Here is a 55665-nt window from a genome sequence, read left to right as displayed (position 1 = left end):
GTCGTCGATGGCGAGTTGCGGTTTTCGCGCGAGGGCGGCAGCTCGGACCTGTTCGCGATCAACGCATCCCCGCGCCATGATCATCGCGGCCGCTTCATCGGCGTGGTGCTGACGGGACGTCCGATCGGAGAGCTTCGCCGCGCCTATGAGGAGCTGCACAAGGCGCATCACGAATTGCAGCGCGCCCAGCGGCAGCTGGTCGAGCAGGAGAAGATGGCAAGCCTCGGCCGTCTCGTCGCGGGCGTGGCGCACGAGCTGAACAATCCCATCAGCTTCGTCTACGGCAACGTCCACACCCTGATGCGCTATCGCACCGCGATCGTCGCCTATCTCGACGCGGTTCACGGCGAGAAGGACAGTGACCTCACGGCCGAGCGGCGCAGCCTGCGCATCGACGAGATCCTGGAGGATTTCGGGCCGCTGATCGAAGGCACCCTGGAAGGCGCGGTCCGCATCAGCGAGATCGTGAAGAATCTCCGCCGGCTGTCCTTCAGCAAGCTCGGCGAGGTCGAGCGCGTCGACATCGAGCGGCTCATCAACACCGCGGTGCTGTGGGCCGTGCGGACCAAGCAGGTGCGTCTCGACCTGCAGCTGGAGATCGAGCCGGACCTCTGGATCTCCGGCAACGAGGGCCAACTGCACCAGGTGATCGTCAATCTCGTCGAGAATGCGATCGACGCGATGCGCGGCACCGAAGCTCCGCGGCTGGTCGTCTCGGCGGCGCGCAAGGGCAACGACATCCTGTTCCGGATATCGGACAACGGCCCGGGTATCGACAAGGATCACATCAGCCACATTTTCGAGCCGTTCTTCACGACCAAGCGGGTCGGGGAGGGAACGGGGCTCGGCCTCTGGATCAGCTACGGCATCGTGCGCGAACACGGAGGCGAGCTGGTCGCGGGATATGGACCCGAGGGCGGCGCGACGTTCTCGTTCGCGTTGCCGGCCGCATAAGCGGCTCCTGCCGGCTTAACGGATCCGGCTCCCTGTGGATCGCGAGAGACGTCTCCTAGGTTTGCAGGAGGCGAATGTTTCGCGCGACTGCTACCTCAACGATCGCTGATTCGCAGGTCACGTCGGCGCCCTTGGCGCAACGGCGGCGCGCGCCGGTGCGCAGCACGCCGTGAAGAGGTCCTTGAGAAATCGATCCAGCAGGAGACAGGCATGCAGAACGTCGTCCAGTTGTTGTCGCTGATCCTCGCCGTCATCACGTTCGGCACGGGGGCTACGAAGTCGGTGGTGCCGAAGGAAATCTCCGCCGATGGGACGGTGGTCGCGAGCCTGCTGGCCGAGGGAGCGCAAACCTATGAATGCAAGGCCGGCAGCGACGGCAAGCTGGTCTGGACATTCCGCGAGCCGATTGCGACGCTGATTTCGGACGGCACGACCGTCGGCCGCCATTACGCGGGTCCGGTCTGGGAGAGCGTGGACGGCAGCGCGATCACGGGGAAGGTCGTGGCGAGCGCTCCAGGCGCGACGCCGGACGACATTGCCTGGCTCAAGCTCAGCGTCGTCAGCGCGCGCGGGGATGGCGTGTTTTCGAAGGTGACGACCGTGCAGCGGATCGAAACGCATGGCGGTGCCGTGCAAGGTTCCTGCGAGAGGACCGGCACCGCGCTCGTCGCCCCATATTCCGCCACTTACGTCTTCGTCCGTGAGGGGAACTGAGGCGGCCGCGCGCCGGCCTGAACTACCATTTTGGCGCACGATGACGAAAGCGCTGAACCATCCGCCAAGCGGATGACCGACCACCTTGTCATCATGGACGCTCCAAATCGTTCCGTCACGGACGACCTACGGGGCAAAAGTCGTCCTCCGAACGGAGGATGACGGAATTGTCTCGTCCGAGCAGTGTGACCGATCGGTACGATCTGAGAGGAGCGGACGATGACAGGGTTGAAGAGCTCCCGAACGTGCGGTGGCTGTCTCCGTAGGCCCGGTTTCGGTGCTCCATGAATCCCGTGCCAAGCCTGTGATCGGTCCAGACATTGTCCGTGCCAGTCAATTCCGGTGATCCGCGAGAGCTCAGCGATCTGATCGGCATCGTCTACGACGCCGCGATCGACCCGTCTCGGTGGGAGGATGCCATCGCAAGAGCTGCCCGGTTCGTCGGCGGCACCGGCGGCGGGCTGTTCTGCAAGGATGTCGGTGTCCAGCACGCCGCAATTCCTCATGGCGTCGGATTTCAAAGGCCGCTGCCGGTGGAGTTGTTCCGCGAAATCTATCCGGCTGCAGCGGCGCATTTTCAGGGAGACATCGAAGAGCCGATTGCGACCGCAGATCTGATACCGCTCGACGAGCTCACCAAGACGAACTTCTATCGTCAGTGGGCCGAACCTCAAGGGCTGATCGACTTTCTGAGCGCGGTCGTCGATAGGACGACGATCAGCGCGGCGATATTCGGCATCTTTCGTCATCGGGAGAGCGGCATTGCCGACGAGCAGGCGCGGCGGCACATGAAGCTGATCGCCCCGCATATCCGGCGCGCGGTCTTGATCGGTGGGATGTTCGAGTTCAAGGCGGCAGAGGTCGCAACGTTCGCCGATGCGCTCGACGGGCTCGATGCGGGCATGTTCCTCGTCGATATGGGCGGCCGTCTCATTCACGCAAATGCCGCCGGCAACGCGCTGCTCGGCACATGCGCGGTCTTGACGTCCGTCGGCGGGCGGCTGGCCGCGCGTGACATGCAGGTCGACCGGGCCTTGCGGGAGGTCTTTGCGAGTGCGGGGCAGGGCGACGCTGCGCTTGGCACCAGGGGGATCGCCATGCCGCTGACCGGCAGCGACGGCGAACGCTACGTTGCCCATGCGCTCCCATTGACGTCGGGTGCCCGGCGCCGAGCCGGCATCGTCCATACCGCCGTCGCCGCCTTGTTCGTCCGAAAGGCGTTGCTTGCGATGCCCTTCGCAGAGCAGACGATCGGCAACGCGTTCAAGCTGACGCCGACCGAGCTTCGCGTCTTGCTCGCCATCGTCGAGGTCGGCGGGGTTCCGGAGATTGCCAGCGCCTTCGGCGTTGCCAGCACGACGATCAGGACGCATGTCAGCAGCCTGTTCGAAAAGACCGGCGCGGCGCGACAGGCCGATCTCGTCAGGCTGGTCGCGGAGTATGCGACGCCGCTGGCGGGTTGAACGCGCGCGGGACGGAACCGCCAGGTGCGCGCTCCGCTTCGGCCAAAATCTCCTCCATTCCTAGGGCGACATCCGAACGGCGCCTGCTCACAATTGCCCGTGTCCGATCGGCGCTGCCGACGATCAGGCCGTCGGCCATCCTGCAGGTCACCAAACCGCGAAAGCACCGGCAATGAGCAGTGACGTCGCCCTGGGTAAGGCTGTTGCCGGCAGGTCCGGTCGGCGAACGGGGATCGCCGGGAGAGGTGTGATCTGTGCCTTCGCGGCGATGGGACTTCTGTCGACCAACATCTTTCTTCCCTCCTTGCCGGCGATTGCGACCGATCTTGGCGTGTCCAGCGCGGCCGTGACGTCGAGCATAACCGTGTTCCTGGTGGTCTTCGCCGCGGGGCAGCTCGTCGTCGGTCCGTTGTCGGACAGGTTCGGGCGAAAGGTTCCGATCGTGACCGGGCTCTGCATCTTCGTGCTCGGCACCGCATGGTGCGCGCTCGCGGCAGATTTCCTGAACCTGTTGGTTGGTCGATCGGTGCAGGCAGCCGGTGTCTGCGCCGTTGCAGTCTTGTCGCGTGCGATCGCCCGGGACCTGTTCGACGGCCAGGAGCTGACCAGGGCGATGGCGTCGATCACGATCGCCACTGCGGCCGCTCCGGGCTTTTCGCCTCTCCTCGGCGGCGCGATCGATCTTCTCCTCGGCTGGCGTTTCGAGTTCGTCTTCGTCGCGGCCGTCGCTGCCGGTGCGGGGGCGATATACGTGATCTCAGTTGGCGAAACTCTGAAGACGGTCGGCGGTCCCCGTCCCCTGCGCGAGGTGATCCGTTGCTATCTCGGCTTGATTCGAGACGCGCGCTTTGGCGCGCCCGCAAGGACCGCCGGCCTGCTCATGGCTGGCTTGTACGCAGTGCTGTCAAGCGCGCCGCGGGTGCTTCTCGAGGGATTTGGTTTGTCGCCCATTGCCCTCGGCTGGTTGTTTGCGGGCGTCGTCTTCATCGTGTTTGGCGCCGGCGTGCTGGCGCCAAGGCTGGCGGCGCGGTTTGGCCGCCAAGGCGCGACGTTGGCCGGCCTTACTCTGGCCGCCACCGCAGCGATCGCGCTGCTTGGAATGACGCTGATTGGGGAGATCGCGCTGGGGGCATTCCTCATGATCACGCCGGTTTTCCTGTTCGGGGTCGGGATCGCGAGCCCGCTTTCGAGCGCGGCGGCGCTGTCGCCATTCGGCGACAGGGCGGGCCAGGCGGCGGCGTTGTTCGGCTGCGCGCAAATGGCGGGCGCGGCCTGTGGTGCCTCGCTCGCGGCGATCCTCTCCAGCGAGCCGGTCCGCGGACTTACGCTCGTTCTCGCCGCGACGTCTTTTGTCGCCATGATGTTGCAGGCCTTTTCGAGCACGTCGCGACGGTGATCGGCGATCATGCGTCGAGTGCCGAACGTCGTTTCTATCGCGTAAAGGATCTCGGCATCCTGACGCTGTGTGGATCGTGTCGGACCTGGTTCACCGGTCGCCTGCATGCTCCCTGCATCATGACGATTGAACGTCACAGCGCATTGCACGGTGCGAATCCGACCAGCGGCGGCGCGGCAAAAAGGCGTGCGCAGGTGGCAATAGGTCGCGAACGCGCTGGAGTTTGCGCTCCCACAAAGAGGGCTGGATGGAAATAGGTCGATTGTCGCATGGCGGCTTTCCGACGCGGCGATCGAGTCCTGTTGATGGCTCCTCGTGCGAGCCGGCCCCTCGGTGGAATTGATCCAGCTCAAATTGTGATGCGATGGATGATCAATAGTCAGGCACCAGGATCAAACATCAGGGATGAGACGACGATGACGGCGCCCACTCCGGTTGATCTTGAGATCACCGCGGAAATACCGGTGTTCAGCGGACTAGAGCCGCAAGCCCTCGCGGTCCTGCTGGGGCCAGCCAGCATCCTCAATCTCCGGCCGGGTCATACGCTGTTTCGTCAGGGCGAGCCGGCTCAGGCTTTTTTTGTCGTCCTGGATGGCTGGGTCAAGCTTTACCGGGTCACCCCCGCCGGGGACGAGGCCGTGCTCAACGTGCTCACGAGAGGTGAGAGCTTGGCCGAAGCTGTTACATTCACGTCCGGACGCTACCCTGCTACCGCGAGTGCCGTAACGTCGGCCCGCGTGATGGTCGTTCCGGCCGACCACGTCATCGCCTGCATTCGCCAGATGCCCGACGTCGCGATCGCGATGATCGCATCGACCTCGCAGCATCTGCACCGCATGGTTCAGCAGATCGAGCAATTGATGGCGCAGAGCGCCACGCAGCGCGTGGCCGAGTTTCTCGCCTCGCTCGCACCGCGAACCAAGGGGCCATGCACGATCGCACTGCCTTACGACAAATCGCTGATCGCCGGCAGGCTGGGCCTGAAGCCGGAGTCGCTCTCGCGCGTGTTCGCCAAGTTGCGCATGGTGGGTGTCGACGTGCGCGCCTCGAACGTGGTGGTGCGCGACATGGCGCAGCTCTGCAAGCTCGTGGCCTGCGATCGCATCAGTGCACGTTGCCCCGTCAAGCCCAGGATGATGTGCGCCCAGCCGCCAGCGCCGCGCGCGATGCGGCCCGAGGTCAAATCCGTGCCGGCGTGATCCCGATGCTGCAGAACCCGGCAAACGCCGGGCCTTCATTTTTTCACCCTCCGCGCCGGCGTATCCGCGGCGTAGCCCGACCAGTTTCACTCAAACAGGAGACGATGACATGAAGCGTGTTTTGATCGCAATCGCAGTCGCTGCGGTGTCGAGCAGCGCTGCTTACGCGCAGGACGTGACGGCGGGCGCCACCGCCTTCAAGAAATGCGCCAGCTGCCACGACGTTGGCGCGACCGCCAAGAACAAGGTTGGCCCGGTGCTCAACGGTCTCGACGGCCGCAAATCGGGATCGATTGCCGGCTACAATTATTCGGACGCGAACAAGAATTCCGGCATCACCTGGGATGAAGCGAGCTTCCTCGATTACATCAAGGACCCCAAGGCCAAGGTGCCCAACACCAAGATGGCATTCGCCGGCATCAAGAACGAAGCCGAGGCCAAGAGTCTCTGGGCCTATCTCAAGCAATACGACGGCGACGGCAAGACCAAGTAAGCTGTACTCGTCCAAACGGAGCGCGCGCCTCGTCCTTCGAGACGGCGCTCACGCGCCGCCTCAGGATGAGGCTGAGCGGCATCGGTGCTCGTTGAAACTGGCGCGGCACACGTGATCCTCATCCTGAGGGCCCGCCAACGGCGGGCGTCTCGAAGGATGGCCACAAGCGAATCGCTGCCATCTGCGATGGCTCAGCGTGCATCGTCGCTCAGCCGACGACGCCGTCGTGCGGGCCGGCGGTCCAGGTTGAACGATGCCCCGCCGGGTCGGTAGCCCAGATCGCCGTGCCGCTCAGCCGGGGCAGCAACGCTTGAATCTCACCCGCAGATGCGATGGAGAGCGCCGTCGACAAGGCGTCGGCCATTGCGGCCGAGCGATGGTGCACGATGACGGTGCGCCAATGAGCCGCACTGCGGCCGCTGCGCGGATCGAACAGATGGTGCGCCGAACCGTCGGCACCGAGCACGCAGCCCGAGCCCTCCGACGTCGCAAGAGCACCTTCCGCCAGCTGCAGCGGGGCGGCGCCGTTGCGCGCGATCAGCCATGGCGATCCGTCGTGGCGCGGCGCAATCGCCCGCATCTCTCCGAGATCGACCAGGATGTTGGTGAAGCCCTTCGCCGCCAGCATGTCCGCCACGCGGTCGGTGACGTAACCCTGGCCAAGGCCATTGAGCGTCAGACGTTGGTTGTCGCCGAGACGAATCGAATCCGGCTCGATCCTGACAGTCCGCCAGTCCACGGCCTGCCGCGCGCAGGCGATGACGGCTTGCGGCGGCAAGCCAGTGTGGCTCTTGTCCGCGAACCAATCGACATGGGCTTCCCACAGTGCCTGCACGGTCGGGTCGAACAGGCCGTTCGTGACGGCTGCGATCTCGAGCGCCAGCGCCAATGCGCGGCGCAGATCGCCGCCCGGCGCGGTGAGCGCGCCGTCGCGATTGAGCCTGCACAGCTCCGATCCCGATCGAAACAGGCTCAGTTCGTTTTCCAGGCGGTCGATCTCCGCCTCGACCAGCGAGGCAATTCCCTTTGCTTCTGCCGGCTCGATGTCGTTGAACAGGATGCGCGCATCCGCGCCCATCGCCGTGCCGCGCCACTCGAAATCGGCCCGGGCCGGACTGGCGGGACCCGCGATCGCGACCGCAGCGGCCGATGCGAAGATCGTGATGGCGCGACGGCGTGTCGGACGGTCAGGAAGCATCGTGTGTCCTCACGACGGCTGGGAAGGGGCTTGCGGCAGCGGCTGGCGCCGTTGTGCGCGCTTCTTCAGGTGGAGGCAGACGTCCTGGTCGAAATAATTGGCCTGGCACTTCAGGCAATAGATGCATTCGTTGGGATTGATCTGGCCGAGCGGATGAATCGCCTGCACCGTGCAGCGCCGTGCGCAGACGTGGCATTCCGCGCCGCATTCGCGGTAGCGCTTGAGCCATTCGAACATCCGCATCCGGGCGGGAATCGCGAGTGCCGCGCCGAGCGGGCAAAGATAGCGGCAGTAGAAGCGCTCGACGAACAGGCCGGCGAGCAGCAGCAATCCGGCGTAGACGCCGAACGGCCATTCCCGCAGGAACTTCATGGTGATCGCGGTCTTGAACGGCTCGACCTCCGCGAGCTGGAACGCGGTCAGGATCGAGCGCAGCGAGATCGCCAGGATGGCGACGAAGAGGACATATTTGATCATCCACAGCCGCTCGTGCAGCCCGAACGGAATCTCGATCTGCTTGATGCCGAGCCTGCGCGCGAGCTGATTGGTCAGCTCCTGCAACGTGCCGAACGGGCAGAGCCAGCCGCAGAACACGCCGCGGCCCCAGAACAGCATGCTGAAGGCGACGAAGCTCCAGAGCAGGAACACCAGAGGATCGAGCAGGAAGAGCTCCCAGCGGAAGCCGGAGAGCAGGGCGTGTATGAAGGTCAGGACGTTGACGACCGAGAGCTGCGCGTTGGCGATGAAGCCGAGGAACACCAGCGTCAGGAGCAGATAGCCTGTGCGGAGCCGATAGTAGAACACGCCGTGGGCCGTCACGGTGTCCTGGAAGATCAGGATCGCCGCCAGCACCGTCAGCATCGCGCCGAGCACGCCGATCTCATAGCGCCGCGCCCACCAGATCTCCTGCCACACCGTCTGCACCGGAGCGGGGGCGGCCGTGGTCGACGCCGCGGGCGGCTCGGCGGGCGCGGCGATCAGGTAACGCTCGGGAATGCGATAGTCGAGCGAGATCACGGCAGGAGCGCTCGGCGCGGCGCCGGCGCCGAGATCGACGTCGAGCCGGAATGGTTTGGTGGAATCAAAGCCGCTCGCCTGCGGGATACGGAACACGGCGACCTCGCGCAGCTCCGGCGCGCCGGCCGCGTGCAGCGACTCGACCGCGGTATGATCGGCGGGCTTGAGACGCAGCGTGCGCGAGCCCTGGACGATCTCGATGCGGGTGAAGGTCCCGGCCTGGCGCCATTCGGTGCCCTTGAACGAATAGAGTCCGGACGCGCCGATCAGAAGCAGATCGTCCTCGGGACCGATCTTGGCCGTCTCGCTCTCGTAAATGCGCTGGCCGAGCAGGCTCTCGCCGATCGGCGGCGGCGTGGCGAGTGCCATCCAGAGATCGATGAAGGCCTTGTCGGGTTCGTTGTCCCGCGTCCCGAGCAGCCTTGCCGCTTCGCCGCGGCTCACCAGCCGCCTCTGCACCGCGCCCTCGGCGAGCAGCGAGGCCCAGGACGACCGGCGCAGGGTTTCACGGTCGAGCCGCGCGGCCCGCTCGGGCGCACTGGTCCGGCTGCGCAGCACGGCGCGCGCCGAGCGTACGATCGCATCGCGAATCACCGTGCTCGTGATGGTCGCGCCGGCGACGGCGTGCGGGCCACGCGCGGACTCGCCAGCGGATGTGAACGTGGTGCTGCCGCGCACGTCGAAGCCGCGGAAATTGGCGACATAGGCGGCCAGCGCGTCGCGGGGAATTCCGATCACGAGGATCGGCTCTTCATGCGCGACGATCTCGGCGCCGGCGACAATGCCGCCGGGCGTCACCGCCGCGACGATATCGAGCGGCCGGCCGGCATAGCCGACGGAGCCGGAGACATCGAGACTTGAAAAGGCGTAGCCGAGCAGGCGTCCGTCCGCAGCCCGCACCAGAGCCGCCGGAGGCTTGCCATCGGCACGCTCGATCACGACGGGCTCGGCGAAGAACTTGGCGGCGATGCCGAGGTCGGCTGCGTGTGCGCTGCCGAACATCACGGAGAGCGCCGCCAGTGCGGACAGGGCCTGCCGTGCAGCGGCGGAGATGATTCCAGACGATCGCATGCGACGGATGAGGCAGCGTTGCGGGGCGAGCGCATTGAGGTGGATCAATGTTTCGATTGACCGCGGTCAAGGAGAATTCGTCGAAATCCCTGCATAAGGCCTCCATCGGATTCTCATGCTGGAGGAATGTAATGCGAGGCCGAGCTTCTCTATTTCCAAGACTTGCGGGCGGCATTGCCGCAGCGAGTCTCTTGCTTCTGGGTGCGACGACGGCCGGCTACGCGCAGCAGCAGGCGCCGAAACCTGCCGATGTCGAGCAGCACAAGACCACGCCGGGCGGCCAGTACCAGCCGAGCCTGGACGTTCTCGGCAAGGGCGCGACCGAGCAGCCCGGCACCAAGCCGGGCGATCCCAACCTCACCAAGGCCGAGTTCGACAAGGCCAACCAGATCTATTTCGAACGTTGCGCCGGCTGCCACGGCGTGCTCCGCAAGGGCGCGACCGGCAAGCCGCTGACGCCCGATCTCACCAAGAAGCTCGGCTTCGACTATCTGCGTGACTTCATCACCTATGGTTCGCCCGGCGGCATGCCGAACTGGGGCACCTCTGGCCAGCTCGAGACGGCCGACATCGACCTGATGGCCCGCTACCTCCTGAACACCCCGGCACAGCCGCCGGAGTTCGGGATGAAGGAAATCAAGGACAGCTGGAAGGTCCTGGTTCCGGTCGCGCAGCGGCCGACCAAGAAGATGAACAAGCTCGACATCGACAATCTGTTCTCGGTGACGCTGCGTGACGCCGGCGAAATCGCGTTGATCGACGGCAACACCAAGAAGATCGAGCACATCCTGAAGTCCGGCTATGCCGTGCACATCTCGCGCATGTCGGCATCGGGGCGCTACCTCTACATCATCGGGCGCGACTCCAAGCTCAACCTGATCGATCTCTGGATGGACCCGCCGCAGACGGTTGCCGAGCTGAAGATCGGCACCGAGGCGCGTTCGGTCGAAACCTCGAAGTTCAAGGGCTACGAGGACAAGTTTGCGATCGCCGGAGCCTACTGGCCGCCGCAATACGTGCTGATGGACGGTGCCACGCTCGAGCCGATCAAGGTGGTCTCGACCCGCGGCATGACCGAGGATACGCAGGAGTATCACCCCGAGCCGCGCGTTGCCTCCATCGTGGCCTCGCACTTCAAGCCGGAGTTCGTGGTCAACGTGAAGGAGACCGGTCAGGTCCTGCTCGTCAACTATCAGGATCTCAAGAACCTGAAGGTGACGTCGATCGAGGCCGAGCGCTTCCTGCATGACGGCGGCTTCGACAAGACCGGGCGCTACTTCCTGGTCGCGGCGAACGCCCGCCACAAGGTCGCGATCGTCGACACCAAGGAGGACAAGCTGGTCGGCGTCGTCGAAACCGGCGGCCAGACCCCGCATCCCGGACGCGGTGCCAATCTCGAGCATCCGAAGTTCGGGCCGGTGTGGGCGACGAGCCATCTCGGCAACGAGACGATCTCCTTCATCGGCACCGATCCCGAGAAGCACAAGCAGTTCGCCTGGAAGGTTGTGCAGACGGTCGACGGGCAGGGCGGCGGATCGCTCTTCATCAAGACGCATCCGAAGTCGGAGAACCTCTACGTCGACACGCCCTTGAACACGGACGCCGAGATCTCCTCGTCGGTCGCGGTGTTCAAGATCAAGGACCTCGCCAAGGAGAAGCCGACCTACAAGGTGCTGCCGATCGGTCAGTGGTCCGGCATCTCGGAAGGCGCCCGCCGCGTGGTGCAGGGCGAGTACAACAAGGACGGCACGGAGATCTGGTTCTCCGTCTGGAACAACAAGGCGCAGGACTCGGCGATCGTGGTCGTCGACGACAAGACCTTGACCTTGAAGACGGTCATTCGTGACCGGCGTCTGGTCACCCCGACCGGCAAGTTCAACGTCTTCAACACGCGTAACGACGTCTACTGACAAGCATGGGCTGGTGCGGCGAGCGATCGCCGCACCAGCCAGCCTTTTCGCGATGGTTTTCGGCGGAGCGCATCATGGCTGTTGGAAAGGTCTATCTCGTCGGCGCCGGTCCCGGTGATCCCGAGCTGCTCACGCTGAAGGCGGTCCGCGCCATCGGCGAGGCCGACGTCGTCGTCTATGACCGCCTGGTGCCGCCGAGCATTCTGGCGACGATTGCGGACGGGGTGCTCCAGATCAATGTCGGCAAGCAGGCGGCCCACCACCCGGTGCCGCAGGAAGAAATCAACGAGATGCTGGTCCGCCTGGCGCGCGCCGGCCGCACGGTGGTCCGGCTCAAGGGCGGCGACCCCTTCATTTTCGGGCGCGGCTCGGAGGAAGCAGCCGAGCTCGATCTCGCAGGCGTTCCCTATGAGGTGGTGCCGGGAATCACCGCGGCGCAGGGCTGCGCCGCCGCTGCCCGGATGCCGCTGACGCATCGCGGCCTCGCTTCCGGCGTGCGCTATGTGGCCGGCCATCGCAAGGCCAACGAACCGCTCGATCTCGACTGGAAGAGCCTCGCCGATCCCGACACCACGCTCGTCGTCTATATGGGCCTTGCCAATATCGACGAGATCGTCGGCAATTTGATCGCGCAGGGCCTGCCGGGAACCACGCCGGTCCTTGCGGTGTGTCAAGGTACGACGGCGCAAGAGAGCCGAGTATGTGCGCCTCTGGAGGCGCTTCCGGTCGCTCTGAAAGACGCCTCCTTCAGCGGTCCCGTCCTTTTCGTCATCGGAAAGGTCGCGGCGATCGCGCAGGAACGGAGCGCGCGGAGCGATGCGGCAATTTGCGAGGCGATTTCAGTTGTGGCCTAGCGTCGCCCTGGCATCGGCCGTTGCGATCGGGCCGGCCGCCGCGGGCGACGCAGATATCGACTCCACAAGGCTTGCCAATCTGGTGCGGCAGGACTGCGGCTCCTGCCACGGGCTGACGCTGAAGGGCGGTCTCGGCAAGCCGCTGACGCCGGATCATTTGAGCGCCTGGAGCCGCGAGCAGCTCGTCAGCATCGTGCTCGACGGCGTGCCGGGCACGCCGATGCCGCCCTGGCGTCCATTATTGAGCGAAGCCGACGTGCGCTGGATCGTGGAGCATCTGCAGCAGGGAGATCTGCCATGAGGTTCGTGGTGCGGTGGTGTCTGGCCCTGCTGCTGCTGATGCCGGTGCTCTCGCGCGCGGATCAGCTGCGCGGCACCGGCAATCTCGGTCTCGTGGTCGAGCGCGCGACGGGCTCGGTGCTGATCGTCGATGCGACCGAACGCAAGTCGATCGGCCGCGTCGAGGGGCTCGGCGATCTCTCGCATGCCTCCGCGGTGTTCTCGCCGGACCAGCGCTACGCCTATGTCTTCGGACGCGACGGCGGCCTCACCAAGGTGGACATGCTCACGAGCACGATCGCCAGGCGCGTCGTGCAGGCCGGCAATTCGATCGGCGGCGCCATCTCGGACGACGGCGCGCTGATCGCGGTTTCGAATTACGAACCGGGCGGCGTGAAGTTCTTCGACGCCAGGACGCTCGATCCCGTCGCCAACATTCCGGCGATCGGTGCGGGCGGCAAGGCCTCGAAGACGGTCGGGCTGGTCGACCTGCCCGGACGGCGTTTTGCCTGGGCGCTGTACGACGCCGGCGAGATCTGGATCGCCGATCTCACAAACGTCGAGACTCCCGCCATCACCCGGCTGACCGATGTCGGCAAGCTGCCCTATGACGGCAACGTCACGCCCGACGGCCGCCATTATCTTGCCGGCCTGTTCGGCGAGGACGGCGTCGTGCATGTCGACACCTGGCGTGCGCCGTTGAAGGCCGAGCGCATCCTCAACGGCTATGGTCGCGGCCAGGAGGCGCTGCCGGTCTACAAGATGCCGCATCTGGAAGGGTGGGGCGCGACGGGCGACAAGCTGCTGCTTCCCGCCGTCGGCCATCACGAATTGATCGCGGTCGATCTGCGCAGCTTCGCCGAGGTCGGACGCACCGCCACCCACGGCCAGCCGGTGTTCGCCGTGGCGCGGCCCGACGGGCGCCACGTCTGGGTGAACTTCGCGCACCCCTTCAACGACACGGTCGAGATCGTCGACACCGAGACGCTGAAGGTCGTTCACCGCCTGACGCCCGGCCCGGCGGTGCTGCACATGGAGTTCACCCCGCGCGGCAACGAGGTCTGGGTCTCGGTGCGCGATGCCGACCGCATCGACGTCTACGACGCCGCCTCCTTTGCGAAGAAGACGGAAATCCCGGCGCAGAAGCCGTCCGGAATCTTCTTCACCGCGCGCGCGACAAGGATCGGACAATGACGCCAAGCTCCGTCGAACTCGCTCTCATCGATCGCTGGCAGCACGATTTTCCGCTCGTCGCGAAGCCGTTCGAGATCGTCGGCCGCTCCGCCGCGCTCGACGAGCAGGCGACGATCGGCGTCTTTCGCCGCATGCGGGAGTGCGATCTGATCTCGCGGGTCGGCGCCGTGGTGCGCCCCAACACCGTGGGCGCCAGCACGCTCGCCGCGCTCCAGGTTCCGCCCGATCAGCTCGAGCGCGTCGCCGGCATCGTCAGCCGCGAGCCGCTGGTCACGCATAATTACGAACGCGAGCACGATTTGAATCTGTGGTTCGTCATCGCCGGCGGAGACGCCCAGGCGATCAGCGACACCATCGACAGGATCGAGGCCGAGACGGCGCTGCCCGTCATGGACCTGCCGATGGTGCAGGCCTATCATCTCGGCCTCGGCTTTTCGCTGCGCGAGCCACGCGCGCAGAAGCGCCGCGCGCCGGCCGCCGGGGATTATCGTCCCGATCCGCGCGACCAGCGCATTCTCGCGGCGATCGAGAACGGGCTGCCGCTGGTCGAGCATCCCTATCTTGCGGTCGCCGATCAGCTCGCGCTCGGCCAGGACGAGGTCATCGCGCGGCTGGAGCACCTGGTCGCAGCCGGCGTGGTGACGCGTTTCGGCTGCGTGGTGCGTCACGACAAGCTCGGTTTCCGGTCGAACGCGATGGCGGTCTGGAACATCCCGGACGGGATGATCGACGATGTCGCCGCGATCTTCGCCCGTCATCCCGGCGTGACGCTGTGCTACCAGCGTCCGCCCCGGCCGCCGGTGTGGCCCTACAACCTGTTCTGCATGGTGCATGCGCGCGCGCGCGAGGAGGCCCATGCCGCGATCGACGAGCTGAACCTGCTCGCCGAGACCGGCCTGATGCCGCAGGCCGTGCTGTTCTCGAAACGCTGCTTCAAGCAGCGCGGTGCCGTGTTCTCGCGGCGTAAGGAGGCGAATTGATGCGATCGCTCGACCCGACCGAAAAGGCGATCATCAACGGCCTGCAGGGCGGCTTTCCCCTGACGCAGCGGCCTTACCGCGATGCCGGCGCGAAGCTCGGCCTCAGCGAGGGCGAAATGATCGAGGAGATCGGCAATCTGGTCGCAGGCGGTCAGCTCAGCCGGTTCGGCCCGCTCTGGAATGCGGAAGCCCTGGGCGGGGCCGTCTGTCTCGCCGCGATCGCCGTGCCGCGCGAGCGGTTCGACGAGGTCGCCGAGCGCGTCAACGCCCATCCCGAGATCGCGCACAACTATGAGCGCGATCACGAGCTCAACATGTGGTTCGTCGTGTCGACCGATGCCCCCGAGCGCGTCGACCAGGTGATTGCGCAGATCGAGCACGAGACCGGCCTTCGCGTGCGCGCCATGCCCAAGACGCGCGAATTCTTCGTCGGTTTCCGCGTGGAGGTCTAGACATGCTCGATGCCATCGATCGCAAGCTGATCGCCGCCACGCAAGGCGGGCTTCCGCTGGTCGCCGAGCCCTATCGCGCGCTCGCCGACGAGCTCGGCCTCGACGAGGCCGAAATCGTCCGTCGCCTCGCGCGGCTGCTCGAGGACGGTGCGATCCGCCGCATCGGCGCGATCCCCAACCATTACGCGCTCGGCTACACCGCCAACGGCATGTCGGTGTGGGACATCGCGGACGAGGCCGTCGCCGATATCGGCGCCAGGGTCGGCGCGCTCGATTTCGTCACGCATTGCTACGAGCGGCCGCGTCATCCGCCGCTCTGGCCCTACAATCTCTTTGCCATGGTCCATGGCCGGACGCGCGACGAGGTGCGGGCGAAGGTTGCCGAGATTGCCGTGCTGGTCGGTCCCGCCGCGCGGGCCCATGAGGTTCTGTTCTCGACCCGGATCTTGAAGAAGACCGGCCTTCGCATTGCCGCCTGACGGGAGCCGGTCATGTTTCGCCTGAGCCAATACTTACGCGAGCTGGACGAGCCGGCCGCGACCGGGCCCGTTCGGCAGCCGCCGGGACCGGTGGTGATCTGGAACCTGATCCGCCGCTGCAACCTCACCTGCAAGCACTGCTACTCGATCTCCGGCGACGTCGACTTTCCCGGCGAGCTCTCGACCGCGCAGGTCTTCGGCGTGATGGACGACCTCAAGGCGTTCCGCGTGCCGGTGCTGATCCTCTCGGGCGGCGAGCCCTTGATGCGGCGTGACATCTTCGAGATCTCGTCGCGCGCCAAGGCGATGCGGTTCTATGTCGGCCTGTCGTCCAACGGCACCCTGGTCGACGCCGCGATGGCCGACCGCATCCGTGACATCGGCTACGACTATGTCGGCATCTCGCTCGACGGCATCGGCGAGACCCATGACCGCTTCCGCCGCAAGCAGGGCGCCTATGAGGAGGCGCTGAACGGGCTGCGGCTGCTGCGCGACCGCGGCATCAAGGTCGGGGTGCGCTTCACCATGACGGAGGACAATGCGGCGGAGCTGCCGCGCCTGCTCGATCTGGTCGAGCGGGAGAGCTTTCCGAAATTCTACCTCTCGCACCTCGTCTATGCCGGCCGCGGCAACAAGAACCGCGGTGACGATGCCATGTGGCAGACCACGCGCGACCGCATGGACATGGTGATCGCGCGGGCCTGGCGCTGGGCGCAGTCGGCCAGCGAGATGGAGATCGTGACCGGCAACAACGACGCTGATGCGGTTTATCTGCTGCACTGGGCCGAACGGACCGTGCCGGATCGCGCCAGCGATCTGCGCGCGAAGCTGGTGCGCTGGGGCGGCAATTCCTCCGGCGTCAACGTCGCCAACATCGACAATCTCGGCAACGTGCACCCGGATACGATGTGGTGGCATCACACGCTCGGCAATGTGAAGACGCGGCCCTTCTCCGAGATCTGGCCCGACACCTCCGATCCGATCATGGCGGGCCTGAAGCAGAAGCCGCGCCATGTCTCCGGGCGTTGCGGCGGCTGCGCCCATTTCGACATCTGCAACGGCAACACCCGCGTGCGTGCGCAACGGATCACCGGCGATCCCTGGGCCGAAGATCCCGGCTGCTATCTCAGCGATGCCGAGATCGGCCTTGCGGCACCGGGCGAACGGGTCAAGACCAGCATCTATCGCGGAACACGTCATGAAGCGCCGTTCTCTGTTTGACCGCATTCTCGTGGCACTGGCGCTGCTCGCGCTCGCAAGTCCGGCGCGTGCCGAGCCGGATGCGCCGAAGCTGTTCGCGGACAATTGCGCCGAATGCCACGGCGCGGACCGGCTCGGCCGTCTCGGCCCCGCGCTGCTGCCGGAAAATCTCGGCCGCATGATGGGTGCGCGCGCCGCCGCGGTCATCTCGGACGGACGGACTGCGACCCAGATGCCGGGTTTTTCCAGCAAGCTCAGCAAGGACGAGATCGCCGCGCTCGCGGCCTATGTCTCATCGCCGCTGCCGGCGGTGCCTTCCTGGGGCGCGGCCGAGATCGACGCCAGCCGCGTCGTGCACGCCACGGCGCCGCCGCTGGAGCGCCCGCGTTTCGAGGCCGACCCGATGAACCTGTTCGTCGTGGTCGAAGCAGGCGATCATCACGCGACGATCCTGGACGGCGACCGCATCGAGCCATTGGCGCGCTTCCAGACGCGTTTCGCGCTGCATGGCGGCCCGAAATTCACGCCCGACGGCCGCTACGTCTTCTTCATGTCGCGCGACGGTTGGGTCAGCAAATACGACCTCTGGACGCTGACCATGCTGACGGAGGTGCGCGCCGGGATCAATGCGCGCAACATCGCGATCTCGCGCGACGGCAAGCATATCGCGGTCGCCAATTATCTGCCGCACACGCTGGTGATGCTCTCGGCGGAGGATCTGTCGGTCGAGAAGATCTTCGACGTGAAGGACCGCCTGGGGACGTCCTCGCGAGTCTCGGCGGTGTACCAAGCGCCGACGCGCAACAGCTTCATCGCGGCGCTGAAGGACGTGCCGGAGATCTGGGAGATCGCGACCGATCCGAACGCGGGCCCGGTCTATGCCGGCTTCGTGCACAGCCACGAGAAGGGCATGATCGAGGCACTGCCGTCCTCGCAAGGGCTCTTTGCGCTGCGCCGGATCGAGACCCCGGAGCCGCTCGACGACTTCTTCTTCGATCCACCCTATCGCAACCTGATCGGCTCGGCGCGCGAGGGCAGGGCCATCGTGGTCAATCTCACGGTCGGGCGCGATATCAAGCAGCTCGATCTGCCGGGGCTGCCTCATCTCGGCTCGGGCATCTCCTGGAACTGGAACGGCCGGCTGGTGATGGCGACGCCGCTTCTGAAGGCGGGCAAGATCAGCGTGCTGGACATGCAGGACTGGTCGCAGATCAAGGTGATCGAGACGCCAGGACCCGGCTTCTTCATGCGCAGCCATGAGAACACGCCCTATGCCTGGACCGACAGCATGATGGGCGCGGGCAAGGACACGCTTTCGATCATCGACAAGCGCACGCTGGAGGTGGTCCGTCGCGTCACGCCGGAACCGGGCAAGACGGCGGCGCATGTCGAATTCGACAGATATGGGCGCTATGCCCTGGTGTCGATCTGGGAAGACCAGGGCGCGCTGGTGGTCTATGATGCGGCAACTTTTGCCGAAGTGAAGCGTCTTCCGATGTCGCGCCCTTCGGGCAAATACAACGTCTGGAACAAGATCACCTTTTCCGATGGTACCAGTCATTGAGAAGCCGGGCACGGCCCCGTCGATCGCGCTGCTGCTGGCGGCCCATGGCGAGCGGCGGCCTGATGCCGGCAACAACGGCGCGTTCCAGCTTGCGCGCGCCCTGGCGTCTCGCAGTCTGGTGGCCGAGGTCGCCATCGGCTTCATCTCGGGCACACCAGGCATCCGCGAAGCCCTGGAGACGCTGACCGCCAGCCGGATCCTGGTCTACCCGCTGTTTGCGTCCAGCGGCTATTTCACCAGGGATCGTCTGGTTCAGCTTCTCGACGAAGCCAGGGGCGACGGCCGCAGCATCGACATGCTGCCGCCGCTCGGGCTCGATCCGGGCCTGCCTGATCTCCTCTGCGATCAGGCCGTGGCCTGCGCGCGCGACCACGGTTTTGCGCCGGAGGAGTGCACATTCGTCTTGCTGGCGCACGGCTCGAAGCGCAATCCGGCCTCGCGCCAGGCCACCGAGCAGGTCGCGCGCGCGATCGAGACGCGCGCGGCCTGTCGAAAGGTCGTGGTCGCTTTCCTGGAGGAGCGGCCGTCGCTTGAAGAGGCCGCGGTATCCATCAGCGGGCCCGCGATTGTCCTCGGCCTGTTCTCCGGTGAAGGCCTGCACGGCGCCAAGGATGCGCCGAAGCTGGTGGCACGGCTCGGCCGCCGCGACGTGGTGTTCGCAGGGATCATGGGCAGCGGCCCCGGCATCGAGGACCTTGTCGCGCGGGCGGTGGTCGCTGCCCTGCAGGATGCGGGAGCGGTGCAGGCCGCGGAGCCGTCGACGCTCGCGCCGGCGCCGGCCGGCTGGGCCGTTTCAGTCGATTGATGGCACGGCGTTGAAGCAGAGGGACAAGAGATGACCGACTACCTCGATGTCGATGTCCGTCCGATCCTGCGCGCTGGCGGCGAACCCTTTTCGACCATCATGGCCGCCGTGGACAGCGTCCAGCCGGGCCAGGGCATCCGGCTGTACGCGCCGTTCAAGCCGGTGCCCTTGTTCGACGTGATGGCCGGCAAAGGCTTTGCCCATTCAGCGACGGAGATCGGCGGTGGCGACTGGCAGGTGCTGTTCACGCCGTCCGGCGTACCTGCCGAGGTCCTGGCAACGAGGGCGCAGCCCAGTGCCAAATGGCCGGACTCGAAGCTGCGGCTCGATACCAGGGAGCTCGACCCGCCCGAGCCGATGACCAGGATTCTCGCCGCGGCCGAGACCTTGGGGCCCGGTGAAACACTGACGGCGTTTCTCAGCCGCGAGCCGATGTTCCTTTTCCCGCAGCTGGAGAAGAGGGGCTACAACTGGCTCGGCGGCTTTCTGCCCGATGGCGTCACCTACGAGCTGACGGTGCGGCGACCGTCGTAAGGCGTTCGGGGGCGTGTCGCGTAACTCGCAGACGCCTGCCGAGCTCTCGTAGGGTCGGCAAAGGCGCAAAGCGCCGTGTCCACGTTCTGGCTGTGTGAACCGGGAGAGCTCGTGGGCACGTCGCGCAAGAGCGCGCCTTTGCCCATCCTGCGGCACCGCCCCTGTGGTCGCGCTCTGTCAACCCGCCAGCCAAAAAATATTCCACTTTACCGAAATTCGGTTTCGGCGTATGTGTCGCCCATCCCGGCTCACTCAAGAGGGGCGATCGCGCGTCGTCACGGTTGCGAGCCGGGTTTGCGGTGGACGCGGCAGCGTCGGCACGAGATGGGACGGGCAGGGCGGGTAGTCCCTGTGAGCTCGAAACCGCGTGCGGACGAACGGCGTTGCTAGGCTTCGTCTCGTCTGTAGTTTCCGGCTCCGTCGACAGGGCCGGGAAAACTGCGGCGATAGGGCGGGCCGTGCGTACGGCAAAACCGTGTGGTCCTGGCCGTCGTTGCCACGGTCAAGCCTTTTGCGAAGATGTGCGCGAGCCCAACCGGGCAGACGGCATCATTTCAATTCGCGAGGCGAGGGAGGCCAGAAGGAAAGTTCGGCTCCCGGGAGATCACGGCATAAGCCGTCCGACCACCGCGCAGGGAAGGCCGCGTGATCGGCACCACCTGTATGCTGCTGTGCGGTTCTTCCTGCGTGTGCATTTCGCGCAGCGGACCGCGGGTGCGAGCCGGCACCCGGCCTTCCCTGCGCCCTCTTGGCTCAAGAGGGCAGCGAGACCAAACAAAGCTCGGGCGATGAGCCGCGAGAATGCGAAGCCATGTCTGCAAGCCGAGCTGCGTGCCACAAGCTCGATGTCGTAGGGTGGGCAAAGCGCAAGCGTGCCCACGTTCTGCGTGTGATTGGCGAGAATTCGTGGGCACGTCGCGCAAGAGCGCGCCTTTGCCCATCCTACGGCACCGCCGCTCCGGTCCGCAGCATCTCGCCGCCGCCTCATCCTCCGTCGTTGCGAGGAGCCTTGCGACGATGCAATCCAGAATCTGTCCGTGGAGCACCGATCGCCTTGGTGAAACCGGCGCTATGCGCCTTTGCTTGCTCGACGACACGGCAATCTGTTGGAGAACCGCCCGTTCTGCCCGAGCTGCGGGCCCATCATGCGGAGCGCGTTCTCGGCGCACAGCACATGATGATGCAGATTGGCGATCCATTGCCGGCCCGATTCCGTCAGGTTCAGATATGTCATGCCGTCGCGGATATGCGCAGAGACGGTGTTCCAGAAGAACTCCGGATATTTGTCGACGAGGTCGGCGGGGGAGGCATAGCCGAGGTGGCGGTTGCGGCCGTTCTCCTCGAATTCGTAGAACAGTGCATTCACCTTGCGCGCATACATGGGATCGCCGAGCTGGCCGATGAAGTCCGCGGCCTGAACCAGCCGAGGCAGGAAATCGGTCGTCGCGGACCTGCCGGCTGGCGCAGGTGGAAACCGGGTGAACTCGATCGCGTCGGCAATGCGGCCGGCATCGATGCCGGGAGTGTCGGCCAGCCGTTCGCGGACGAACATCTTCGAGCGGTTGACGTGACAGGCCGTCAGCGCCGCGTCGGAGGCGCCGCGGGCGAGCCTGATCCTCCGGCCATCCTCCTGTGCGACGAACTCTTCGGCGGTATCGCCGGCGAGGATGCCGCGGACATAGCCGATATCGTGGAACAGACACGCCAGGATCAGGTGCACATAGTCGGAAGGCTCGATCCGCCGCGACATCATCAGGCCGTGCAGGATGTCGCGGCCGACCATCGTCACCAGCCAGGTGTGCTCGTAATTGTGATAGAGCGCGTCGCTCCTGGCGATGCATTCGATCGCCATGCGTGCGAACGATCCGAGCTGGTCCGCCAGCGCGCCGCCGGCCGTACCGAAGGTCGCGCGAAAGTCCTTGGCGAGAAACGTTCCGAGGTTACTCGCCGCGTCGGACGGGATGGTTCTCATACGTACTCTCCGCGCAATGATTCGTTCGGCAATTCGTTCGTGCCCGGCAGATGCGGGCGGCGCTTCCGCCGCGAGGCGTCAAGGCCGGAAGATCAGAATGGTATCGTCATGGCCTTGGCTCGCCAGAGGCGCCGCCGAACGCGTCGCCTTGGGATGTCCGAGCTCGGCGGCATAGTCGACCGCCATATGCGCGACGTCGCCGATGATCTCGACCAGTCGGGTCATGGCGTCCGGCCGGCAAGGCGAGATCGCCTCGATCCTGACAGCCGGCGGCGAGGATCGGTTGTCGATGCGACAACACGCGCGCCGGTAGGGCAAAAATCGCAGGTTGGATTTAAGCAGGCGGGCGATCTCCTCGTCCATCGCGAGTGGATCGTCCGAGAGCGCGCCGACGGGACCCGAGATCACGACGTGGCGTTCGTCATGGCTCAGTGCCAGCGTAATGGAGATGCCGTCGACGCTGAGCGAGGCCTCGTCGCCGGATCGCAAACGGGGCGGCGACAGGCCGAGCGCATGCCAGAGCGTCTCGATCAGGCGACGAAATTCGTCGTTCATCGCGGGCTGTCTCTACGGCCGTCCCGCAGCAGCGCCGTGGCGGTGCGGGACGGTGGTGCGATCGTGAAGGATGTCGCCATCTTGCCTCGCGGCGTCATGCCGGTCCGGTGCCGCCGGATCAAACCAGCGCGCGAAGCTGATTGGCCTTCTCGGCCCGCATCTCCGACATGGCCTGGAACAGCTGCTGGAACTGCTGGCGCAGCCGTTCCGTCAGATCGTTGGCGTCCGCCTTGTGGGTGTTGGCCAGCTCGGCGTCGGCCGCGGCGATCTGGCCTTCCGCTTCGCGATACTTGGTATCGGCCTGGGTCTCGGATCCGATTTTGGCTGAACCGGCTGCAAGTGCGTCCGATAGGCCTTTGCCAAATGTTCGGTGGCCGCTTTCCGAGCTCCAATAGGCGCTTCCCATGGTGGCGGCGCTGCCAGCTAGCGACGTCACGAGTTGCCACGTCGAATTGCTCTCGATCTCTTTGGCCGCCGTCTTGTTGGTGGCTGCTTGGGCCAGCTGCTGCGAGCGTGCAGCCTCCATGGCCTCCTTGCGCTTCTGGAGGGCGTCGTCCTGCTGGTGATCGTTCGATTGCAGGACGGCCTTGAACAGCGCGCGTGCGGCATCCAGCGGCGACAGCGCCAATCCGGCGTCGCCGTCCGGGACGACCGCCGGGTTCAGCGCACTCGCTGCGGCGGAGAAGCGGCTCGCGGCGGCGTCGACTGCGCCGTCATACTCGGCTGCCGGGACCGCCGAGGTCGGCGCGAATGTCGACGCCACATTTCGAGGGACGGAGGCTGTGGAAGGCGGAACGGTGCTTTGCAGGTTGGAGATTCCCGACGCGGTGGCCTTGCCGCCCTTCGCGACGGGCTGGGCACCGTCCTGCAGCGGCTGGTCGAGCTGGGCGCCCGAATTTCGAATGCTCTCGATCATGGTGTGGTGTCTCCTTGCATGAATGGGGCGTCAAGCGAAGCGGACGCGCGAGGTTGCGCTTGCCTTGTTGCGCAGGGTGTCGGCGGTCTCCTCGAGGACGCGGCTCCAGCTCTCGCTCGTCGTCGTCAGGCGCTTGATGGTCTGCTGCACGTATTCGTCGATCTGCTCGAGCGTGGCCTGGGCAATCTGCTGATCGGCATGTGCCCGCTTGCTTGCCGCCTGGTGGCCGGCGTTCTGGTAATCGACGTAGGCGGCCGTCGCCTCGGCCGCCGATGCTGTGAGCTGGGCGGACAGCCGGAGGATGCCAGCTTGAAGCTCGGACGGGTTACCGCAGACGATGGTCGCCACGCCGAGCGCAATCTGCGCCGCGGCGAGCGCGATGCCAAATATCGTGTCGGCGTCGTTGGCGCCATCCTTGTCGCCGGGGCGGAACGCGAGATAGAGGTTGCCGGCCAGTCCGTGCCCTGTGGTCATGTTCAGCGTGCTGTCGGTCGCAGATATGAGACCACAGACGCCCGCAGCGATCAGCAAGGCGCCGAGCGGGCCACCGACGCCACTCGCGCTCGCGGCCACGCCGACAACGATGCTCACGACGGAAACGATCACTTCGCAGACAGTCTTGACGATATCCAGAAATCCACCGTCCGACTGCTTGGCGAGCTCGTCGATCGCCTTTTGCGCGGCCTCCAGTCGCCGCGCAACCACCTCCTGGCGGCGCTGGTCGTCGACCTTGATCTGGTCGCGGTTGGACTTGCCCAGGATATCCGCGATCTTGGCGGCCGCGACGGCACAGGTCAGCTCCGGGCTCTCCTGGTTCGGCATGAAGCCGACGAGGCTTGCGAAGGCCGCACCGAGGTCGTCGGCAACGCCGCCCGGCGGGGGCAGGTTGCCGCTGCCGACCGCGGCCGCACCGGCGACCCCGGCGCCGACCTTCGGTTCGACAGGGACGATCTGCGGCGCGACCTGTCCGGTCGAGATCGGCGAAACTGGCTTGGTGACGGCGTCCATGGCGAGCTGCTCTTGCTGATGATGGTTGATCGCTATCGCGCGGCCTGGCGGAGGCGCTGATGCGCGGAGCGCCGCTCGAGGGCATGCGCATGCATCCGCACGGCGTGCGCCGCGGCGGCGGCATTGGTGCCGCGGCTCAGCCGTTCGCCGACCGCGAAATGCGCAATCGCGCCGTCATATTCGCGGGCGGACAGCAGGCATTCGCCGAGCCGCAGATGCCCTTCCGGATTGGCGGCGTCGAGCGCGATGAAATGCACATAGAGCTTGGCGGCCAGCGCGATGTTGCCCTCGCCCTGATAGGTGAGGGCGATCGCGTAGATCACGCGTGCGTCGAGCGGCTCGAGCTGGTGCAGCATCAACATCCAGTCGCGTCCCTTCGTGACGTCGCCGGCCTGGATCATCCGGCAGCCGCGGATGAACATGGCGTCGCGCTCCTCCTGCGTGAGACCGCAGATGTCGGCCAGCGCCATGCCTTCCGACATCAGCTTGAGGATGCTCTGGGCCTTCGGCGAAAGCTCGAGCTCATCGATCAGCCGCTGCGCGATCGGAGCGGCCGCGTCCATCAGACGGCGCCATTCGGCTTCGCTCTTCGGCAGTCCATCGAGTATCGACATCGCGGTGAGGTCCTCGAACCCAGTGTCGGCATCATAAGCGAGGGGGTGCAGCGGCCGTGTCGCAGGGATTACAGCGGCGTCCTGTTTGGCGGCGTGCGCCGTTCGGATGGGCCTGTGGCGGGACACACGATCGGCGCGAGCACGAGCATTTGCCGCTTTCGACTAATCCAGTGGAAGCGGCGGCGGTTTGACGCCCAGATGATGATAGACTCTCAGTTGAAGTTGATGGGCCTGACTGGCATGACGTTGCGCCTCGTCATAGGCGTCGCTTGTCTGCTGTCGTCGCGTCCCTGTCCTGACCCGCTCGTCATAGGTCGAGCGGATATAGGCATCCGCTCGCGGCGTTCCCATGGTGACGGTGTGCCTGGCGCGCATGGCCGTCTCGAGCGCGCGCTTCGAGGCTTCAGCGGCCTCGTGCTTGGCGTCCCATGCCTTGCGCAGGTGCCGTTGCTGCCATTCGACATTCGCATCGGCCAGGTTGCGCGCTTCGGAGGCGTGACACTCGAGCGCGGGTCGGAGCAGCGCCAGCTTTTCCCGCTTGGCATCCGGCGCCAGCTTGGATTGCTCGATGGAACGCGTCGTTGCGATGTCGGTCTCGTAGACCGCAAGCGCCTCGGCCGTCGATCTGTTGAGGGCTTCGGCGACCTCGCGATCGATGTCGAAGGGCTTTGGCGCGGCAGGGGGAGGCGGCGTCGTTTGCGCCGCAATTCCGCCGGAGACCGGCTTGCCCGGCGAGGGCGCTTCCGCAACGCGGACCTGTGTTGGTACATGCACCGGCTGATTTTGTGGACGATCCACTCCGTCGCTCATCAGGTCGGCTCCGCGCGGTCGCTACCAATATTTGTCGTTGCTCAGCTTAACCGCCTCGTCCTGACGCAGTCGCGCGTCTGTATAGGTCGCGAAGGCATTCGCCGCTTTGTGTGCTGCCTCGCTGATCGCTCCTTGATCATTTCCCTTTTTCGCCTGTTCCAGCTCCCCCTTCGCCTTCTGCCACACGTCCCAGGTCCGTCGAAGGACCAGATCCTGCAGCTCCAAATTCGATCGGGTGAGCCTGGATGCCTCGGTCCAGTGATGCTCGAGATTGGGTCTGAGGCGTTCCAGTTTCTCCTGCTTCGCCGCCGGCCGCAGGTTGGAATGCTCGATCGTCTCCCATTCTTTCTTGTCCTGCTTGTAGCGCGCGACCGCATCCCTGGCCGCTCTGGCGCTGTGCTCCGCCGTTATCTCCATCTCGGTGCGGGGCTCAGGTGGAGGCGGGGGAGGCGCGCTCTTCTGCGTGGCGACCCCGCCGGAGACCGGCTTGCCGGCCGCAGGCGCTTCTGCCACCTCGATCGGCGACCGCAGGTGCACTGGTTGTTGGGATGCAGGGCTGCTGACTTCACCGCTCATTCTGTCTTCTCCCCCCGTTGCGTCGGTTGGCTTCGCTTGGCGCGAGTGCCTCCACGCATTGCTGACACGGTTGCGTCGTTGGCGTTGTGCCGGGGATGACAGAGGCCGGACCTTTCGACCTCGCAGCCGGCGATCGCGGCTAGCGGAAGGGATGAAGCTCCTTCGCCGGCGGGTGATGAATTTGCTCGCGATCGAGCCCGAGGTCGAAGGCCCAGAAAAGGTGTTCGTGATCCGGTCCGTGACTCACGCCGTGCGAGAGAGCGTCACCGCTCCATTGCGGCCTGATCTTGTCGGACTTGTCGGTGCCGTCTTCGCCCTGCTTCAGCTCGGACAGCAGCAGTTCTGAAAGCGTCCGGAGCTGCTTGTCGCTGAGGCCATTGATCCAGGCCGAAAGCTGTTCGGGCGTCATTTGCCGGTAGGCAGCATACTGCGCCAGGAACGTGATTTGAGAGCCTCCGGGGAGCGCCGTGAGATAGCCGCTCCGTTTGCTCAATTCGCTCGACGCCAGCGGACTGAACCCCGCCGCGCGCAGCATGATCCGCGTGGGCTCTTCGTATTGATGGGCGGCTTTATGCCCGTCGTACACTGCCTTGCCGACCACCGATACTGCCGCGACGGCAATTCCCGCCGGCCCGGTCCAGGATGCCGCGCCGAACGCGGGAGCCACCGCGAGCCCGAATCCGACGGCGGAGCCGGCGGAAGCCAGCGCTGCTGCGGTGTCCTGGGGAACGCCGAGGCCGAAACCCGAGCGCACGCTGTTCACGGCTTCGAGCACCGCGTACGCGGCAATCAGGACTTCGCCCGCGGCAACTTTGCCCACCTTCGCGCCGGCCAGCCGTCCGAACCCCTTGGTGGCATCGGCCTGACCGATACTGACCAGAAATTCGCTGAGCCTTTGCGTCCCGAGGGCACTCAGCGTCCCGACCTTGAGCGCGCCGGGCAGGTCGGGCTTCGCGGCGAATGCGCGTATGCTGAGGCCGAGATTGAGGCCGACCACCGCGACCGCAAGGCCGCGTATCACCTGGCCGGCAGGGGTCTCCCGCGCGAACGCGCCGGCGGTGCGCCCGGCCGCCTTCAGCTCCGCCTCGAAGCCGACAAGCGCCGCGGCGTCATCGGTCGCCACCTGCGAAACCTTCGTCACGGCGGTGATCGCCTTGTCGAGCTCTGGCTTCGAAATTCCCAGCAGCCTAGCAAGCCGCGTGTCCCCCAGCCCCTTGATCGCCTCGATCGCCTTCTCGATCCGTTTCGGATCGGTCACGTCGAGGCCGGCGAGCTTGCCGGATACCATGCGTCGCACGAGGGCGGTGGCCGCTACGTTGGTGAGCCGCAAGCCGAGAAAGGCGAGCTTGCCCTTGGTTGCCAGCGAGAAGGCAGAGCCGTCGTGGCCCTTGAGAGACGAGAGCATGCCGACGATGTCGTTCAGCGCCTCGTCCTTTTGCAGACTCGGGTCGGCCTGAATCGCCATCTCCATCGCAAGGCGTGCTGCGTCGTCGTTTGCAATGGCCATCCACTGGCCCAGCAATTCGGGACCGGCGTCGAGTTTGCCGGTCAGCTTTCCCAGCGCGATCATGTGCCGGACCAGTCTGCTGCCGTCGTCGACGATGGTCTGCTTCAAGCGGTCGTGTTCCGCGCGCCATTCCGGGCCCTTATGCGCGAGATAGGCGTCCATCGCCGCTTGCGATCGATCCGCGGAAAGGGCCGGCCCCAGGGTGGTGGACAGCCACGCCAGTTCACCGTCATGCTTGGCGAGCGCCTCGACATCGGCCTTCGTCTTGTGCTGGATATCGGCCTGCGACCCAGGCGTCGCGGCGGCAAGCGTCTGGAACACTTCGGATGCGTCGCCGCCTTGCGCCCGCGCCTGACGCGCGTGGGCGACCGCGTAGGCCATGCCGCCTCCGTGCTGCATGGCGCCGAGCACCGGCGTCGCGTCCCAGGCGGTGAGGGACGCGAAGTCGGTCACTACGCGGTCACCTCTCTCCGTTCCAGAGATCTGATCGCTGAGCGTAACGACGTCGGCAAGGCCGTCCGGACCGAGCGCCGCGAGTGGCGGAAAGGTCTGCTGGTCCCCGACGGGGCGGTGATAGTCCACCGCGGCCCATTCGGCGAGCATCGCGGCGAACTCGCGATCGACGGAGGCGGCAGCCGTCGCGAGATTGTGGACTGCCCGGTCCGCGCGCTGCTGCGGCAAAAGCGCGGTGTCGGAGAGCGGTGCGTCGATCTGCTTGATGGCTTCGTTGACGAGGTAGGACGTCATGGGATCCTGCAGAACCAGTCCCCGCACGTCGTCGGGCTGCTGCCGACAGCTGATGCTGAGATGTTGGAGCGTCTTCAGGGCATCGCCGTGCGCGCCCTTGAGCGCGTCTCCAACGATATCCGACGCGGCTTGAATGGCCTGCGGACTGACCACCGAGGCGGCCGTGGTTTGGGCTTCCGGGAGCAGGGTCAGGGGTGCCGCAGGCGCCTGCGACGGCAACCCGAGAAGGCCCGCTGTAGGACGGGATTGCTGTGTCTTGGTTTCGGGCCGGTCGTCGCTGGCAGGAATGGTCGGCGGAAGCGTCGGCCGGGGAGCCGCTTCGGTGCGTGGGGACATCCGATTTCTCCTTTTCGCGTTGCACGGTTTTTGGCATGGGCGGCGACGGTCCGTTGTCTCAGACGTGACACGTGGGCTCGCTCATCCCTCGCCGAGCTTCGCGAGGAAGCGGCCTCGCCGCTAACCCGCCCGGTCCGCGGTTGCGGTGCCGTGGCGCAGATAGCTCTCCACCACGTCGCGCGCGCGGGGCAGGTCGTCGAGCTCAAAGAAGCACCGTGCCTTGAGATAGCGCCGCAGCCGCTGCGCGTCGGTCATCGTATAGGTACCGAAGCGTTCGATCGGCTCGATGCGGTCGAGCTCGTCGAGGCAGGCGAGCGCCGCGCCCCACTCCTGCGCGAAGAAGCCGAGCACGGCGCGCGCCAACGTGACCTCGGCCGAATTGTCACCCAGCACGTGCAGCGCCTGCGCGAGAATGGTGGCGCGGTCGGTGAAGCCGTTTTGCGCTAGGACGTAGATGTTCAGGAGCAGGAAGTCGCGCTGCTTGGCGGACAGCGGCCCCGTGGCGCGCGGCGGTTGGCCGCTGGCCAGCCGCGTCGTACGCGAGACGTCCTTGACGCTCGGAAGATTGGTCGGGCTCATGGCTAGCCGCGCAGCAGGGCGGCGAGCGAGCGGCGCACTTCGTCGTCGAGACTGTTTTCGTCCGCGAGGCAGGTGGCTGCCCGCTCGAGCAGCTCCTTGCGTGCGCCGGTCTCCCGCTTCGCGCTGGCCGCGATCAACTCCTGCGCCTGGAGGCGGATATCGGCCAGCATCGCCGGTTCAAGCAGGTCGGGATCGAGGAACTCGGGCTGGAGCAGAGCCGGCAGGCGTTCATCGAGCGATGGCCGCTTCAGGACGTCGTCGAGCGGCTGACTGACCGGCAGAAAGACTGGACGCAGGCCCTTGTCCTGGGGGAGGTGGACGTCGTCTCCCACCTGATAGCGGGAGATGGTCTCAAGGCCGACTTCGAGACTCCTGATCCGCATGGGCGGCTCCGTATGGCTGCAGCATGGAGGAGGGGGCGCTGACGGAAGGGCGTGCGCCTCGCGCTCCCCTGCAATCCGCTAGCTGATGTTCCTGCCGATGCTCGCGATGATGTCACCCGCTTTCGACAAGGCGTTCGTGGCCGCCTGGAAATGCGTGGTGCGCTCCTTTTCCAGCGTGTTGATGTCGTTGAACTTGAGCTGGTTCTCCTGGCTGATCTGCTGCACCGTGTTGCTCAGCGTCGCCGACCATTGGTCCCAGGTCGACTTCTGGAAATAGTTCAGCGTCGTTCCTTTGTTGTCGTAGAAATCGAAGCTGGGCCGCTTGACGCCGAGCAAATCCTCGATCGGGCTGGCGATGCCGTTGAGCTCTTTTTCGAACATGCTGATGGCCTTGAGCTGCGCGTCACTCAGGGCCGGCGGCGTGAACTTGTTCTTTTCGTCGGCGTCGACCACGACTGGATTCTTCAGCGTGTCGATCCCGGTATGCGCAATGATCTCGTGACCCTGGTCGTCCGCATCGCCCGGTACTCTCCCAGAATTATTGCCGATGTCGCCGCTTGCGTCGTAGCCGAGCAGCCCGCGTTTCTCGTCGTTCTTCGATGCATCGAATGTCGCGATGGTCTGGTTGATGAGCTCCTGGATGACGTTGTAGGTCTTCAGGAGCAGGTTGATCTGGTTGATCTCCTCGGTGTCGGCGGCGTTGATGGCCTGGTCCTTGAGATTGGCGCTGAGCTGAAACGCAGCGAGCAGGCTCGGCGCATCGAGATGTTTCGTGAGCCCGGCCAGCGTGCCGGTATTGGCGATCTGCATCGCCGCATTGTCGGCCGCCAGGATCTGCTTTTCCGCGTTCATGAAGGCTTTGAGGCCGTTCACGATATCGACGTTGTTGCCGTTATCGTCGAGATTGAGGCCTGTGACATCCCTGAATTGATTGGGATCATTGGGGTCGGGCTTGAGCGGGCCGGCGGCTTTGGCCTTTGCGAATACGGCAACGCGATGGAAGCGAGCCGAGATGGCACTGATCTCGCTGTTGATGTCGGTAACGGAATAGACCTTGGTCCCGCCGACGCGGTTCTGAACGTTGGTGATCTCGTCCCTGAACACCTGCTTGTCCGAGTCGGGCACCGACGGATCGTTGTTGATCGTGTCGAGCAATTTGTTGATCGCGTCGGTCGCCTGACCAACGTCCTCCGTCATCCCGAGCCGCGCCAGCGTCTTGGCGGCGGCGCCGGTCTTGGCCAGATCGGCGTTCGCGACCGTTGCGATGATCGTCTGGTCGGCGATGGCCATGGTGGCGAAATCAGCCTTTTGCAGGGATTCCAGAATGTACACCTTGGTCTGGTCGCCCGAGAGCATGACGTGGATCGCATCGTTTCCCGACCCGATGGTCAGGATGCCGTTCGTAGCCTCGCTCTTGTGGCGGTTGATGTATTCCGCCTGATACGCGGTATGCCAGCTCGCGAAGATGTTCGCGGTGAGCGCGGAGGGCGGATCGTCGAAATGAGCGGGCTTGCCGGCCTTCGCGATCAGGCTGTCCGGCGAGTCCGGATCGGCGCTGAGAATCGGAAACACCGCTTGGGCACCGGCATCGTTGATCGAAGAATCGAGCCCGGGAGTGTCTCCGAGCAGATTGTTATAGGGCGTGTTTTGCGGCGGCGGCAGTTGGCTGCCGCGTGTGGGTTGGATCACCGGCGCATTGCCGAACGCGCCGCTCCAGAAATCACTCATGCCAGTATCCTCGAGATCAAAGGTTGAAGCGGGTGCGGGGGACGGCGCCCGCGGCGTCCTGCGCGCCGATGCCGTGCTGCTGGCTGTTCCTGCGCAGGGCCGCGCGACCGTGCTCGCGCGACTTGCGGACGAGGCGGGTGAGTTGTGACGGGTCGCCCGTCGCCGACAGCAATTCGCCGACCCTGATCAGAAGCCGGTCCATCAAGGCGTCGACCTCGGTCATGTCGGCGCAAAGGGGCATGGCCAGGATGATGCGCCTGGCCTCGCCGTCGGATGCGATCAGCGGTGCGGTGCAGATCTGGTCGAGCAGCGCGCGAAGCTCTCCGAGCACGCGAGTCCATTCCCGCGTCTCGCGGGAGGACGGCTGGCCATTCACGAACCCTTCAATATCCAAAGCAGCATCCGTCGATTTGCGCGCGCCGCCTGCAGCGCCTGCGTCCCCCTGACGCGAGGTCGCGTGGTGGGTGACGCTCAAGCGTCGTGAGCCCGGAGTTAACGGGTACCACGCCGCTCTGCGCTGGAGTGTCATATAGGTGACAACCCGGATTGAATGATCCGGTAATCCCCACGGGGCGACTGCCGCTTCTCGCCGAAGCGGTATGGATGGGAAGCACCGCAGGAACTGCCTTTCGTGTCGACCGGCCTCGTTGATTCAGGGCGCGCCGGATGGTCGTGGAGCTGTCGTTGGAAAACCGGGATATCGACATCGTGCTGGATCTTCTCGCGCCGCGCGCAGCCGTTGCAGGCCTTGCGACGCCCGCGGTTACCGGAACGATCGACCTGACACGGCCGGATATCGTCCTGCGCGGGGCGCGCGGCGCGTTCGAGGCCCGCCGTTGGAGCGGTGATCCGGTTGCTGCGGCGGTGCTGGCCCTGGTTCGCGATGAGTGGACCGACGATGCCGTCGAAGCCTTGCACCACATGATCGTCGCGCGTCGGGAGGACAGGGGATGCGGCGAGCCATCGTTGCTGCTGCGCGCTTGCGCGGCCGAGGCGTTTGCGGCGGACCAGATCGGCCGTGCCGCGGTCCTGCTCGCGACGCTTCACCATCTCCAGGCCGACGACGCTGAGGCCTTTTCGGCGCTGGCCTTGTGTGCCGCTCGCCTCGGTCAGTTCGACGAAGCGCTGCTGCTTGCCAATGAGTGCCTGAAGCTGCCGCAGAAGCACCCGCGCGCCTATTGCATCGCTGGCTTCTGCGAGCTCGAGCGCGGCAACCGCAAGGCCGCGCAGTCGCTGTTGGCCGTCGGCGCCCGGATCGCGCGCGGCCGTCCGGACTTTGCCGAGATGCTACGCGCCGCCCAGCGCGTGCTGCTCATTCTGCACTTCGCCTGAGGCCACGCCCCTCGACCGCGCTTATTTGACGATCAACGGGCCGGGGCGAGGTTCCGCCAGAGTGCGCGGCCCCGTTGGGCGGACCCGGAAATCGTTATAGGTCACCGGCTCGAACGGCAACGGGCATCCGAGCTGCCGCATCTGGTCGATGATGCGCAGCCGGATGCCGTCGGCGCCGCCGAGATGGGAGCGCGGGCCGCCCTCGTAGAAGTGCGCGACCTGATGCGCGCGGCGGTCAAAATTCGCGAGATCGTTGTGCAGCGAATAGCAAATCAGGACGAGCTGCGCCTTGGCCGGCGTCGCCGCGAGGACAAATCCGGCGGCGAGAAGGGGCGCTGCGAAGAGACGTTGCGAGAACATAATCGATCCCTGTCGCGAAGGGGCGCGATCCGGAAACGGCGTTGCGAGTGCATTCCGCCAGCAACGAATGCACTCGCTCCAACGTCCGGATCGGCGCCTCCGCCGATTACTCGATGTTGCGGGCGCAGGTCTTCAGCACGTCGGACACCGCCTTGAGCGTATTGGTGCGCAAATTCGCGATGGTCGACCACGTGTTCATGGCCATCTGCATCGAGAACAACCTCTCGGAGTCGGAGAGGTTGGCGTTCTGCTGGATGTTGCGGATGTCGTCCTCGATCTTGCTCATCTGCGTCTGCAGATGCTGCTGGTTCCAGACCAGATCGAAACCGTCGCGATTGAGGTAGCTATACTTGAACCCGCCCTGGGTGATGGTCCCGTTGTGATCCGAGCCTGGATCGAGCGTCGGCGCAAAGTCCGACGATCCAGCATTGGTTGAGCCGGCCATAGTCAGTTCTCCTGTGTTGCTCGCCGGGGCGCTCCCGGCGAGATTGCCTGTAACATTGCTCGCGAGCGAGGGCTCATCGAGCGGGGTGGGCTCCCGTGATCACCTCGCGCGCCGCGGCAACGGCATTGCCGATCGTCGTTGCGCGCGTGTAATCGACGGGAGAAGGGCCTGAATGCTGAAAGGCCGCGATCCGGGCGGCGATATGGTCGAGCCGCGCCAGCGTCGCCGTGATGACGGCGAGGCGGTCGTTGCCGTACAGCCGCTCCTCGAGTTCGGTCATCGCCAGACCGGAGATATCGTGGGGGTCGATCTCAGCCATCGCAGTCCTGCTCCATGGCGACGGTCTCGAGCGCTCTGCGATCGACGATCAAAATCGCGCGATCTCTGGAGACGACCCATCCCGCACGTTCCCAGGCCTTCAAGGTCCGGTTGACGCTTCCGCGCGCGCCGCGCGCCATCAGTCCGATGTCGGCTTGGGTGACCATCGGTCCGATGCGCGGCACCGCGTGCCCGTCGTAATCCTCCTTGGAGCCGAGGCCGTCGGCCAGCCGGAGCAACGCCTGGGCCACGCGCCCGTGCAGCGTCTTCAGGCTCATGAGCCGGGTGAGATCGACATAGGACCGATAGCGGCGCGCGATCAGATGCGCGATGCAGTCCTGCAGTTGGGGAAAGCGCCCGCAAAGCTCGTTGAACTTCGCGGCGGAGAGGCTGCCCACGATGGTCGCACCGATTCCGGTCGCCATGTCGCAATGCACACCGCCGTCGAACACGCCCAGCTCGCCGAAACTCGCGCCGACCGGCAGGATCGCATACAGAATCGCGGAGCCGTCATCGAGCACGTAGGAGAGGCGAACGTGCCCGGACATCACGAAATGAAGGTGTTGGGCGGGCTCTTCCTGAAGATAGATGACCTCGTTGTTGCCGTAGAGGCGGCGCGTCGAAGCCGAGATCAGCGCGTCCCAGGCATCATTGCCGACGGTCGCGAAATCGGAGGTGGACTTGAGCGCGCGAAACCCCACGGCGCCTGTCGCGACGGTCGGACGCGTCAGCGCGGCGGCATCGGCATCGAATGTCGAGACCGCGCCGTGCGCGGCCGTCGATTCCGAATTCAAGACGGCTCGATCATGTAAGGACACGCCAGTTCCCTGCGCCATGGATATTCGAAATCGTTTCGATGCTGAAAGACCGGATGTCCTGCAGCATCGCAATCATGTGATCGGTCGAACCGTTGCACGAACGCGATCCGTCGTCGGTGAACGGTGTCACGTAGCGAAGCGATCGATGGTCAAATCCGACTTGCAGCAGAGGCCGGCCTCACGAAGTTGATGGCGAGTGCGCTCCTGTCGAAGTGGCGGTCGCAATTGTCCAAGCAAACATGGAGCGCGTTTCATACTAAGAGAAATATCGGCAAACGCGCGCCGATCAATCCTTCAATCGGAGGATATCGCGGGATCGTCGTAGCAGAACGGACGATCCTCTCGTGGCGGCTTACAAGCGGATTGCTGACGATGGATGAATCGAAACTGTTCGACCGTGTCATCCTGAAGATCCTCAACGGGGTCCAGGTCGGCGCCGAGGTGTCGCTCGTTCCGGGGGAATACTCGATCGGCTCCGGAAACGAGGATGACATCCAGCTGATCGATGTCAGCCTGCAGAGCGGTCAGGCGAAGTTACGCATCACGCCAGGCAAGATCGAGATCGCTGGCGGCTCGGGCGCGGTGACGGTCGGCGGAACAATCGATATCGCCGCGGGCTCGGAGTGGCACGATGTCGAACCGCTGGACATCATCACCGTCGGCATGATGCGCCTCGTTCTGGCGCCGCCAAATGCCAATTGGACCACGCTGATCGAGCAGAACGAGCCGAGAAGCGAGGTCCGGAAGGGGAGGCTGCCCGCGTTTGCGATGGCCCTTCCATCTGCGTTGAAGCTGAACGGCCGAACCCTGCGATTGGCGGTGCCGGTCGCGGCCCTGCTGGGAATCATCGGCATCGGTGCCACCTATTTCGTCGCCGGTGGCAGGGAGCACCCGACGCCCCGGGTCGAACAAGGTGATACCGAACGGGTGGCGCGCGCCGCGCTGGATCAATTCCCGTTCGGCAGAGCGGTGTCATTGAAGCGAGAGGTCGACGGCACGGTGTACGCGACCGGCTTCGTCAAGGACGGCTTCGAGCGGCGCGCCCTGGTGTCCGCGGTGGAGAAGACCGGCGCGCAGGTCTATTTCCGCCTCGGCGTGCTGGAAGCGCTGAGAGGCGAGATCGAGGGGCTGATCAAGTCCGAGAAGATGCAGGTGAGCTACACCCTGTCCCCAAACGGCGAGCTCACGCTGGACGGCGTGGTCCTCAACGAGGAGACCGCGCGGCAGTTCGTGGAGAAGTTGAGGGCATCGATCGCGGGCTTGAGCGCCGTCGAATCCAGGATCCGGACCGGCCGGACGCTGCTCGACGACGTTCAGAAGATAGCGCGTACCGCGCAGATCGATCAGTTCGTCTTGGTCCGGCTCGATGGCGAGATCATCGAGGCGAGTGGCATCCTCCCGATCGAGAAAATCGATTCCTGGGTCGGGTTCCTGACGTCCTATTCGCGCCGGTTGAGCAAGGACATTGCGCTGCGGTCCTTCGTCCAGCTGCAGAAGCCGGACGGGACATTGGTGGGAGCGGCGACGCTGCCGGTCACGCTCGGAGCACAGGCCGGTGGCGATCGCGCGCTCGATCGCGACAAGCTGCTGCAGGGGCAATACCGGATCGACGATCTGTTCGCCGGCTCTTCGCCGCAGCTGGCTGCGGCGGATGCCAAGCCGACGGGATCGGTCAAGGCGGCGGCGAGCGGTATCATGGCCGCGCGCGCCAGCGCCGATCCATTGCGCCTCGCCGAGCGTGCCAACCAGTTGCTGGCGGGATGGCGGAAAGGAGCTGACGATGCTCTGGCGAAGGACTTCGAATTCCTGCTGCAGCAGAGGCTCGCGATCGCGCGGCGCGGCAACGGCGACGAGCAGACCGACCGCGACAAGGCCGTGGAGAAATACATGCCGTTGCTCGTGACGGCCAATCTGCAGGGAATCGCCAACGCCTGCCGCGTCGGCTCGCGGCTCACGACCGAGAACCTGCCGACCGCCATCTTCTGGCTCGATCTGCTCAGCATCTCGAACGCCTACTCGCTGACGGAGTTTGCGCAGGAGGACCAGGCGTTCATCCTGGAGGCCGCACTGGACCCGCGGCTGGCGACCGAGTGTCTCGCGCGCGTGGGCGACGCTGCGCCAATCTCGCTCTATTTGAGCGAAGCGCCGCGCAACCCGGACTTCATCCGCTTCTTGCTGCGGGATTATCGACCCTATGCGCTGGACGTCTCCGGCGCCAGCGTCGCCGGGAGCCGTTACGTACAGACCCGTAGCGGCGAGCGGATGCGTGAGGGCGGAGCGCCCGACGGCGCCAGCCGTCTTGCGCTGGTGGGCGAGCTCGGTTCCGTGATTCAGCAGAAGAACGGTTATGCGACCGTCATCTATGCCCGGCAGCTGAACTGGTTGAACCAGAAATAGGCCTGCGGCGCTGGCATGGACCGCACTGGCGGGGCGTGGCGGATCGAGGGGGGGCGGGAGCCGGTACCTGACGTGTCATCTGCCGCACTCCACGCGGCGCCGCGATGCGTTAGCCAGGTTTCACTGGAGGCGCCGCCATGGCGACCTCGCTCGCGGCGCCCGCATGGTTGCGGCGAAAACCTGGAGACCGTCTCATGACCGTGCCGGCAAGCGCAGGCCAGTCCATCGCGCCCATTCCACAATCGCCGGCAGAGATCTGCCGCGCGGATGACACCGTCCGCAAGGAGAGCGTCGCGCCTGGAAATCTGAGCCAGGATGTAACGCACGGCGTCCTTCTGGACCAGCACGGGACCTATGCCGCGCCCGTGCAGGATGGCGCGCCGGCTCATCCGGGCGCGACCATTCCGGCCTGGCGTCTCGGAGAAGGCGACACGCCGGCAACGATCCATGATCCTCCGCCGGGCGCGGCGGAGATTCCCGCAGCCTGGACGGCGCGCGTGCCTCACGCGGATCAGCGGGCCGGTCACGTGACCATGGAGGAGTTGCCGCTTCTGGGAAAAACCGGTGTGATCGAAGCGCACGACGCGCCTGAGTTCGTCCGTGAGCAGATATTGGGCTATGGCGGGATCCAGATTGCCGACAGACTTGCGGACCGGCGGCTGGACTATGAGTGGGTCGACGACATGTTTCACGGCATGACGAAGCTGGTACCTGTCCTGGTCAAGGCAGAGGTGAAGGTGCTGTGGACCGATTCTCTGTCGTCGGACCAGCCGCTGTTGACCCGGATCGTGGCACGGGAAGGCGGCGCCAGCGAACAAGACTTGAATATGCTGCTGAAGAAGGTCGCGAACGACTACAAGAACGTCCCAGACTTGCGGAATAGGCTGAAATCCGAAGTCGAATTCCTGCGGGCCGCTCACGAACAAGGCATCGAGATCCGCGTCCTGAAGAAGGGCGAGCAACCGGTCCGCGCGCCCGGGGACGAAGGGACGTTCGTGGTTCTCGGTGGCAGCAGGAATCGCGACAGGCCTTATCTCGACGTCGGTGTCGTCGGCACGCATTTGGCACCGGGACAGATCAGGGCATCCGACGACAAGACGAGCGTCATCAACGTCGGGCCACCTCGGCCGCGTCATGCACCCGCGCCGCGGACGTCCCCCGCACCCGTTGCAGGGAAGCCCTGGGATGACATCTGACGCAAGCCTGCGCAGACGAAGTTCGGCCGATGAGCCACGACGTCCGCTGTGACTCTCGGCACAGGACTTGGCGGCTGGACGCGCTATCGGTCGTGACGCTGCGCGGGCCCGGCGTTGCGATGCCGGTCCCTCGAGGACGCTGCGCTTCGCCAAAGCGCCTGACGGGAATGGAGCAACTTCAATGGTCGAGATCACCCAACCTTCGCATGTCGATGCCGGCAACTCGGTAGGCGGCCTTCCGGATCGTGTCGCGCCAGCCGCGCCACAAGGCCGTATCTCGTCGGGCATCTCGGCACATCAGCCTGCGGTTCCAGCGACTGTCGTCGCGGACCTGCACGTCGGTGCGAAGGGGGCGCCTGCCGCTCACGCGAACGGACCGCTGGTGCCTGCCTCGGCCTTCGTCGGTCCGGAGGGGGCCGCCAGCGGAGCAGGGGCGCCGGCTACGAGCCGGCCGTCCACGCTGCTGGACGCGCTCAAGGACTTCGATGATTCGTTCAAAGCGCCTGCGACTGCGCAGGACCGCGCCGCGAAGCTCACCAGCCTGCTCTATTTCGTCGACCATCGAAAGACCGAGACCGACAAGGTCGCGACCCGTCAGATCATCGCCAGGGAGATGTTGAGCATCGACGGGCGCAACAAGACTGGCTATCTGCTCGAAGCAATCGAAGCGCTCAGCCCCGAGCAGGCCAAAACGGCGGCCTTGCCGCTGGTGCAGGTGATCGGCACGATGAGCGACGGAGCCGAGAGAAAGACGTATGCGGGAGGACTGGTCATAACGCTCAATCGGCTGCTTGCCGACCCGAGCAGCGATCAGGCGATCCTCGGAAAAGCCGTTTCGACTGCCGCGCCTTATGCAGGTCTGGAAAAGCAGGTGAAAGAAGAGATCGCAAACCTGACCAGTGCGAACCTCAACGCCAATCAAAACCTCAAGGCCGGTAAGACCCCCAAGGACATGAGAGACCTCGAGGCCGGTCAACGCGCGTCGATGCTCAAATTCATCGTGCGCGGGGGAACGCCGCGCGACATGCAATCGGCCGTGAACCAGCTGCAGCGTCATCTGGACCTCGTTCCGGGAATCATCGCGCACCTGGACCCCAAAGAAGCCCTGATCGTCCTCCGGCGTGTCGCCTCCGCGATCGATCAAAATCAAGGCTCCCATCGCGCCGAGCTCGCGAGGGCGGTTCGCGTGGGCTGCGTCAAATATGCCGCCACGCTGGACCCCAGCCTGCAGGCTCCATTCAAGGCGCTCGGCGAAAGACTGGAGCGCGATTCCAAGTGACGCTCGGCGCTCCACGATCGCCCGCTGCGCCGATCGGCTAAATTCTTGGCCTATGTCTTGGTGCGGTGATCGCCGGCGTCCATGTCGATGACGCCGCGATCGAGCGGGCCGTTGTAGAGCAGATGCCGGTTCGCCTGGACCCAGACCAGCACCTCGGCGACGGCATCGAACAGCTCGTCCGGCACGATATCCTCCAGCTCGGTCCTGGCGTACAGCGAGCGGGCCAGCGTGACGTTGCGGAAGACCGGCACGCCTGCGGATTCCGCCTCGGTACGGATGACGTGAGCCTGGCTGCCGAGTCCTTTTGCCGTCACGACCGGTAATTTCAGTTTGTCGCCGTCGTATTGCAGGGCGATCGCCACGTGCGTGGGATTGACGACGATTGCGGTGGCGCGTCGGGCCTTCTGGCCGGCGTCGCCCATCACCAGCTCCTGCGCCAGCCTGCGACGGTGGCTCTTGATGTGAGGGTCGCCCTCGCTTTCCTTGTATTCCCGCTTGCGCTCCTCCTTCGACATCATGAGGCCCTTGGTGTAGCTGTATCTTTGGTACATGAAGTCGAAGCCGGCCACGACGACGAACGCTAGGGCGGAGTACAGCAAGAGGTCGCGCAGCATCGCGACCGTGATCGAGGTCTGGCAGCTCAACCCGCAGGACAGCGAGGCGATGTAGGGTCCGATCGCGCCTTTGATGACGAAGTAGAGCAGCGTGGAGAGAAAGCTGATCTTCACCAGCGACTTCAGCACCTCGACCAGCTGCTTCATCGAGAAGATGCGCTTCAGGCCCGAGGCCGGACTGACCTTCTCCAGCTTCGGAATCAGGCTTTCGAGCGCGAAGATCGAGCCGATCTGCAGATAATTGGCGAAGATGCCGGCAATCAGTGCGGCGCCGAGAATCGGCAGCAGGATCACCACCGTCGTGTGCGAGGCGATCGCGATGGCGGCGGCCGCGGTGTCGCTGAAGCGTCCGGCCTGCAGGTAGGCGATCTGGTCGAGCAGGCCGACGATTCGCGCCATCATGTTCGGCCAGTTGAACCAGATCGTGGCGACCACGGCGGCGAGCGAGGCGGTGGTCACGACCTCCTGGCTCTTGGCCACCTGGCCCTTGGCGCGCGCATCGCGAATCTTTTTCGGGGAAGGCGGCTCGGTCTTTTCACCAGATGACTGGCTCATTTCCGACCTCCCGGGGCTGGCTCGGCTGCGCGTCGGCCGGTCTGGTCGCCGAGCCTCAGCAGTTCGTACATCTGCCCCACGTTGCGGTCGAAGGAGGCGAACTGGCGCTCGACGAAGGGCATCAGGATCGGCGCGTAGAAGACGAGCACCAGGATCGCGAGCACGCTCTTGATCGGCATTGCCAGCACGAAGACCTGCACCTGAGGCGAGAAGCGGCTGACGATGGCAAGGGCGAATTCGGCGAGGAACATCACGGCGAGCACGGGCGCGGCGGTCACGAAGGCCATCCGCATGGCGGTGTCGGCAAGGCCGAGCGCCATTCCCGGAAACAGCTCCGATGCGATCGGGATGGCCTTGGCCGCGGGCCATATCGCGTAGGATTTGTAGACGACGCCAAGCACCAGCAGGAACGCGCCGGTCGACAGAACGTAGGTCAGGAAGGCCTGAGACAGCAGCGTTCCCAGCAGCGAGGTTTCCTCGCCCTGCAGCGGGTCGATTGCGGACGCCACGGCGGCTCCGCGCTGGCTGTCGATCAGTCCGCCGGCAGCCTGGATGGCCCAGAACATCCATCCGACGACATAGCCGGCCAGGAAACCGACCGCATATTCCTTGGCAAAGAACAGCGCGAGCGCTGCGGCGGAGCGGTCGAAGCTCACGGCGTAGTCGAGATTGATGGGAACAGCGATCAGGGCCAGCGACAGGATCGTGGCGGTGCGGGGCATCATGGGAACGGCAGCCGAGTTCAACAGCTGCGAGGCGCTGAGAAACGCATAGAGCCGCGGCAGGGACAGCAGCAAGGCCAGGAAATAGTCGCTGTAGACCCGAAGGAATTCGACCACGGCCTGCATCGGACGCCTCAGGTCATCGCCGGGAAGTTGTTGAACAGGTTCATGGTGTAGGTGAAGATCTCGCTGCCGAGAAAGCCGGCCATGGCGGCGATGGTGACGGCGACCGCAATCAGCTTGACGGCGAACGAGATCGTCTGTTCCTGCACCTGGGTCAGCGCCTGCAGCAGGCCGACGAGGATGCCGACGGCGGAGGCGACGAGGATCGGCGGCAATGACAGCATCAGGACCAGCACCATCGCCTCGTTGAGCTGGTGCACGGCTTCATTGGGGGACATGGCGATCCTTCCTGGGAACGGGCAGCATTGCGCGGGAGCGCGGCAAGACGATCAGTGGGCGTAGGTCTTGACCAATCCGAGGATCAGGCGGGACCATCCGTCCACCGTGATGAACAGGAACAGCTTGAACGGCAGCGAGATCGTCAGCGGGCTGACCATCATCATGCCGAGTGCGAGCAGGATGTTGGTGACGATCAGGTCGATGGCGAGGAACGGAAGGTAGAGCAGGAAGCCGACCTCGAAGGCTTCGCGGAGCTGGCTCACGGTGAAGGCCGGCAGGACGATCACGATGTTGTCCGCCGTCAATCCGTCCGAGATGTTCTTGGGCCAGAGCTCCCGCGCCGATTCCAGGAAGAAGGCCTTCTCGCGGCTGGAAGCGTGCTTGCCGAGGAAGCGCTCCAGAGGGCCGCGTCCGGCTTCGAAGGCGGTCTTCAGGCCGTCGGCGGTGCCGTAATTCGGCTTTGCCGCGCTGACGAGGTCGTACGTCTCCATGACGACGGGCGCCATGATGTAGGCCGACAGGATCATCGCGAGCGCGTTGAGCGCGATGTTCGGCGGCACCTGCTGGACGCCGAGCGCGTTGCGGACCAACGACAGCACCACCGAAAGCTTGATGAAGCTCGTGGTCACGACGGCGATGAACGGCAGGAGCGCCGCGATCCCGAGGATCAGGATGAGATTGAAAGGATCGGTCATGGTCGCGTGATGCCGCCGGTGCTTCAGGCCGAAGACGACATGACGCGGGTGATGCGCACGCCGATGCGTTCGTCGATGCGGATCAGATCGCCGGTGCCGATCAGCTGGCCGTTCGCGCGGATTGCGACCTCGACACCGTTCTCCAGCGCGGGACGATCGAGCGAGACGATGGCGCCGGGCTGCCAGGCCTGGACCTGGGCGAGCGGGATGCTCATGCGGCCGACGTCGAAATCGACGATGACGCCGAGTTCGGCCATCGTCGCGACGGGCGCGTCGGCTGCCGCGACATCCGGTTGCGGATCTGCGCCGGTCCGGGGCAGAGGATCGTGGTCTTCGGACATGCTGTTCACTCTCTCGAGCAGGGATCGCCGGTAGCGCTCGGTGACTTCATGGCCGAGGCAAACCCAGTTTTCGTCGGTGAGGCGGAAGGCATGCGCGCGGCCTTGCGCGCGCAGCACGATGAGGTCCGGCGGCAGTTGCGGGAGCGCAACCACATCGCCCGGCCGGAGCGCCGCGAGATCGCGGTACGACAATCGAAGGCTTCCGAGGGTGTGGCAGGCCTCTGTCGCAAGGCTGTCCGCCAATCCCCTGTTGACGGCCGCCGGCGCAAACGCGCCTGACGCGACCACTGACGCGAACGAGGACATCGTCGCGCCGATGGACAGCCTGACCGGTTCGGTCGCGATGCGATCGATGCTCAGGGACAACCAATGCAGCGCTCCGCCGATGCGGGGGGCTACGTCCACCAATGCGCCGCGCGCGACGATCCTCGGACGGCCCATGTGGTTGTCGGGAATCGCATCCCAGATGGTGCCGACCATGCCTTCCTCGATGCAGCTGCGCAGCGCAGGCGGCAGGTCATGAACATCGGGCATCTCGAGATCGGCGCCGAACAACGCTCCGAACGGGAAAGTGTCGATGATCGCTGCGAAGAGCGGGCCGCCGTCCGGTTGCACCAGGAGCGCCGGCATCGCCGGATCGGGTGGATCGATCGCCGAAAACCGGAACGCCGCGGAGGACGCACCCTGTGACAGCGGCACCTCGCGATATGACAGGATCGCGTTCCACAGCTCGTGGTGCGCGAGCGCGGCCGTGAACGCGGGCGGTTGCCAGTGAACGATGGTCATGGGCGCAAGTCGGCGATCATTGCGATGGGGTACAATCAGAGAAACAGGCTGAGCGGCGGCGGCGGAGCTTCGGGCTCCCGATTGGCCGCGTCAGGGCGCTTCTCGATATCGAGGATGCGGACGGTCTTCTTGGACTGGCGCGTCAACAGCCGTGCCGCGAGGGCTTCGGCGGCACGGACGAGTGCTTCCGGGAGTTCCGGGCCGGTGCGCTCGAAGATGACGTCCAGCGTGGTGGGGGTGAGCGTGATGTACAGTCCGGTCAGGCCGAGGCCTTCCTGCGGAAAGGTAAGGGCTAGCCGCAGCGGAGCGCCATCGCGGGGCGCCATATCGGCGCGGATCGAGCGGTCGATCGCGTCCGTCACGGCGTTCACGATCTCGTCGGTCGACGATGCGGCGGCGGGGGCGGGAGCCGCATCAGCCGGCGTCGGCAATCCGGTCCAGCGTGGCTGCTCGGCCGTCGCCAGCACGCGCGGCTCCGGCGTCTGCTGCTCCTGGCCGTTCTCGCCCTCTGAATCGCGCTTCGACTCGCGGACGGCGGCACGGAAGCTGCGGAGGAAGCCGGCCTCGCGATCCGTCATCGCGTAGGACGATCCCGTGGTGTCCTCGTCGAAGTCGAGGGATCCGCCATCGGTCAAATCGGCCTGAGGGCCAGTGCCGAGGCGCGGGTCGACGCCGACATCACGCGGGGTCATGAGTCCGTTCCCGGGCAACGCGCCGCTGCCGGATCTGCCGACATTGATCATCATGTCCTCCTGCTTCTCGAGCTGAACACGTCTTCGATCTCGATCTCTTCCCGGTATGTCGCCTCGCCGCGGAGCTCGTCGCCGATGGTGCCCGTGAGGATCGAATATTTGTCGCGCTCCTTCATCGACTGACGATGGACGATGACGGCGTCCTTCAATTGCCGTTCGAGGCGGGCATGGACGTGAGCGGCGCGATCGGAGGCATCCACGAGCCTCGCGTGCTGGTTCTCCAGCTGCCACAGCCGGCCCTTGGTCTCTTCGATCTCGTCGTGGTCGATGATGCGGCCGATGATCGGCTCGTAAATGGCGTCCTCGCGCTCCGGCAACGTCCTCTTGCTCTCGCTGACGTGGCCTTTCGCGCGATCGAGCTCGGCGAGCGCGGAAGACACCTCGATGCGCTTGGTGTTGACGGCGCGCAAGGCGCGGTCCTCTTTCAGCTCCTTGAGCCGCAGCAATAGTTTCAGCTGCTCGATCATGACGTCAGCTCCGCGAGCTTGGCGAGCGTCGCTTCCATGCCGTCGAATTCGTCAGTCGCCTGCTGCAGGTACCGGTTGATCGGCTCGTGCTTGTCGATCGCGAGGTCCGACTGCGGGTCCGCGCCCTTCTTGTATTCGCCGACCTTCACCAAGAGCTCGATGTCTGCATAGGCCGCGAGCCAGGCATTGACCTTGCGCGCCATGACCATCTGCCGCTTCGGGACGATCGCATCCATGACGCGGCTCTTGGAGTTGAGGATGTCGATGGCCGGATAGTGGCTTGCCGCTGCCAGCTTGCGCGACAGGATGATATGGCCGTCGAGGATCGACCTCGTCTCGTCGGCGACGGGCTCGTTCATGTCGTCGCCCTCGACGAGCACGGTGTAGAGCGCCGTGATCGAGCCGGTGTCGTTCATGCCGACGCGCTCCATCAGCTTCGGCAGCGTGGCGAAGACCGAGGGCGGGAAACCGCGCCGGGTCGGGGGCTCGCCGGCGGCAAGGCCGATCTCGCGCTGGGCACGCGCAAAGCGGGTCACGGAATCCATCAGGAACAGCACCCGCTGGCCCTGGTCGCGGAAATATTCGGCGATGGCGGTGGCGACATAGGCGGCCTTGGCGCGCTCCATCGGGCTCTTGTCGGAGGTCGCGACCACCAGCACCGCCTTGGCCATGCCCGCGGGGCCGAGGTCATGCTCGATGAATTCGCGAACCTCGCGTCCGCGCTCGCCGATCAGCGCCAGCACCGTGACGTCGACATGCGCGCCCTTGACCATCATCGACAGCAGGGTGGATTTGCCGCCGCCGGCCGCCGCGAAGATCCCCATCCGCTGGCCTTCGCCGAGTGTGAGCAGGGCGTCGATGGCGCGCAGGCCCGTGGTGAGCGGCCGGTCGATCACCCGCCGCTTCATCGGGTCGGGCGAGCCCTTGTGGACGGGATACCAGGCCTCGGGCTCGAAACGCTCGGGTCGGCCGTCGATGAAGTTTCCGAGCCCGTCGAGCACGCGGCCCTTCAACCCCGGGCCGACCGCGACCGACTGCACGCGGCCGGTGCGGCGCACCTCGGTCCGCGGCGAGACACCGTGGGTCTCGCCGATCGGCGACAGCAGCGCTTCCTCCTGCAGGAAGCCGACGCATTCGGCGAGCAGGCTGCTGCCGGTCGATCGCGTGTAGAGCTCGACGATCTCCCCGACCTGAACGTCCGGAACCGCGGCGTGGATGATGGTGCCGACGACCTTGCGCACGCGACCCGTGAGATGGAACGCCTCGAAGGTGGCGACCCGCGATCGCAGGTCCGTGACGAAGCCGCCCAGCCGGGAGGTGATCCGCGCCGACCGGGCGGCGCGGATCGAGGCGACGTCGAAGGCGGCGGTGTCGTTCGAGCCTGCGTATTTGTTCACGGCTGGATCTCGTTCGAAGCGTCGCTGTGGTTGCTGAGGGCGTCGAGCACGTCGGCGGCGGCCTTCGCGTGTGCGCTGCGGATGACCGCTTCGAGGTCGGCGAACCGTTCCGCGATGTTGCCGTCGACACGCCCGACGCCGGTTTCGAGGATGATGCGCGATCCCTGCAGCGTCGGATCCTCGACGAGGTCGACGAGCTGAACTTCCGGGAATTCGAGCAGGATGGCAGCGATACGTTCGCGAAAATGCGCGTGCAGGCCGGGCGAGACCCGCAGCTCGGCGCTCTTCTCGCGCCGCATCTGCCGCAAGCTGGCCTTCACCAGCGCCTCGGCCCGCGCGAAATCGTCGAACCCGTCGACGAGCTTGCGAACGCACTCGACGACAAGGCGGGAGAGGTCGCGCTCGATCGCCACCAGCCCCATGTCGAGCGTGCGGCTCTCCTCCATGAGCTGGCCGACCGATCGAATGCGCGCCTCGACCAGACCGTCCTCGTAGCCACGGCGTGTCTCGCTCTGATACGACAATTCGGCGCGATGGCGCAGGTCCGCAGCCGTGGCTTCCGCGCCCGCGATCAGCCGGTTGGCCTCTTCGATGGCTGCAAATTCGGATCGCGGCAGAATATGTGCGCCGGCTGCCAGCGCGTAGTCGAATTCCTTCAACCGATAATAGCCGACCACGATTGTTGTCTCCGGCGCACGATCTTCATGAGTTGATCACAATGGATAGTCTCGAAACGTCCAACCGCACTGGCGCGCGCGGCATCATGGGTCGCGGGCGGCAGGCGAAGCGCAAAGGGGCCGGCGAGCGAGGGTTCGGCGATGTCGAGAAACCTGCCGATCGCGGCTAATCCGAGCTGTTCGATCTGCCCGGCGATGCCGTGCTCTCCGATCGGCTGCAGCGGCTCCTGGCGCGGCGTCAGGTCGAGTTCGCAGAGAGCGGGATAGAGCACCGGCACTTCCTGGATGGCGAACTCGAGGACGCCGTCGCCGAGTGCGTCGCGGATCTGCTCGCGATCGGCCTTCATGACCGTGCCGCGGATCCGCCGCGACAGGATCGCGGCCGCCAGCAGCTTCGCCATCCCCGCCACCTCGTCCATCGGCGCCGTCAGGATCGCGACCGCAAGGCGGGAGGAGGGGGCGCGGCGCAAGCGGCCAAGCATCAGATCGTCGATCGGAACGGCATCGAAGCCGATCCGGCGGGCGACGGCGCGGTTGATCGGTGCGCGAAACGCCGGATGATCGGACATGGCGCCGATCACGTGGGGCTCGAGAGAATCCAGCTCGCGCTGGAGCGGGTCGATGTAGTCGATCGGGCGCCTCAGCAGCGATGCCAGACGCACGGCCAATTCCAGCGCTCTGGCCTCCCCGCGCGGATCGGGCGTCGCCGGGATATCGGGGAGCGGAGGCCGCGCCGGGGCGGGGAGCTCCTCGGCTCGCGCTGCCAGGTCAGCTGCCAGGGCTGCCGTCACGACGGCTCCACCATGGCCATTGCCGTCGCGGGAGAGCGAGCGCCGCGTTCCTGTCGGCGGCTGCGCCACCACGACAGCAGTGAGATCAAGCTATGGGCGAGCAGGACGACGAGCACTGCACCGGTTCCCGCGGCAATCTGCCAGAAGCGGGTCTGGCTGCCTTCGACGACGCTGAGACCGGGAAGCAGCTCGATGGTCCTCGGCCGGTCGGCCGGTGCCACCGTGCTCAGCTTGGTGGGGGCAGCGTCCATCAGCACGACCGTCACGGCCGAGTAATCCAGCCCTTCCACCGCACTCGAAACCAGGCGGCGGATCTGGGGCTGGAAGAAATCGAGATCGACGCCGGGCTGGTGCTTGATGAAGACCGCGGCGGAGGACGGCTTGACCGGCTGGCCGAGGGTTGGAGAATCCGGCAGCACGATATGAACCCGTGCCGAGACGACGCCGTCGATCTGGCTCAATGTCTGCGACACCTCGGCGCCGAGCGCATTGATGTAGCGGACCCGTTCCTCGAACGGCGTCGACATGATGCCGGTCTTTTCGAACGCCTTGGCGAGCGACACATAGGTGCTCTTGGGATAGCCGGTGTCCTTGAGCAGCGCGATCGCGCGCAACATGTCGCGCTGGTCGACCGAGATGGCGAATCCGTCCTTGGCTCCCTTGGAGGCCTTGTCGACCGCGATGCCGTTGGCCGTGAGGACGGCGAGCATCTGGTTGGCATCGGCCTCGGACAGATTGGAGTAGACCTCCTGCTGGCACCCCGCGAGCACGAGCGTAGCGAGAACGATCAAAGCCCTGATACGCAGGCCCATGCGGGCAGCTCCGCTTGCTGTGAGTCCTGAAAGCGACGATGGTTGGCGGTCACTGCCCCTTGAGCAGCGACTCGAGCGCCTGTGTCGACTTTCCGGTCAGCTTGGAGGTGACGTCGACGAGCACGGAGAACTTCGCGACCTCCATCTGCATGGCCAGCAGCGTGTTGGTGTCGGCCGCGCGCGCCGAAGCGAGATTGCCGATGCGTGCTTCCTGCTTGTCGAACACGCCGCGCAGATTCTGCAATCCGTGCAGGATCGTGTCGCCGTGAGGCGCAGGCGCCGTCTTCGGCGGATTGAGGTCCAATGCCTGGCGTGCGCGATCCTGCGCGTCGGCGGCGGTGCCGCCATTCGCGGCGATCGTGGTTTCGGGACGCGTCGCGCTGGCAACCTCGGGAGGAGGCGAGGCGGCGGATCGGTTCGTCGCGGTCCTCTCCATTGCGGCTGAAAAGCGCTGACCCGCCGCTTCGCTTGGCTCAAGCCATCCAACCTTTGGGGTGCCCGCAGTTTGCGAAAAATCCGTCAAGCCTATGCTAGCCACCGGCGTTCTCCCGAAACAAAAAATCAAAAGTATGGGCGATCCAGATGAATGCCCCTGCTGCGAGCGGATCTATCACCAAACCAAATGCCCAACATCCCTCGATCGAACGAGGCTCGATCGAAACGTCGATCAGCTTTTCGCGATGTCGAGGTGTATCGCGACGGTTCCTTCGGCGGCGGGGCGCGCGGCCTGTAATCTGCGGCACACGCCGCTCGCGCTTGGCTTGATATCCTGGGAAGGAAACGGTTCGCCGAAGGAGAGCGTGGTGGCAGTATCGGTCGAGACGGTCCGGCAGTCGGTCGCCGCCGAGAACGCCAGCTCGCCGGTCGGAACCGGGCTGGTGGCGGAGCGGCAGGGCAGCTATCGCAGTGAGGCCGTACGACCGACGCTCGACAATGCGGTGATCACCAAAGCGGCGGCGCAAGGTGCCGGCGTGGTGACGGCGGTGCGGACCAACGTTCAGGACCTCGCGCGCCGCGTCCAGCAGGACCCGGCGGTGACGACGACGTCCCTCTATGAAACGTTGGCCGAGCTGCCCGAGATCGACAAGACGGCTTTGCCGCGCATGTTCGAATTCATCGACGGCCTCGCCGAACTCGCCGGCGGCGATGCGGCGCATGAGCATCGGGCCGAGGACGCCGAGCCGGTTGAGGGCGCCGATGCCCTTGCAGAGCAGGAGGCGGGGCAACTCGACAACGAGCGCATCCGCACCATTGGCGATCGCGAAGGCGGAAGCGGTGGCGACGAAGGGCAGGCGCAGGACGAGGAGGATCTGGAGAGCAAGCTGATGCAAGCGCTCGGCAAGTTCGGCAGTATCACCGACAAGGCGACGGCGGTGGCGTTGGCGCGCGGCTATTTTGAATCCAGGGGCGCCAACCCGCTTTTCCTCAACATGCTGAGCCTGCTGTCCGCCAAGCTGGACGGAATCGTGCCGCAGGCCACGCTGGCGCAGGTGATCGCGGCACAGGAGGCCTTGCTTGCGGCGGAATCGCTCGAAACCAGCCCCGCCGCCGTGCGCAGGCGCTATCGCAAGAGGCTTCGCGAGCTGAAGAATCTCGGCGAGCTGTTCGATGAGCTCGTCGCGATCGGACTGGAGAGCAGCCTGCCGGCATTGCTCGCCGAGATCGGCAGTGATCTTGCCGGCGTGACCCGGCAGAGCGATCGAGGGTTTCTGCGCTCGTTGACCTCCGAGCTGAAGAAGCTCTGGCAATTGAGGAGCGCGTATGACGACACGCGCGAACTGCTGCGTCTGACGGAGCCGCATCTGCCGCGCTTCGAATGGCGGCCCGAACCGGTCAAGATGACGTCGGTGCTACTGCTGTTCTGTGCCAAGCCCGTGGTTGGTCCTTCCGATACGCGCGTCCTGCTTGGTCCGGTTGCAAGTGCCGTGCTCGCGAGCCAGGTGGTGTTCGCCAACGGCCTGATGGATCTGCACAGCAGATTGCCGGACGGAATCTGGTCCAATGCCAAGGAGCGGATGCTTCAGCATCTGGCACTCGGCGCATTGTGCCAACGGCTCACCGATGAAGAGGAACGTTTCTATGAAGAGAGCAGTGGCACGTCGGCGGCATAGGGCGAGATGGCGCAGCTCTCCGTGATGGCGCTGCGGGTCATCGAGGCCTTTGCCGGAAACGCCGGAATTGTCGCACAGCCGGCTCCGGACTTCAGTTACGGATTCGAATTCGCCGAGCGCGGAACGTTGTCGATCATGGCGGCGGAAGACGGCCAGCGGATCATCGTCTGCCTGTCGCGCAGGCCACGTCGATCGGGGATAGCGGTTCTGAAGGACCTGCTGGACATCGCCGGTTACGACCCTTTCAGCGGATCCATGGTCCACGCCGGACTGGCGATCGATGGGGCACTCGCGCTTGCGATCGACATGGACGAGCCGCGATTTGATCTGCAATCGCTCGACGAGGCGCTGTCGCGGCTCGACGAACTGCATCGCTCGCTCCAGTGATCGGACAGCTCGACTCCATGACGCGCGACGATGGCTTTCCTGCAACAGCGCGCGAGAATCTCGCTTGCCGCCGCCGCAGATCATCACTGAATCGTCACGGCCGGATTGAAGCGATTGCACTTTTTGCACCGGCCGATCGGGGAGTGCCGGAGAAAACGCATTGCATCGTTCGAACGTAGGACGCCGGGATTCCGTTGCTCTGGCAAGGAAGCGTCCGGGGGACACCATTCGTGTTTGCGCCGGCGGCGATATTGAGCCGTGGGACCTGGAGATTTCAGCTTGAAGTGTGTTTCTCGCGAGAATCATTCGCCGCTGTCAGGGGGCCGCCGAATCGTCGCAACCGGCAAGAGGGACCTGCGCCGGGCCACCTTCGTCCGCGGCCGGCACGATCGCGCGATGCGTCGCTGCGCGCCGCTGCCCGGGCCGGGCGAAAGAAGGACCTCGGTCTGATGGGACGTGCAGGGCGCTCTGCCGTTGCGACAGTCGCGGCGCTGATTGCGGTTGCGCTTCTGACGTCCGGCTGCGCATTCCTCAACGCCGATAGCTGTGCGGATCGCGCCAACCTTCCGCCCGACCAGCTCCAATTCAGGGGCTGCAATGGCGGGGTGCTGTCCGCCGAGACGACGCGCGAGACCGTGTATCGCGGCGACGACAGTTCCCGACTCTGGACGGGAGCCGAGGTGCGCCGCGGCGCCAATGTCGATCCGAGCAGGGTCAATCAGCCGCCGGCAGCGCGCTCGCCGATCTCGGCCTGGTCCGGCTCGCTGAAGGTCGAGGTTCCCTCGGACGATGAGGTGAGCAGCAAGGATGCTGCGGAGATCCGGTCGGCCGGTGCCAACAAGTTCGATCCCGAGGAAAAGGTCACGGTGAAGTTCGAGAAGGCATCGCTCGACTTCTTCCTGAAGCAAATGCTCGGCGGTGCCCTCGGCGTCAACTATGTCGCGCCGGACGACATGGCGGGATCGGTGACGTTCCGCACCGAGCAGCCGATCTCCAAGAACCAGGTGCTGCAGGTCGTGCGCGACGTGCTCGGCCGCAACGGGCTGGAGATGCGGTACATGAACGGCGTGTACCAGATCGCGACCTCCGAAGCGATGGCCGGGCTGCAGCAGACCGTGGCGCCCGGGCGCGCCACCGACCAGGTGACTCGTGTGCTCCGGCTGCGCAAGGGCAGCGCCAACGAGGTCATCGCCTTCGTACGGCAGCTGGTGCCGGAGGACATCACGATGGTCGCGGCCAGCGGCGGCAGCTCGATCGTGGTCAAGGCGCCTGCGACCGAGCTCGACAAGATCGCCGAGCTCGTGAGCATCTCCGACAACAGCCTGGGCGACGATCGCGTCGCCATCGTCCCGTTGAGCCAGAGCTCGCCGGAGAAGATGGCTCAGCAGCTCGCCGAATTCTACCGCGGGCAGGCCCAGGCCGCGACCATCGTCCCGCTCGATAACCAGCAGGCGCTGTTGATCGGCGCCAAGGACCGCCGGGCGCTGCAGGGCCTGAAGGAGCTGATCCGGCGTCTCGACCGCGACACCGGTGGTGACATGGCGATGCGCATCATCCCGCTGATTCATCTCGGTGCCGACGAGGTCGTGCCGCAATTGACGGCGATCTACGCCGCGAGCGGCAATGTCTCGGCGGCCGCTGCCGCACCTGCGGCGGCGCCCGTGGCTGCGAGCGCGCAGCCCGGCCAGGCCGCGGCGTCCGCTCCGTCGGCGGTCCCGGTGCCTCCGATCCAGGTCCCCCGCGGCGTCGCGTCGGAAGACGGCGGCTTCAGCACCCCCGGTTTTGCGCTGGGCGGCGGTGCGTCGCCGCCGGCCGGCGGTGTGGCGCCTCCCGGCAATGGCAGCACCGCGGCCGCCATCGCGTCCAGCCTCGCTGGCCAGACGCCGGTCGCTGTGGCGGTGGCGGGGGCGCCGCCGGTGAAGTTCGTCGCCGACACGCGCAGCAACGCCGTGATGGTGTACTCGTCCTACTCGCTCTTCAAGCTGATCAGGGATCGGTTGAAGGTGCTCGACGTGCCGCAGGCGCAGGTGGTGATCGAGGCGACGGTCGCGGAAGTGACGTTGAACGATACGCTGGATCGCGGCGTCGAGGCGTTTCTCACTTCGAAGGGATTGGAGATAGGTTCGACGCCCCACGGTGCGCTCAGCCCCAATCTGGGCGGGGGGTTCGTCCATGCCAAGTTCGGCGTACAGGGTGCGACGGTCGACGTGATCCTGCGGGCCTTGCAGGCGGTGACCAATGTGAAGGTCATCTCCACGCCGTACTTGACCGTGATCGATGGCAAGACGGCGCGCCTCGTCATCGGCGACCAGATTCCGTTCTCGTCGTCGACGGCCACCGCGCAGCTCAACACCGGAACGACGGTGACTCAGCAGATCACCGTCAAGGACACCGGTATCATCCTCGAGGTCACGCCGAGGATCCGGGCCGACAATTCGGCGCTGTTGACGATCGATCAGTCGGTCAGCGATGCGATATCGAACGACACGACGAGCGGATTGACGCCGACGATCAAGACCCGGCAGGTGAAGTCGGATATCCTGACGCAATCGGGGGCGACGGTCATGCTGGCCGGCCTGATGCAGGAAGGCGTCGATCGAACCGAGAATGGCATTCCGGTGGTTCGCAACGTTCCGGTGCTCGGCGAGCTATTCAAGCAGACGAGTGACCACGTGTCCCGCCGCGAATTGATCATCCTGATCACGCCAAGGGTGATCCGGGCCTCGAACCAGATCGAGAACATCACGCGTCAGTTGCGCGGCGCGATGCGCATCCGTGAGTGATCTTGCGGGTGCGGACCGCCGCGTACGATCACGTGTCAGATCTGGATGGAATAGATGCTCTCCTCGCGCAAATGCGCAAGCGTGCTGAACAGCAGGGCGCGTTCCTCGATCCGCGTCTCGTGCGATCGCCTCGCATGCGCGTCGAGATAGCTCTCGAATTTGTGCGCGGCCTCGACCTGCTTCTTCGCCTCCAGCGGCGAGCCGAGCGGCAGCGGATCCCGGCCGCCGGCCTCGGTCTGGAAGCGCGGCAGGGGGCCGGCGGTGCGCTGGATCGGGTCGCTGTCGAAAGGCATGGCTCTCTCCGTGTCTTGCTACGCCGTATCGGCCGACAACGCCCGGCGCCGGCGGAATTCGACCCAGATGATGAAGATCAGCCCGAAGAGGACGACGACGGCGTTGAGCGCCGTCCGAGACCAGTGTGCGGCCCGTTCGCCGATGCTGTTCGACTGCGCTTGTCCGCCTGAAGCTCTGAACGCGCGGGCCGCCGCCTCGTCGCGGCCCGATTGGAGCAGCCGGGCAAGCCCTTGGCGAAACTGCGCGCGATCCGAGGAGGTCGAGATCAATCCGATGAAGTCGTCAGACCAGCCCTGGTCGCTCGCCGTCAGACCGCTCTTGAGCGCCTGCGGCACCGAGATTTCGCGCCAGGTCGCGCCCGATGCCGCCAGGGTCGCGACCACGGCGCGGTAAAAGCGCGGGCTGAACACGTAGAGCCCGATCGGGGTCTTGCGGGCGGCGATCAGCCGAGCGAGGTGCGGCCCTGCGCTGTCGGCGACGCCGAAGCGCTCGGTCTTGCCCTGCGATGTAACCACGAGTCCCTGACTGAGCAGATCGATGCGGATCGAGCCGGAATCCTGGCGGCGCTCGAACAGAAGGTCGAAGAGCTCCTCGCTGCCGAGCGGCGCGCGGGCAACGCTGACGAGGTCGCTCTCCACGTCGATCGTTGCAGGTGCCTGCGCAGAGGAGCTGGGTGATCCGGACCGGGCGCCGAGCAGCAGGATGAGAACGAGCAGCATCAAGGCGAACAGGTTCGCGGCGATGTCGGTCAGGGCGGAGATGCCGGCCGGTGCGGATCTCATCGGATTTGCTCACCCGAACGAGGCTGCCGCATGCAGTGCGCGACGATGGCTCGTTCGCAACCGGGCTCCAGGCGCACCTGGTGGATTTGCCGAATGCCATGCCGGCTCGCGATCGCCTCGAACTGGAACGCCGCTTCGTTGCCATCGGGCGCGATGAACAGCACCAGCGGCCCGTCGCTGCGCTGCATCACCTGCAATGCCGCAGCGAGGGACTGGTCGGAAAACATGCGGTCGAGCGGGACCGGATCGGTGCGGGAGCCGTCGATCGCAAGTCCGGCTCCGGTCGCCAGCCAGGGCGTGACGCGGCGCCCGTCCAGTTGAAAGCCGGCCTCCGCCTCGGTCGCCGCGGCGTCTCGTTGCGGCAGGCTGGGCAGGATGGCGAGGACCGCCAGCACGATGACGGCCGCAACGCTGAGCAGCAGGTCTGCCAGCGGATCGCTCGCCAGCACCGGATCGAATTCGTCGGCAGCCGGCGTGACGGTGTCGAGGATGCTGGGCGGGGCGATCATCGGGCCTCCCGCGCATCGTCTGCGATCAGCAGGCACATCGCGGCGAGCTCGGTCTCGCGCTTCTCGAGCAGGCCGAGGGCGAGCGAGCAGATGATGCTCGCGATCAGGCCGAGCAACGTGGTCTCGAACTTGACGGCGAGCCCGGCGAGGCTTGCG

58 protein-coding genes (2 of these 58 cut by a window edge) are annotated in these 55665 nt (G+C 65.5%); 24 read left to right on the top strand and 34 right to left on the bottom strand.

Annotation, left to right across the window (positions count from 1 at the left end):
• The 6 genes from CO669_RS07795 to CO669_RS07770 all read left to right on the top strand — a co-directional run.
• Positions 1 to 954 carry the 3' portion of a PAS domain-containing sensor histidine kinase gene (locus CO669_RS07795; protein WP_097659198.1) on the top strand. The gene continues 411 nt to the left of window position 1, outside the view, so the window shows 954 of its 1365 coding nt (coding positions 412-1365); its start codon lies off the left edge, out of view; its stop codon occupies positions 952 to 954.
• A 210-nt stretch (positions 955 to 1164) separates the two neighbouring features.
• Entirely contained in the window at positions 1165 to 1668 is a 504-nt protein-coding gene (locus tag CO669_RS07790) for a DUF3455 domain-containing protein (protein WP_097659197.1), read from the top strand.
• Positions 1669 to 1994: 326 nt separating this feature from the next.
• Positions 1995 to 3131, top strand: a complete 1137-nt coding sequence (locus tag CO669_RS36290) for a helix-turn-helix transcriptional regulator (RefSeq protein WP_245444224.1) — start codon at positions 1995 to 1997, stop codon at positions 3129 to 3131.
• 172 nt (positions 3132 to 3303) lie between these two features.
• Positions 3304 to 4527: an MFS transporter gene (locus tag CO669_RS07780; protein WP_245444222.1), complete on the top strand. Its 1224-nt coding sequence runs from the start codon at positions 3304 to 3306 to the stop codon at positions 4525 to 4527.
• 416 nt (positions 4528 to 4943) lie between these two features.
• Positions 4944 to 5726 (top strand): Crp/Fnr family transcriptional regulator, encoded by a 783-nt coding sequence (locus CO669_RS07775; RefSeq protein WP_097659393.1) that lies wholly within the window; start codon positions 4944 to 4946, stop codon positions 5724 to 5726.
• Between the two features lie 109 nt (positions 5727 to 5835).
• Positions 5836 to 6219, top strand: coding sequence for a c-type cytochrome (locus CO669_RS07770; RefSeq protein ID WP_097659196.1), 384 nt, complete (start codon positions 5836 to 5838; stop codon positions 6217 to 6219).
• 208 nt (positions 6220 to 6427) lie between these two features.
• Here the strand turns inward: CO669_RS07770 and CO669_RS07765 are convergent, their stop codons facing one another.
• Both CO669_RS07765 and CO669_RS07760 read right to left on the bottom strand, forming a co-directional pair.
• Positions 6428 to 7417: an FAD:protein FMN transferase gene (locus tag CO669_RS07765; RefSeq protein WP_097659195.1), complete on the bottom strand. Its 990-nt coding sequence runs from the start codon at positions 7415 to 7417 to the stop codon at positions 6428 to 6430.
• A 9-nt stretch (positions 7418 to 7426) separates the two neighbouring features.
• Complete coding sequence (locus CO669_RS07760) at positions 7427 to 9505, bottom strand: NosR/NirI family protein (RefSeq protein ID WP_143278642.1); 2079 nt, start codon at positions 9503 to 9505, stop codon at positions 7427 to 7429.
• A 191-nt stretch (positions 9506 to 9696) separates the two neighbouring features.
• Between CO669_RS07760 and CO669_RS07755 the strand changes: the two genes are divergently transcribed.
• From CO669_RS07755 to CO669_RS07705, 11 genes are all read left to right on the top strand, one after another.
• Entirely contained in the window at positions 9697 to 11415 is a 1719-nt protein-coding gene (locus tag CO669_RS07755) for a nitrite reductase (RefSeq protein WP_198963890.1), read from the top strand.
• Positions 11416 to 11489: 74 nt separating this feature from the next.
• Positions 11490 to 12269, top strand: coding sequence for a uroporphyrinogen-III C-methyltransferase (gene cobA / locus CO669_RS07750; protein WP_198963889.1), 780 nt, complete (start codon positions 11490 to 11492; stop codon positions 12267 to 12269).
• The gene (locus CO669_RS07745) at positions 12259 to 12570 is read left to right on the top strand and encodes a c-type cytochrome (protein WP_245444220.1); all 312 of its coding nucleotides are present in this window, start codon (positions 12259 to 12261) and stop codon (positions 12568 to 12570) included. The genes cobA and CO669_RS07745 overlap by 11 nt, the downstream gene beginning before the upstream one ends.
• Entirely contained in the window at positions 12567 to 13742 is a 1176-nt protein-coding gene (locus tag CO669_RS07740) for a cytochrome D1 domain-containing protein (protein ID WP_097659191.1), read from the top strand. The genes CO669_RS07745 and CO669_RS07740 overlap by 4 nt, the downstream gene beginning before the upstream one ends.
• Positions 13739 to 14722 carry a siroheme decarboxylase subunit beta gene (ahbB, locus tag CO669_RS07735; RefSeq protein ID WP_097659190.1) on the top strand — a complete coding sequence of 328 codons (984 nt, stop codon included), beginning with the start codon at positions 13739 to 13741 and terminating at the stop codon, positions 14720 to 14722. The genes CO669_RS07740 and ahbB (CO669_RS07735) overlap by 4 nt, the downstream gene beginning before the upstream one ends.
• The gene (locus tag CO669_RS07730; protein ID WP_097659189.1) at positions 14722 to 15174 is read left to right on the top strand and encodes an Lrp/AsnC family transcriptional regulator; all 453 of its coding nucleotides are present in this window, start codon (positions 14722 to 14724) and stop codon (positions 15172 to 15174) included. The genes ahbB (CO669_RS07735) and CO669_RS07730 overlap by 1 nt, the downstream gene beginning before the upstream one ends.
• Before the next feature lie 2 nt (positions 15175 to 15176).
• Positions 15177 to 15653 carry a siroheme decarboxylase subunit beta gene (gene ahbB, locus CO669_RS07725; RefSeq protein WP_097659188.1) on the top strand — a complete coding sequence of 159 codons (477 nt, stop codon included), beginning with the start codon at positions 15177 to 15179 and terminating at the stop codon, positions 15651 to 15653.
• Between the two features lie 12 nt (positions 15654 to 15665).
• Complete coding sequence (gene nirJ / locus CO669_RS07720; RefSeq protein WP_097659187.1) at positions 15666 to 16874, top strand: heme d1 biosynthesis radical SAM protein NirJ; 1209 nt, start codon at positions 15666 to 15668, stop codon at positions 16872 to 16874.
• On the top strand, positions 16852 to 18417 hold the full coding sequence (locus CO669_RS07715) for a nitrite reductase (RefSeq protein WP_097659186.1): 1566 nt from the start codon (positions 16852 to 16854) through the stop codon (positions 18415 to 18417). Before nirJ ends, CO669_RS07715 begins: the two co-directional genes overlap by 23 nt.
• Positions 18401 to 19222 carry a CbiX/SirB N-terminal domain-containing protein gene (locus CO669_RS07710; RefSeq protein WP_097659185.1) on the top strand — a complete coding sequence of 274 codons (822 nt, stop codon included), beginning with the start codon at positions 18401 to 18403 and terminating at the stop codon, positions 19220 to 19222. Before CO669_RS07715 ends, CO669_RS07710 begins: the two co-directional genes overlap by 17 nt.
• 30 nt (positions 19223 to 19252) lie before the next feature.
• Positions 19253 to 19756 carry a DUF2249 domain-containing protein gene (locus tag CO669_RS07705; protein ID WP_097659184.1) on the top strand — a complete coding sequence of 168 codons (504 nt, stop codon included), beginning with the start codon at positions 19253 to 19255 and terminating at the stop codon, positions 19754 to 19756.
• 1069 nt (positions 19757 to 20825) lie between these two features.
• Here the strand turns inward: CO669_RS07705 and CO669_RS07695 are convergent.
• The 12 genes from CO669_RS07695 to CO669_RS07640 form a co-directional block, all read right to left on the bottom strand.
• Positions 20826 to 21728, bottom strand: a complete 903-nt coding sequence (locus CO669_RS07695) for an HD domain-containing protein (RefSeq protein ID WP_097659183.1) — start codon at positions 21726 to 21728, stop codon at positions 20826 to 20828.
• A gap of 78 nt (positions 21729 to 21806) precedes the next feature.
• A complete protein-coding gene (locus tag CO669_RS07690; protein WP_097659182.1) occupies positions 21807 to 22283 on the bottom strand; it encodes a type III secretion system chaperone in 477 nt (158 codons plus the stop codon).
• A gap of 118 nt (positions 22284 to 22401) precedes the next feature.
• Positions 22402 to 23199 carry a hypothetical protein gene (locus CO669_RS07685; protein ID WP_097659181.1) on the bottom strand — a complete coding sequence of 266 codons (798 nt, stop codon included), beginning with the start codon at positions 23197 to 23199 and terminating at the stop codon, positions 22402 to 22404.
• A gap of 30 nt (positions 23200 to 23229) precedes the next feature.
• Positions 23230 to 24207 carry a hypothetical protein gene (locus tag CO669_RS07680; protein WP_097659180.1) on the bottom strand — a complete coding sequence of 326 codons (978 nt, stop codon included), beginning with the start codon at positions 24205 to 24207 and terminating at the stop codon, positions 23230 to 23232.
• A gap of 32 nt (positions 24208 to 24239) precedes the next feature.
• Complete coding sequence (locus tag CO669_RS07675) at positions 24240 to 24821, bottom strand: hypothetical protein (RefSeq protein WP_097659179.1); 582 nt, start codon at positions 24819 to 24821, stop codon at positions 24240 to 24242.
• A 162-nt stretch (positions 24822 to 24983) separates the two neighbouring features.
• Positions 24984 to 25631 (bottom strand): hypothetical protein, encoded by a 648-nt coding sequence (locus CO669_RS07670; protein WP_143278641.1) that lies wholly within the window; start codon positions 25629 to 25631, stop codon positions 24984 to 24986.
• 21 nt (positions 25632 to 25652) lie between these two features.
• Positions 25653 to 26207: a hypothetical protein gene (locus CO669_RS07665; RefSeq protein ID WP_143278640.1), complete on the bottom strand. Its 555-nt coding sequence runs from the start codon at positions 26205 to 26207 to the stop codon at positions 25653 to 25655.
• Positions 26208 to 26346: 139 nt separating this feature from the next.
• The gene (locus CO669_RS07660; protein ID WP_143278639.1) at positions 26347 to 28797 is read right to left on the bottom strand and encodes a hypothetical protein; all 2451 of its coding nucleotides are present in this window, start codon (positions 28795 to 28797) and stop codon (positions 26347 to 26349) included.
• Between the two features lie 120 nt (positions 28798 to 28917).
• Positions 28918 to 29376 carry a hypothetical protein gene (locus CO669_RS07655; protein WP_097659175.1) on the bottom strand — a complete coding sequence of 153 codons (459 nt, stop codon included), beginning with the start codon at positions 29374 to 29376 and terminating at the stop codon, positions 28918 to 28920.
• A gap of 2 nt (positions 29377 to 29378) precedes the next feature.
• A complete protein-coding gene (sctX, locus tag CO669_RS07650) occupies positions 29379 to 29759 on the bottom strand; it encodes a type III secretion apparatus assembly protein SctX (RefSeq protein ID WP_097659174.1) in 381 nt (126 codons plus the stop codon).
• Positions 29760 to 29837: 78 nt separating this feature from the next.
• The gene (locus tag CO669_RS07645; RefSeq protein ID WP_097659173.1) at positions 29838 to 31487 is read right to left on the bottom strand and encodes a hypothetical protein; all 1650 of its coding nucleotides are present in this window, start codon (positions 31485 to 31487) and stop codon (positions 29838 to 29840) included.
• Positions 31488 to 31503: 16 nt separating this feature from the next.
• Complete coding sequence (locus CO669_RS07640) at positions 31504 to 31962, bottom strand: hypothetical protein (protein WP_143278638.1); 459 nt, start codon at positions 31960 to 31962, stop codon at positions 31504 to 31506.
• Between the two features lie 191 nt (positions 31963 to 32153).
• Here CO669_RS07640 and CO669_RS07635 point away from each other — a divergent pair, with 191 nt between their 5' ends.
• Positions 32154 to 32819 carry a hypothetical protein gene (locus tag CO669_RS07635; protein ID WP_097659171.1) on the top strand — a complete coding sequence of 222 codons (666 nt, stop codon included), beginning with the start codon at positions 32154 to 32156 and terminating at the stop codon, positions 32817 to 32819.
• Positions 32820 to 32840: 21 nt separating this feature from the next.
• Here CO669_RS07635 and CO669_RS07630 read toward each other — a convergent pair whose 3' ends face one another.
• From CO669_RS07630 to CO669_RS07615, 4 genes are all read right to left on the bottom strand, one after another.
• Positions 32841 to 33179: a hypothetical protein gene (locus CO669_RS07630; protein WP_097659170.1), complete on the bottom strand. Its 339-nt coding sequence runs from the start codon at positions 33177 to 33179 to the stop codon at positions 32841 to 32843.
• 106 nt (positions 33180 to 33285) lie between these two features.
• The gene (locus tag CO669_RS07625) at positions 33286 to 33624 is read right to left on the bottom strand and encodes an EscF/YscF/HrpA family type III secretion system needle major subunit (RefSeq protein WP_097659169.1); all 339 of its coding nucleotides are present in this window, start codon (positions 33622 to 33624) and stop codon (positions 33286 to 33288) included.
• A 73-nt stretch (positions 33625 to 33697) separates the two neighbouring features.
• Positions 33698 to 33943: a hypothetical protein gene (locus tag CO669_RS07620; protein WP_097659168.1), complete on the bottom strand. Its 246-nt coding sequence runs from the start codon at positions 33941 to 33943 to the stop codon at positions 33698 to 33700.
• Entirely contained in the window at positions 33936 to 34736 is an 801-nt protein-coding gene (locus CO669_RS07615) for a Crp/Fnr family transcriptional regulator (RefSeq protein ID WP_158228752.1), read from the bottom strand. Before CO669_RS07615 ends, CO669_RS07620 begins: the two co-directional genes overlap by 8 nt.
• A gap of 396 nt (positions 34737 to 35132) precedes the next feature.
• On the opposite strand from CO669_RS07615, the gene CO669_RS07610 reads away from it, so the two are divergent.
• The 3 genes from CO669_RS07610 (at position 35133) to CO669_RS07600 (ending at position 39632) form a co-directional block, all read left to right on the top strand.
• Positions 35133 to 37157 carry a hypothetical protein gene (locus tag CO669_RS07610; protein ID WP_097659166.1) on the top strand — a complete coding sequence of 675 codons (2025 nt, stop codon included), beginning with the start codon at positions 35133 to 35135 and terminating at the stop codon, positions 37155 to 37157.
• 137 nt (positions 37158 to 37294) lie between these two features.
• The gene (locus CO669_RS07605; protein ID WP_143278637.1) at positions 37295 to 38353 is read left to right on the top strand and encodes a hypothetical protein; all 1059 of its coding nucleotides are present in this window, start codon (positions 37295 to 37297) and stop codon (positions 38351 to 38353) included.
• Between the two features lie 181 nt (positions 38354 to 38534).
• The gene (locus CO669_RS07600; protein WP_097659164.1) at positions 38535 to 39632 is read left to right on the top strand and encodes a hypothetical protein; all 1098 of its coding nucleotides are present in this window, start codon (positions 38535 to 38537) and stop codon (positions 39630 to 39632) included.
• A gap of 50 nt (positions 39633 to 39682) precedes the next feature.
• Here CO669_RS07600 and sctU read toward each other — a convergent pair whose 3' ends face one another.
• The 12 genes from sctU to sctI are packed head-to-tail and all read right to left on the bottom strand — an operon-like array spanning position 39683 to position 49079.
• Positions 39683 to 40801: a type III secretion system export apparatus subunit SctU gene (gene sctU / locus CO669_RS07595; protein WP_097659163.1), complete on the bottom strand. Its 1119-nt coding sequence runs from the start codon at positions 40799 to 40801 to the stop codon at positions 39683 to 39685.
• Positions 40798 to 41649 carry a type III secretion system export apparatus subunit SctT gene (gene sctT / locus CO669_RS07590; RefSeq protein ID WP_097659162.1) on the bottom strand — a complete coding sequence of 284 codons (852 nt, stop codon included), beginning with the start codon at positions 41647 to 41649 and terminating at the stop codon, positions 40798 to 40800. The genes sctU and sctT overlap by 4 nt, the downstream gene beginning before the upstream one ends.
• 8 nt (positions 41650 to 41657) lie before the next feature.
• Positions 41658 to 41924 (bottom strand): type III secretion system export apparatus subunit SctS, encoded by a 267-nt coding sequence (sctS, locus tag CO669_RS07585; protein ID WP_097659161.1) that lies wholly within the window; start codon positions 41922 to 41924, stop codon positions 41658 to 41660.
• 51 nt (positions 41925 to 41975) lie between these two features.
• On the bottom strand, positions 41976 to 42620 hold the full coding sequence (gene sctR / locus CO669_RS07580; protein ID WP_097659160.1) for a type III secretion system export apparatus subunit SctR: 645 nt from the start codon (positions 42618 to 42620) through the stop codon (positions 41976 to 41978).
• A gap of 23 nt (positions 42621 to 42643) precedes the next feature.
• Entirely contained in the window at positions 42644 to 43747 is a 1104-nt protein-coding gene (locus CO669_RS07575) for a FliM/FliN family flagellar motor switch protein (RefSeq protein WP_097659159.1), read from the bottom strand.
• Between the two features lie 35 nt (positions 43748 to 43782).
• Complete coding sequence (locus CO669_RS07570) at positions 43783 to 44439, bottom strand: hypothetical protein (RefSeq protein ID WP_143278636.1); 657 nt, start codon at positions 44437 to 44439, stop codon at positions 43783 to 43785.
• Between the two features lie 50 nt (positions 44440 to 44489).
• Positions 44490 to 44966, bottom strand: a complete 477-nt coding sequence (sctO, locus tag CO669_RS07565) for a type III secretion system stalk subunit SctO (RefSeq protein ID WP_097659157.1) — start codon at positions 44964 to 44966, stop codon at positions 44490 to 44492.
• Entirely contained in the window at positions 44963 to 46312 is a 1350-nt protein-coding gene (gene sctN / locus CO669_RS07560) for a type III secretion system ATPase SctN (RefSeq protein WP_502694460.1), read from the bottom strand. Before sctN ends, sctO begins: the two co-directional genes overlap by 4 nt.
• 47 nt (positions 46313 to 46359) lie before the next feature.
• Positions 46360 to 47040: a FliH/SctL family protein gene (locus CO669_RS07555; RefSeq protein ID WP_158228751.1), complete on the bottom strand. Its 681-nt coding sequence runs from the start codon at positions 47038 to 47040 to the stop codon at positions 46360 to 46362.
• A complete protein-coding gene (locus tag CO669_RS07550; RefSeq protein ID WP_143278635.1) occupies positions 47019 to 47831 on the bottom strand; it encodes a hypothetical protein in 813 nt (270 codons plus the stop codon). Before CO669_RS07550 ends, CO669_RS07555 begins: the two co-directional genes overlap by 22 nt.
• Positions 47828 to 48643 (bottom strand): type III secretion system inner membrane ring lipoprotein SctJ, encoded by an 816-nt coding sequence (gene sctJ / locus CO669_RS07545; RefSeq protein ID WP_097659154.1) that lies wholly within the window; start codon positions 48641 to 48643, stop codon positions 47828 to 47830. The genes CO669_RS07550 and sctJ overlap by 4 nt, the downstream gene beginning before the upstream one ends.
• A gap of 49 nt (positions 48644 to 48692) precedes the next feature.
• A complete protein-coding gene (gene sctI, locus CO669_RS07540; protein WP_097659153.1) occupies positions 48693 to 49079 on the bottom strand; it encodes a type III secretion system inner rod subunit SctI in 387 nt (128 codons plus the stop codon).
• Positions 49080 to 49170: 91 nt separating this feature from the next.
• Here sctI and CO669_RS07535 point away from each other — a divergent pair, with 91 nt between their 5' ends.
• From CO669_RS07535 to CO669_RS07525, 3 genes are all read left to right on the top strand, one after another.
• Positions 49171 to 50754 (top strand): hypothetical protein, encoded by a 1584-nt coding sequence (locus CO669_RS07535; protein ID WP_143278634.1) that lies wholly within the window; start codon positions 49171 to 49173, stop codon positions 50752 to 50754.
• A 24-nt stretch (positions 50755 to 50778) separates the two neighbouring features.
• A complete protein-coding gene (locus CO669_RS07530) occupies positions 50779 to 51141 on the top strand; it encodes a type III secretion system chaperone family protein (protein ID WP_097659151.1) in 363 nt (120 codons plus the stop codon).
• A 449-nt stretch (positions 51142 to 51590) separates the two neighbouring features.
• Entirely contained in the window at positions 51591 to 53924 is a 2334-nt protein-coding gene (locus CO669_RS07525; protein ID WP_097659150.1) for a secretin GspD/PilQ domain-containing protein, read from the top strand.
• 35 nt (positions 53925 to 53959) lie between these two features.
• Here CO669_RS07525 and CO669_RS07520 read toward each other — a convergent pair whose 3' ends face one another.
• The 4 genes in view from CO669_RS07520 to CO669_RS07505 are tightly spaced (at most 18 nt apart) and all read right to left on the bottom strand, a layout consistent with a single transcriptional unit that may run on beyond the window.
• On the bottom strand, positions 53960 to 54217 hold the full coding sequence (locus CO669_RS07520) for a hypothetical protein (protein ID WP_097659149.1): 258 nt from the start codon (positions 54215 to 54217) through the stop codon (positions 53960 to 53962).
• Between the two features lie 18 nt (positions 54218 to 54235).
• Entirely contained in the window at positions 54236 to 55000 is a 765-nt protein-coding gene (locus CO669_RS07515) for a hypothetical protein (RefSeq protein ID WP_097659148.1), read from the bottom strand.
• Entirely contained in the window at positions 54997 to 55509 is a 513-nt protein-coding gene (locus tag CO669_RS07510) for a hypothetical protein (RefSeq protein WP_097659147.1), read from the bottom strand. The genes CO669_RS07515 and CO669_RS07510 overlap by 4 nt, the downstream gene beginning before the upstream one ends.
• A protein-coding gene (locus CO669_RS07505) for a MotA/TolQ/ExbB proton channel family protein (RefSeq protein ID WP_143278633.1) crosses the window boundary here: on the bottom strand, positions 55506 to 55665 show its final stretch. Its footprint extends 1007 nt past the window's final position; the window shows 160 of its 1167 coding nt (coding positions 1008-1167); the start codon falls outside the window, past its right edge; its stop codon occupies positions 55506 to 55508. Before CO669_RS07505 ends, CO669_RS07510 begins: the two co-directional genes overlap by 4 nt.

Source organism: Bradyrhizobium sp. Y36, from assembly GCF_002531575.1.
Classification (GTDB): Bacteria; Pseudomonadota; Alphaproteobacteria; order Rhizobiales; family Xanthobacteraceae; genus Bradyrhizobium.
The sequence above is the reverse complement of the archived record's forward strand: the minus strand, read 5'-3'. Positions and strand labels throughout refer to the sequence as shown.

Excerpts from the sequence above, each read along its gene's own strand:
- CO669_RS07790 (WP_097659197.1), top strand. The coding sequence starts at position 1,165 with ATGCAGAACGTCGTCCAGTTGTTGTCGCTGATCCTCGCCGTCATCACG.
- CO669_RS07780 (WP_245444222.1), top strand. The coding sequence starts at position 3,304 with ATGAGCAGTGACGTCGCCCTGGGTAAGGCTGTTGCCGGCAGGTCCGGT.
- CO669_RS07775 (WP_097659393.1), top strand. The coding sequence starts at position 4,944 with ATGACGGCGCCCACTCCGGTTGATCTTGAGATCACCGCGGAAATACCG.
- CO669_RS07770 (WP_097659196.1), top strand. The coding sequence starts at position 5,836 with ATGAAGCGTGTTTTGATCGCAATCGCAGTCGCTGCGGTGTCGAGCAGC.
- CO669_RS07765 (WP_097659195.1), bottom strand. The coding sequence starts at position 7,417 with ATGCTTCCTGACCGTCCGACACGCCGTCGCGCCATCACGATCTTCGCA.
- CO669_RS07760 (WP_143278642.1), bottom strand. The coding sequence starts at position 9,505 with ATGCGATCGTCTGGAATCATCTCCGCCGCTGCACGGCAGGCCCTGTCC.
- cobA (WP_198963889.1), top strand. The coding sequence starts at position 11,490 with ATGGCTGTTGGAAAGGTCTATCTCGTCGGCGCCGGTCCCGGTGATCCC.
- CO669_RS07740 (WP_097659191.1), top strand. The coding sequence starts at position 12,567 with ATGAGGTTCGTGGTGCGGTGGTGTCTGGCCCTGCTGCTGCTGATGCCG.
- ahbB (WP_097659190.1), top strand. The coding sequence starts at position 13,739 with ATGACGCCAAGCTCCGTCGAACTCGCTCTCATCGATCGCTGGCAGCAC.
- CO669_RS07730 (WP_097659189.1), top strand. The coding sequence starts at position 14,722 with ATGCGATCGCTCGACCCGACCGAAAAGGCGATCATCAACGGCCTGCAG.
- ahbB (WP_097659188.1), top strand. The coding sequence starts at position 15,177 with ATGCTCGATGCCATCGATCGCAAGCTGATCGCCGCCACGCAAGGCGGG.
- nirJ (WP_097659187.1), top strand. The coding sequence starts at position 15,666 with ATGTTTCGCCTGAGCCAATACTTACGCGAGCTGGACGAGCCGGCCGCG.
- CO669_RS07715 (WP_097659186.1), top strand. The coding sequence starts at position 16,852 with ATGAAGCGCCGTTCTCTGTTTGACCGCATTCTCGTGGCACTGGCGCTG.
- CO669_RS07710 (WP_097659185.1), top strand. The coding sequence starts at position 18,401 with ATGGTACCAGTCATTGAGAAGCCGGGCACGGCCCCGTCGATCGCGCTG.
- CO669_RS07705 (WP_097659184.1), top strand. The coding sequence starts at position 19,253 with ATGACCGACTACCTCGATGTCGATGTCCGTCCGATCCTGCGCGCTGGC.
- CO669_RS07695 (WP_097659183.1), bottom strand. The coding sequence starts at position 21,728 with ATGAGAACCATCCCGTCCGACGCGGCGAGTAACCTCGGAACGTTTCTC.
- CO669_RS07690 (WP_097659182.1), bottom strand. The coding sequence starts at position 22,283 with ATGAACGACGAATTTCGTCGCCTGATCGAGACGCTCTGGCATGCGCTC.
- CO669_RS07685 (WP_097659181.1), bottom strand. The coding sequence starts at position 23,199 with ATGATCGAGAGCATTCGAAATTCGGGCGCCCAGCTCGACCAGCCGCTG.
- CO669_RS07680 (WP_097659180.1), bottom strand. The coding sequence starts at position 24,207 with ATGGACGCCGTCACCAAGCCAGTTTCGCCGATCTCGACCGGACAGGTC.
- CO669_RS07675 (WP_097659179.1), bottom strand. The coding sequence starts at position 24,821 with ATGTCGATACTCGATGGACTGCCGAAGAGCGAAGCCGAATGGCGCCGT.
- CO669_RS07670 (WP_143278641.1), bottom strand. The coding sequence starts at position 25,631 with ATGAGCGACGGAGTGGATCGTCCACAAAATCAGCCGGTGCATGTACCA.
- CO669_RS07665 (WP_143278640.1), bottom strand. The coding sequence starts at position 26,207 with ATGAGCGGTGAAGTCAGCAGCCCTGCATCCCAACAACCAGTGCACCTG.
- CO669_RS07660 (WP_143278639.1), bottom strand. The coding sequence starts at position 28,797 with ATGTCCCCACGCACCGAAGCGGCTCCCCGGCCGACGCTTCCGCCGACC.
- CO669_RS07655 (WP_097659175.1), bottom strand. The coding sequence starts at position 29,376 with ATGAGCCCGACCAATCTTCCGAGCGTCAAGGACGTCTCGCGTACGACG.
- sctX (WP_097659174.1), bottom strand. The coding sequence starts at position 29,759 with ATGCGGATCAGGAGTCTCGAAGTCGGCCTTGAGACCATCTCCCGCTAT.
- CO669_RS07645 (WP_097659173.1), bottom strand. The coding sequence starts at position 31,487 with ATGAGTGATTTCTGGAGCGGCGCGTTCGGCAATGCGCCGGTGATCCAA.
- CO669_RS07635 (WP_097659171.1), top strand. The coding sequence starts at position 32,154 with ATGGTCGTGGAGCTGTCGTTGGAAAACCGGGATATCGACATCGTGCTG.
- CO669_RS07630 (WP_097659170.1), bottom strand. The coding sequence starts at position 33,179 with ATGTTCTCGCAACGTCTCTTCGCAGCGCCCCTTCTCGCCGCCGGATTT.
- CO669_RS07625 (WP_097659169.1), bottom strand. The coding sequence starts at position 33,624 with ATGGCCGGCTCAACCAATGCTGGATCGTCGGACTTTGCGCCGACGCTC.
- CO669_RS07620 (WP_097659168.1), bottom strand. The coding sequence starts at position 33,943 with ATGGCTGAGATCGACCCCCACGATATCTCCGGTCTGGCGATGACCGAA.
- CO669_RS07610 (WP_097659166.1), top strand. The coding sequence starts at position 35,133 with ATGGATGAATCGAAACTGTTCGACCGTGTCATCCTGAAGATCCTCAAC.
- CO669_RS07605 (WP_143278637.1), top strand. The coding sequence starts at position 37,295 with ATGGCGACCTCGCTCGCGGCGCCCGCATGGTTGCGGCGAAAACCTGGA.
- CO669_RS07600 (WP_097659164.1), top strand. The coding sequence starts at position 38,535 with ATGGTCGAGATCACCCAACCTTCGCATGTCGATGCCGGCAACTCGGTA.
- sctU (WP_097659163.1), bottom strand. The coding sequence starts at position 40,801 with ATGAGCCAGTCATCTGGTGAAAAGACCGAGCCGCCTTCCCCGAAAAAG.
- sctT (WP_097659162.1), bottom strand. The coding sequence starts at position 41,649 with ATGCAGGCCGTGGTCGAATTCCTTCGGGTCTACAGCGACTATTTCCTG.
- sctS (WP_097659161.1), bottom strand. The coding sequence starts at position 41,924 with ATGTCCCCCAATGAAGCCGTGCACCAGCTCAACGAGGCGATGGTGCTG.
- sctR (WP_097659160.1), bottom strand. The coding sequence starts at position 42,620 with ATGACCGATCCTTTCAATCTCATCCTGATCCTCGGGATCGCGGCGCTC.
- CO669_RS07575 (WP_097659159.1), bottom strand. The coding sequence starts at position 43,747 with ATGACCATCGTTCACTGGCAACCGCCCGCGTTCACGGCCGCGCTCGCG.
- CO669_RS07570 (WP_143278636.1), bottom strand. The coding sequence starts at position 44,439 with ATGACCCCGCGTGATGTCGGCGTCGACCCGCGCCTCGGCACTGGCCCT.
- sctO (WP_097659157.1), bottom strand. The coding sequence starts at position 44,966 with ATGATCGAGCAGCTGAAACTATTGCTGCGGCTCAAGGAGCTGAAAGAG.
- sctJ (WP_097659154.1), bottom strand. The coding sequence starts at position 48,643 with ATGGGCCTGCGTATCAGGGCTTTGATCGTTCTCGCTACGCTCGTGCTC.
- sctI (WP_097659153.1), bottom strand. The coding sequence starts at position 49,079 with ATGGAGAGGACCGCGACGAACCGATCCGCCGCCTCGCCTCCTCCCGAG.
- CO669_RS07535 (WP_143278634.1), top strand. The coding sequence starts at position 49,171 with ATGCTAGCCACCGGCGTTCTCCCGAAACAAAAAATCAAAAGTATGGGC.
- CO669_RS07530 (WP_097659151.1), top strand. The coding sequence starts at position 50,779 with ATGGCGCTGCGGGTCATCGAGGCCTTTGCCGGAAACGCCGGAATTGTC.
- CO669_RS07525 (WP_097659150.1), top strand. The coding sequence starts at position 51,591 with ATGGGACGTGCAGGGCGCTCTGCCGTTGCGACAGTCGCGGCGCTGATT.
- CO669_RS07520 (WP_097659149.1), bottom strand. The coding sequence starts at position 54,217 with ATGCCTTTCGACAGCGACCCGATCCAGCGCACCGCCGGCCCCCTGCCG.
- CO669_RS07515 (WP_097659148.1), bottom strand. The coding sequence starts at position 55,000 with ATGAGATCCGCACCGGCCGGCATCTCCGCCCTGACCGACATCGCCGCG.
- CO669_RS07510 (WP_097659147.1), bottom strand. The coding sequence starts at position 55,509 with ATGATCGCCCCGCCCAGCATCCTCGACACCGTCACGCCGGCTGCCGAC.